This window comes from Streptomyces sp. NPDC028635 (genome assembly GCF_040637635.1).
Taxonomy (GTDB): Bacteria; Actinomycetota; Actinomycetes; order Streptomycetales; family Streptomycetaceae; genus Streptomyces.
The window spans coordinates 56,828-111,101 of record NZ_JBEZWX010000024.1; the positions used below are offsets into that span (position 1 = coordinate 56,828).

General features: G+C 71.9%; 49 protein-coding genes and 1 tRNA gene. 14 read left to right on the forward strand and 36 right to left on the reverse strand.

The window, feature by feature from the left end; genetic code table 11:
* The first annotated feature begins 25 nt into the window (after positions 1–25).
* From folP to AB0E88_RS23960, 5 genes are all read left to right on the forward strand, one after another.
* Positions 26–1,003: a dihydropteroate synthase gene (gene folP, locus AB0E88_RS23940; RefSeq protein ID WP_361633787.1), complete on the forward strand. Its 978-nt coding sequence runs from the start codon at positions 26–28 to the stop codon at positions 1,001–1,003.
* On the forward strand, positions 1,000–1,503 hold the full coding sequence (locus AB0E88_RS23945; RefSeq protein ID WP_361633790.1) for a nuclear transport factor 2 family protein: 504 nt from the start codon (positions 1,000–1,002) through the stop codon (positions 1,501–1,503). The genes folP and AB0E88_RS23945 overlap by 4 nt, the downstream gene beginning before the upstream one ends.
* Positions 1,504–1,761: 258 nt before the next feature.
* Positions 1,762–2,121, forward strand: a complete 360-nt coding sequence (gene folB / locus AB0E88_RS23950; RefSeq protein WP_361633792.1) for a dihydroneopterin aldolase — start codon at positions 1,762–1,764, stop codon at positions 2,119–2,121.
* Positions 2,118–2,729, forward strand: coding sequence for a 2-amino-4-hydroxy-6-hydroxymethyldihydropteridine diphosphokinase (gene folK / locus AB0E88_RS23955; protein WP_361633795.1), 612 nt, complete (start codon positions 2,118–2,120; stop codon positions 2,727–2,729). The genes folB and folK overlap by 4 nt, the downstream gene beginning before the upstream one ends.
* 87 nt (positions 2,730–2,816) lie before the next feature.
* The gene (locus AB0E88_RS23960; protein WP_361633798.1) at positions 2,817–3,305 is read left to right on the forward strand and encodes a DUF3180 domain-containing protein; all 489 of its coding nucleotides are present in this window, start codon (positions 2,817–2,819) and stop codon (positions 3,303–3,305) included.
* Positions 3,306–3,345: 40 nt separating this feature from the next.
* Here AB0E88_RS23960 and folE read toward each other — a convergent pair whose 3' ends face one another.
* From folE to dacB, 6 genes are all read right to left on the reverse strand, one after another.
* The gene (folE, locus tag AB0E88_RS23965; protein WP_361633801.1) at positions 3,346–3,951 is read right to left on the reverse strand and encodes a GTP cyclohydrolase I FolE; all 606 of its coding nucleotides are present in this window, start codon (positions 3,949–3,951) and stop codon (positions 3,346–3,348) included.
* Between the two features lie 133 nt (positions 3,952–4,084).
* Complete coding sequence (gene ftsH / locus AB0E88_RS23970) at positions 4,085–6,127, reverse strand: ATP-dependent zinc metalloprotease FtsH (RefSeq protein ID WP_361633804.1); 2,043 nt, start codon at positions 6,125–6,127, stop codon at positions 4,085–4,087.
* A gap of 183 nt (positions 6,128–6,310) precedes the next feature.
* A complete protein-coding gene (hpt, locus tag AB0E88_RS23975) occupies positions 6,311–6,871 on the reverse strand; it encodes a hypoxanthine phosphoribosyltransferase (protein WP_361633926.1) in 561 nt (186 codons plus the stop codon).
* Positions 6,872–6,936: 65 nt separating this feature from the next.
* Positions 6,937–7,977, reverse strand: a complete 1,041-nt coding sequence (gene tilS / locus AB0E88_RS23980; protein ID WP_361633807.1) for a tRNA lysidine(34) synthetase TilS — start codon at positions 7,975–7,977, stop codon at positions 6,937–6,939.
* A gap of 192 nt (positions 7,978–8,169) precedes the next feature.
* The gene (locus AB0E88_RS23985) at positions 8,170–9,303 is read right to left on the reverse strand and encodes a zinc-dependent metalloprotease (protein ID WP_361633810.1); all 1,134 of its coding nucleotides are present in this window, start codon (positions 9,301–9,303) and stop codon (positions 8,170–8,172) included.
* 66 nt (positions 9,304–9,369) lie between these two features.
* The gene (gene dacB, locus AB0E88_RS23990) at positions 9,370–10,893 is read right to left on the reverse strand and encodes a D-alanyl-D-alanine carboxypeptidase/D-alanyl-D-alanine-endopeptidase (protein WP_361633929.1); all 1,524 of its coding nucleotides are present in this window, start codon (positions 10,891–10,893) and stop codon (positions 9,370–9,372) included.
* A gap of 124 nt (positions 10,894–11,017) precedes the next feature.
* Here dacB and AB0E88_RS23995 point away from each other — a divergent pair, with 124 nt between their 5' ends.
* Positions 11,018–11,509: an inorganic diphosphatase gene (locus AB0E88_RS23995; RefSeq protein ID WP_361633932.1), complete on the forward strand. Its 492-nt coding sequence runs from the start codon at positions 11,018–11,020 to the stop codon at positions 11,507–11,509.
* 115 nt (positions 11,510–11,624) lie between these two features.
* Positions 11,625–13,286, forward strand: coding sequence for a threonine/serine exporter family protein (locus tag AB0E88_RS24000; protein WP_361633813.1), 1,662 nt, complete (start codon positions 11,625–11,627; stop codon positions 13,284–13,286).
* A gap of 6 nt (positions 13,287–13,292) precedes the next feature.
* On the opposite strand, the gene AB0E88_RS24005 is transcribed toward AB0E88_RS24000, so the two are convergent.
* Entirely contained in the window at positions 13,293–14,258 is a 966-nt protein-coding gene (locus tag AB0E88_RS24005; RefSeq protein ID WP_361633815.1) for a VTT domain-containing protein, read from the reverse strand.
* A gap of 140 nt (positions 14,259–14,398) precedes the next feature.
* Here AB0E88_RS24005 and AB0E88_RS24010 point away from each other — a divergent pair, with 140 nt between their 5' ends.
* The gene (locus AB0E88_RS24010) at positions 14,399–14,764 is read left to right on the forward strand and encodes a YbjQ family protein (RefSeq protein WP_361633818.1); all 366 of its coding nucleotides are present in this window, start codon (positions 14,399–14,401) and stop codon (positions 14,762–14,764) included.
* A 112-nt stretch (positions 14,765–14,876) separates the two neighbouring features.
* Here the strand turns inward: AB0E88_RS24010 and AB0E88_RS24015 are convergent, their stop codons facing one another.
* From AB0E88_RS24015 to AB0E88_RS24055, 9 genes are all read right to left on the reverse strand, one after another.
* Positions 14,877–15,737: a hypothetical protein gene (locus tag AB0E88_RS24015; protein ID WP_361633821.1), complete on the reverse strand. Its 861-nt coding sequence runs from the start codon at positions 15,735–15,737 to the stop codon at positions 14,877–14,879.
* Positions 15,738–15,879: 142 nt separating this feature from the next.
* Positions 15,880–16,053 (reverse strand): linaridin family RiPP, encoded by a 174-nt coding sequence (locus AB0E88_RS24020; protein ID WP_361633824.1) that lies wholly within the window; start codon positions 16,051–16,053, stop codon positions 15,880–15,882.
* 136 nt (positions 16,054–16,189) lie between these two features.
* Positions 16,190–16,777, reverse strand: a complete 588-nt coding sequence (locus AB0E88_RS24025) for a hypothetical protein (RefSeq protein WP_361633827.1) — start codon at positions 16,775–16,777, stop codon at positions 16,190–16,192.
* Positions 16,774–17,637, reverse strand: coding sequence for an alpha/beta fold hydrolase (locus AB0E88_RS24030; RefSeq protein ID WP_361633830.1), 864 nt, complete (start codon positions 17,635–17,637; stop codon positions 16,774–16,776). Before AB0E88_RS24030 ends, AB0E88_RS24025 begins: the two co-directional genes overlap by 4 nt.
* Before the next feature lie 229 nt (positions 17,638–17,866).
* Positions 17,867–18,229, reverse strand: coding sequence for a helix-turn-helix domain-containing protein (locus AB0E88_RS24035; protein ID WP_361633833.1), 363 nt, complete (start codon positions 18,227–18,229; stop codon positions 17,867–17,869).
* A gap of 28 nt (positions 18,230–18,257) precedes the next feature.
* Positions 18,258–19,016, reverse strand: coding sequence for a class I SAM-dependent methyltransferase (locus tag AB0E88_RS24040; protein ID WP_361633836.1), 759 nt, complete (start codon positions 19,014–19,016; stop codon positions 18,258–18,260).
* A 282-nt stretch (positions 19,017–19,298) separates the two neighbouring features.
* Positions 19,299–20,807, reverse strand: coding sequence for an NAD(P)/FAD-dependent oxidoreductase (locus tag AB0E88_RS24045; RefSeq protein WP_361633839.1), 1,509 nt, complete (start codon positions 20,805–20,807; stop codon positions 19,299–19,301).
* Positions 20,804–22,690 carry an ABC transporter ATP-binding protein gene (locus AB0E88_RS24050; protein ID WP_361633842.1) on the reverse strand — a complete coding sequence of 629 codons (1,887 nt, stop codon included), beginning with the start codon at positions 22,688–22,690 and terminating at the stop codon, positions 20,804–20,806. Before AB0E88_RS24050 ends, AB0E88_RS24045 begins: the two co-directional genes overlap by 4 nt.
* 399 nt (positions 22,691–23,089) lie before the next feature.
* On the reverse strand, positions 23,090–23,851 hold the full coding sequence (locus tag AB0E88_RS24055; protein WP_361633845.1) for a MerR family transcriptional regulator: 762 nt from the start codon (positions 23,849–23,851) through the stop codon (positions 23,090–23,092).
* 101 nt (positions 23,852–23,952) lie between these two features.
* On the opposite strand from AB0E88_RS24055, the gene AB0E88_RS24060 reads away from it, so the two are divergent.
* Entirely contained in the window at positions 23,953–25,359 is a 1,407-nt protein-coding gene (locus AB0E88_RS24060; RefSeq protein WP_361633848.1) for a glutamate decarboxylase, read from the forward strand.
* Between the two features lie 9 nt (positions 25,360–25,368).
* On the opposite strand, the gene AB0E88_RS24065 is transcribed toward AB0E88_RS24060, so the two are convergent.
* The 4 genes from AB0E88_RS24065 to AB0E88_RS24080 all read right to left on the reverse strand — a co-directional run bounded on the left by AB0E88_RS24065 (position 25,369) and on the right by AB0E88_RS24080 (position 29,191).
* A complete protein-coding gene (locus tag AB0E88_RS24065; RefSeq protein WP_361633851.1) occupies positions 25,369–26,007 on the reverse strand; it encodes a PadR family transcriptional regulator in 639 nt (212 codons plus the stop codon).
* A 64-nt stretch (positions 26,008–26,071) separates the two neighbouring features.
* Positions 26,072–26,629, reverse strand: a complete 558-nt coding sequence (locus AB0E88_RS24070; protein WP_361633854.1) for a DinB family protein — start codon at positions 26,627–26,629, stop codon at positions 26,072–26,074.
* Positions 26,630–26,818: 189 nt separating this feature from the next.
* Entirely contained in the window at positions 26,819–28,279 is a 1,461-nt protein-coding gene (locus tag AB0E88_RS24075; RefSeq protein ID WP_361633857.1) for an aldehyde dehydrogenase family protein, read from the reverse strand.
* 87 nt (positions 28,280–28,366) lie between these two features.
* Positions 28,367–29,191, reverse strand: coding sequence for a helix-turn-helix transcriptional regulator (locus tag AB0E88_RS24080; RefSeq protein WP_361633860.1), 825 nt, complete (start codon positions 29,189–29,191; stop codon positions 28,367–28,369).
* Between the two features lie 344 nt (positions 29,192–29,535).
* Here AB0E88_RS24080 and AB0E88_RS24085 point away from each other — a divergent pair, with 344 nt between their 5' ends.
* A complete protein-coding gene (locus AB0E88_RS24085; protein WP_361633863.1) occupies positions 29,536–30,027 on the forward strand; it encodes an ATP-binding protein in 492 nt (163 codons plus the stop codon).
* An 80-nt stretch (positions 30,028–30,107) separates the two neighbouring features.
* Here the strand turns inward: AB0E88_RS24085 and AB0E88_RS24090 are convergent, their stop codons facing one another.
* The 4 genes from AB0E88_RS24090 to AB0E88_RS24105 all read right to left on the reverse strand — a co-directional run bounded on the left by AB0E88_RS24090 (position 30,108) and on the right by AB0E88_RS24105 (position 31,715).
* On the reverse strand, positions 30,108–30,377 hold the full coding sequence (locus AB0E88_RS24090; protein WP_361633866.1) for a DUF397 domain-containing protein: 270 nt from the start codon (positions 30,375–30,377) through the stop codon (positions 30,108–30,110).
* Positions 30,378–30,524: 147 nt separating this feature from the next.
* Positions 30,525–30,983: an SRPBCC domain-containing protein gene (locus AB0E88_RS24095; RefSeq protein WP_361633869.1), complete on the reverse strand. Its 459-nt coding sequence runs from the start codon at positions 30,981–30,983 to the stop codon at positions 30,525–30,527.
* A complete protein-coding gene (locus AB0E88_RS24100) occupies positions 30,980–31,333 on the reverse strand; it encodes a metalloregulator ArsR/SmtB family transcription factor (RefSeq protein WP_361633935.1) in 354 nt (117 codons plus the stop codon). The genes AB0E88_RS24095 and AB0E88_RS24100 overlap by 4 nt, the downstream gene beginning before the upstream one ends.
* 7 nt (positions 31,334–31,340) lie before the next feature.
* Entirely contained in the window at positions 31,341–31,715 is a 375-nt protein-coding gene (locus tag AB0E88_RS24105) for a VOC family protein (RefSeq protein WP_361633872.1), read from the reverse strand.
* A 320-nt stretch (positions 31,716–32,035) separates the two neighbouring features.
* Here AB0E88_RS24105 and AB0E88_RS24110 point away from each other — a divergent pair, with 320 nt between their 5' ends.
* Positions 32,036–32,503: a hypothetical protein gene (locus AB0E88_RS24110; RefSeq protein ID WP_361633874.1), complete on the forward strand. Its 468-nt coding sequence runs from the start codon at positions 32,036–32,038 to the stop codon at positions 32,501–32,503.
* Between the two features lie 62 nt (positions 32,504–32,565).
* Entirely contained in the window at positions 32,566–33,102 is a 537-nt protein-coding gene (locus tag AB0E88_RS24115; RefSeq protein ID WP_361633876.1) for a DUF4232 domain-containing protein, read from the forward strand.
* 445 nt (positions 33,103–33,547) lie between these two features.
* Here AB0E88_RS24115 and AB0E88_RS24120 read toward each other — a convergent pair whose 3' ends face one another.
* Positions 33,548–34,639, reverse strand: coding sequence for a DUF2786 domain-containing protein (locus tag AB0E88_RS24120; protein WP_361633879.1), 1,092 nt, complete (start codon positions 34,637–34,639; stop codon positions 33,548–33,550).
* A 173-nt stretch (positions 34,640–34,812) separates the two neighbouring features.
* Here AB0E88_RS24120 and AB0E88_RS24125 point away from each other — a divergent pair, with 173 nt between their 5' ends.
* Together AB0E88_RS24125 and AB0E88_RS24130 are read left to right on the forward strand one after the other, a co-directional pair.
* Entirely contained in the window at positions 34,813–35,541 is a 729-nt protein-coding gene (locus AB0E88_RS24125) for a Clp protease N-terminal domain-containing protein (protein WP_361633882.1), read from the forward strand.
* 91 nt (positions 35,542–35,632) lie between these two features.
* Positions 35,633–37,312, forward strand: coding sequence for a bifunctional 3'-5' exonuclease/DNA polymerase (locus AB0E88_RS24130; RefSeq protein ID WP_361633885.1), 1,680 nt, complete (start codon positions 35,633–35,635; stop codon positions 37,310–37,312).
* 220 nt (positions 37,313–37,532) lie between these two features.
* On the opposite strand, the gene AB0E88_RS24135 is transcribed toward AB0E88_RS24130, so the two are convergent.
* From AB0E88_RS24135 to AB0E88_RS24185, 11 genes are all read right to left on the reverse strand, one after another.
* Positions 37,533–38,426: a glycosyltransferase gene (locus tag AB0E88_RS24135; RefSeq protein ID WP_361633888.1), complete on the reverse strand. Its 894-nt coding sequence runs from the start codon at positions 38,424–38,426 to the stop codon at positions 37,533–37,535.
* A 193-nt stretch (positions 38,427–38,619) separates the two neighbouring features.
* Positions 38,620–39,354 (reverse strand): hypothetical protein, encoded by a 735-nt coding sequence (locus AB0E88_RS24140; RefSeq protein ID WP_361633891.1) that lies wholly within the window; start codon positions 39,352–39,354, stop codon positions 38,620–38,622.
* Entirely contained in the window at positions 39,351–40,850 is a 1,500-nt protein-coding gene (locus AB0E88_RS24145) for a C2 family cysteine protease (RefSeq protein WP_361633894.1), read from the reverse strand. The genes AB0E88_RS24140 and AB0E88_RS24145 overlap by 4 nt, the downstream gene beginning before the upstream one ends.
* A gap of 4 nt (positions 40,851–40,854) precedes the next feature.
* On the reverse strand, positions 40,855–41,175 hold the full coding sequence (locus AB0E88_RS24150; RefSeq protein ID WP_361633897.1) for a hypothetical protein: 321 nt from the start codon (positions 41,173–41,175) through the stop codon (positions 40,855–40,857).
* 192 nt (positions 41,176–41,367) lie between these two features.
* Positions 41,368–41,444: transfer RNA gene (locus AB0E88_RS24155), tRNA-Thr, on the reverse strand.
* A gap of 107 nt (positions 41,445–41,551) precedes the next feature.
* Positions 41,552–43,141 (reverse strand): alpha/beta hydrolase, encoded by a 1,590-nt coding sequence (locus AB0E88_RS24160; protein WP_361633899.1) that lies wholly within the window; start codon positions 43,139–43,141, stop codon positions 41,552–41,554.
* 265 nt (positions 43,142–43,406) lie between these two features.
* Positions 43,407–44,612, reverse strand: a complete 1,206-nt coding sequence (locus AB0E88_RS24165) for a DNA polymerase III subunit delta' (RefSeq protein ID WP_361633902.1) — start codon at positions 44,610–44,612, stop codon at positions 43,407–43,409.
* Positions 44,613–44,829: 217 nt separating this feature from the next.
* Positions 44,830–48,048: a dTMP kinase gene (gene tmk, locus AB0E88_RS24170; RefSeq protein ID WP_361633905.1), complete on the reverse strand. Its 3,219-nt coding sequence runs from the start codon at positions 48,046–48,048 to the stop codon at positions 44,830–44,832.
* A gap of 157 nt (positions 48,049–48,205) precedes the next feature.
* Entirely contained in the window at positions 48,206–51,040 is a 2,835-nt protein-coding gene (topA, locus tag AB0E88_RS24175) for a type I DNA topoisomerase (RefSeq protein WP_361633908.1), read from the reverse strand.
* A 301-nt stretch (positions 51,041–51,341) separates the two neighbouring features.
* The gene (locus tag AB0E88_RS24180) at positions 51,342–51,539 is read right to left on the reverse strand and encodes a hypothetical protein (protein ID WP_361633911.1); all 198 of its coding nucleotides are present in this window, start codon (positions 51,537–51,539) and stop codon (positions 51,342–51,344) included.
* A gap of 1,054 nt (positions 51,540–52,593) precedes the next feature.
* A complete protein-coding gene (locus AB0E88_RS24185) occupies positions 52,594–54,114 on the reverse strand; it encodes a class I SAM-dependent methyltransferase (RefSeq protein WP_361633914.1) in 1,521 nt (506 codons plus the stop codon).
* Positions 54,115–54,274 lie beyond the last annotated feature (160 nt).

The window sequence follows — 54,274 nt, forward strand, 5'->3', positions numbered from 1 at the left end:
CCGGTGAGGGGCCTACGCTGAACATATGAGCAACCACAGCGGACGCCGACGCGCCGCGGGCCTTCCGGACTGGGACCGCTGCGCGGTCATGGGTGTCGTGAACGTCACCCCCGACTCCTTCTCCGACGGCGGCCGCTGGTTCGACACGACCGCCGCCGTCAAGCACGGCCTCGACCTCGTCGCCCAGGGCGCCGACCTGGTCGACGTCGGCGGCGAGTCGACCCGCCCCGGCGCCACCCGCGTCGACGAGGACGAGGAACTGCGCCGGGTCATCCCCGTCGTACGGGGCCTCGCCTCCGAGGGCGTCGTCGTCTCCGTGGACACCATGCGCGCCCGGGTCGCCGCCCAGTCCCTCGCGGCCGGCGCCGCCCTCGTCAACGACGTCAGCGGCGGCATGGCCGACCCCTCGATGATCCCCGCCGTCGCCGACGCCGGCGCCCCCTTCGTCGTCATGCACTGGCGCGGCTTCCTCCAGGGCGGCAACGTCCCGGGCCACTACGCCGACGTCGTCACCGAAGTCGTCGACGAGCTCCACGCACGCGTGCAGGCCGCCCTCGACGGCGGCATCACCCCCGACCGGATCATCGTCGACCCGGGCCTCGGCTTCTCCAAGGACGCCGAGCACGACCTCGCCCTCCTCGCCCACGCCCACCGGCTCCACGCGCTCGGCCATCCGCTGCTCATCGCCGCCTCCCGCAAGCGGTTCCTCGGCCGCATCCTGGCCGGTCCCGACGGCGCACCGCCGCCCGCCCGCGAACGCGACGCCGCCACGGCAGCCGTCTCCGCGCTCGCCGCACACGCCGGCGCCTGGGCGGTCCGCGTCCACGAGGTCCGCGCCACCGCGGACGCGGTACGGGTCGCCCGCGCCGTGGAAGGGGCGCGCACGGCGCCCGACGCGCACCCTGGCACCCCCGCGCACCCTGGCACCCCCGCGCGCCCTGAGCCCTCCGTGGACCCCGCCTCCCCCGAGCCCGGTACCCGCGGGCCCGAAGGAGCCCGGTGAGCGCCCCGCACACCGACGTCGAACAGGTCGAGGCCGCCAACACGGCCTTCTACGAGGCACTGGAGCGAGGGGACTTCGAGGAGGTCGCCTCGGCCTGGCTCACCCCGGCCGACCTGGGCGTCGACGAGACCTACCACGACCCGGCCGACGCCGGCGTGGTCTCCTGCGTACACCCCGGCTGGCCCGTGCTCACCGGCCGCGGCGAGGTCCTGCGCTCGTACGCGCTGATCATGGCCAACACCGACTACATCCAGTTCTTCCTCACCGACGTGCATGTCTCGGTCACCGGCGACACAGCCGTGGTCACCTGCACCGAGAACATCCTCAGCGGCGGCCCCGCCCCCACCGAAGGCGAGGAGCTGGGACCGCTCGTCGGCCAGCTCGTGGTCGCCACGAACGTGTTCCGGCGCACGCCGGAGGGGTGGAAGCTCTGGTCGCACCACGCCTCGCCCGTTCTGGCCGAAAACGACGAGGACGAGGACGAGGAGTCACCCTCCTGAGTGGGTAGGTGATCTACGGGACCACCCGCGAGGCCAGGAAGTGGCTGGAATCACGGGCGCCCGGGCCGAAGCGGCCACCAGCCCGTGAGCCAGCGGGTTTCCCAGGGGAAACACGCGGTGAACCCTGTCCGAACCGCGCCGGCCCGCCGACCCGTGGCCCGGCGCTGTCGGTGCCCGCAGGTAGATTCGACTGAGGCCGACGCACCGCCCGCACGCGGTACGGACCGGCCGCACCCGACGATTGCAGGAGTGATTCGCGTGGATCGTGTCGCGCTGCGCGGCCTGAAGGCCCGCGGGCACCACGGTGTGTTCCCCAAGGAACGCGAAGAGGGCCAGACCTTCATCGTGGACCTCGTGATCGGCCTGGACACCCGGCCGGCCGCGGCGGACGACGACCTGGCGAAGACCGTGCACTACGGCATCGTGGCCGAGGAGGTCGTGGCCGCCGTGGAGGGCGAGCCCGTGAACCTCATCGAGACCCTCGCCGAGCGCATCGCCCAGGTGTGTCTGAAGCACGAGGGGGTCAAGGAGGTCGAGGTGTGCGTCCACAAGCCGGACGCCCCGATCACCGTCCCCTTCGACGACGTGACCGTCACGATCACCCGGAGCCGAGTATGACTGCACCCTTCACCAAGGGTCACAGCGACCCGACCGTCCAGCCGGTACCCGCCTCCGTCGTCGAGCAGGTCGACGCCGCCGACACCACGCTGCAGAACCCGAAACGGGCCGTGATCGCCCTCGGCTCCAACCTCGGCAACCGGCTGGAGACCCTCCAGGGCGCCATCGACGCCCTGGAGGACACGCCGGGCGTGCGCGTCAAGGCCGTCTCCCCGGTCTACGAGACCGAGCCGTGGGGCGTGGACCCCGGCAGCCAGCCGTCGTACTTCAACGCCGTCGTGCTGGTGAAGACCACCCTGCCCCCGTCCTCCCTGCTGGAGCGGGCGCACGCGGTGGAGGAGGCCTTCCACCGGGTGCGCACCGAGCGCTGGGGCGCACGCACCCTCGACGTCGACATCGTCGCCTACGCCGGTGTCGTCTCCGAGGACCCGCACCTCACCCTCCCCCACCCGCGCGCCCACGAGCGCGCCTTCGTCCTCGCCCCCTGGTACGACGTCGAACCCGACGCCGAACTGCCCGGCCGAGGCATGATCGGGCAGCTCCTGGACACCGTCACCCGAGAGGGTGTCGCGCCCCGCAAGGACCTGGAACTCCACCTGCCCGAGTAGTCGTTAAGGTCGACGCGGGGCCGCGTGCGCGGCCGCACAGGACGGGAGCCGCCCGTCCACCCGGTCCGGGGGAGCTGAAGGGTCACCGTGAGAGAGCTGCGCATCAGGGCGCTGGTCGGTGTGTTCGTCGTCGCCGGGATCCTGTCCTGGGCCGGCGCCCGCCTGTGGAACTCGGTGGGGACGCTGCCCAGCGTCCCCCTGGCCGCCCCCATCGTCCTCGCGCTGATCGCGGTGGTCCTGCTGGCCACGGCGCTGTCGCTGCGGGCCCGCCTCAAGGCGCAGCGCGACCGCGTCCCCGACGCCAAGGGCGTGGACCCGCTGATGGCGGCCCGGGCGGTCGTCTTCGGCCAGGCCAGCGCGCTGGTCGCCGCCCTCGTCGCCGGCATGTACGGCGGCACGGGCGTCCTCCTGCTGGAACTCCTGGACATCCCGGCCCGCCGCGACCAGGCCATCTACGCCGGCTTGTCGGTCGTCGCAGGCATCGCCGTGATAGCGGCAGCGCTGTTCCTGGAGCGAGTCTGCAAGCTCCCCGAAGACGAAGACGAAAACAACAACGGGGCGGCCCACCCCGCGTGACACCGCCCCGTACGAGCTCGCGGGCTCGTGGTGACCGGCCTCAGTTGGCCATGATCAGGCTCATCGCCTCGTTGCGGGTCGCCGCGTCCCTCAGCTGACCGCGCACGGCGGAGGTGATGGTCTTCGCGCCGGGCTTGCGGATACCGCGCATCGACATGCACATGTGCTCGCACTCGATGACCACGATGACCCCGCGCGGCTCCAGGATCTCCATCAGGGCGTCCGCGACCTGCGTGGTGAGTCGTTCCTGCACCTGGGGGCGGCGGGCGTAGACGTCCACGAGCCGCGCCAGCTTGGACAGGCCGGTGATCTTCCCGCTGGTGGACGGGATGTAGCCGACGTGGGCCACGCCCCGGAACGGCACGAGATGGTGCTCACAGGTCGAGAACACTTCGATGTCCTTCACCAGCACCATCTCGTCGTGGCCGATGTCGAACGTCGTGGTCAGGACATCCTCGGGCTTCTGCCACAGGCCCGCGAATATCTCCTTGTACGCCCGGGCCACGCGCCCCGGCGTCTCCCTGAGGCCCTCGCGGTCCGGGTCCTCGCCGACCGCGATGAGGAGTTCGCGTACGGCGTTCTCGGCACGCTTCTCGTCGAACTCGCCGATGGTGCCTTCGCCGTCCAGCGTCACGGGGTCGGTCATCTGGTTCCTCGTTCCTGTACCTGTCACACGTGGGAGGCCACGCGCTGCAAAACCGCGGTATACGAAAAGCCGCGCCCCCCAGGCTAGAACCCGGGGGGCGCGGCATCCATTCCGGCCCGGTGGCCGGAACGGCTCAGCTCTCGGGGCGGTCCTCACGCGCCGGCTCGGTCGTGGGGGCGGGGTCCGCCGCCGTCGACTTCGCCGTGCTGATCGCGGCCGTCGCGCCGTTGGCGCCGTTCGTCAGGGCGAGCTCCTTCGGGGAGAGCACCGGCGGACGGGTGGACGGCGTGCGCCGGGAGGAACCCGTCCACGCGGGCCGCGGCGGGCGCTTGACGATGGGGGCGAAGATCTCGGCGATCTCCTCCTTGCCCAGCGTCTCCTTCTCCAGCAGCTGCAGGACGAGGTTGTCGAGCACGTCGCGGTTCTCGACCAGGATCTCCCAGGCCTCGTTGTGCGCGGTCTCGATGAGCTTCTTGACTTCCTCGTCCACCAGCGCGGCGACCTCCTCGGAGTAGTCGCGCTGGTGAGCCATCTCACGGCCCAGGAACGGCTCGCTGTTGTCGCCGCCGAACTTGATCGCGCCGAGACGCTCGGTCATGCCGTACTGGGTGACCATCGCGCGGGCCAGGTTGGTGGCCTTCTCGATGTCGTTCGCGGCGCCCGTGGTGGGGTCGTGGAAGACCAGTTCCTCGGCCGCGCGACCGCCCAGCATGTAGGCGAGCTGGTCGAGCATCTCGTTGCGGGTGGTGGAGTACCTGTCCTCGTCCGGCAGCACCATCGTGTAGCCCAGGGCGCGGCCGCGGGACAGGATGGTGATCTTGTGGACCGGGTCGGAGTTCGGTGAGGCCGCCGCGACCAGGGCGTGTCCGCCCTCGTGGTACGCGGTGATCTTCTTCTCCTTGTCCGACATGATGCGGGTCCGCTTCTGCGGGCCGGCGACGACGCGGTCGATCGCCTCGTCGAGCATCTTGTTGTCGACCAGCTTCTGGTTGGAGCGGGCCGTGAGCAGCGCCGCCTCGTTCAGCACGTTGGCCAGGTCGGCACCGGTCATGCCGGGGGTGCGCCGGGCGACGGCCGACAGGTCGACGTCCGGGGCGACCGGCTTGCCCTTCTGGTGGACCTTGAGGATCTCCAGACGGCCCTGCAGGTCCGGCGGGTCGACGGCGATCTGCCGGTCGAAGCGTCCGGGGCGCAGCAGCGCCGGGTCGAGGATGTCGGGCCGGTTGGTGGCGGCGATCAGGATGACGCCGCCCTTCACGTCGAAGCCGTCCATCTCGACGAGCAGCTGGTTCAGGGTCTGCTCGCGCTCGTCGTGGCCGCCGCCGAGGCCGGCGCCGCGGTGGCGGCCGACCGCGTCGATCTCGTCGACGAAGACGATCGCCGGGGCGTTCGCCTTGGCCTGCTCGAACAGGTCACGGACTCGGGAGGCACCGACACCGACGAACATCTCGACGAAGTCGGAACCGGAGATCGAGTAGAACGGGACGCCCGCCTCGCCGGCGACGGCGCGCGCGAGCAGGGTCTTGCCGGTGCCCGGGCGGCCGTAGAGCAGCACACCCTTGGGGATCTTGGCGCCGACGGCCTGGAACTTGGCCGGTTCCTGGAGGAACTCCTTGATCTCCTGGAGCTCCTCGACGGCCTCGTCGCAGCCGGCGACGTCGGTGAACGTCGTCTTGGGGGTGTCCTTGGTGATGAGCTTGGCCTTGGACTTGCCGAAGTTCATCACGCGGCTGCCGCCGCCCTGCATCTGATTCATCAGGAACAGGAAGACCACCACGATGAGGACCAGCGGCAGCCCCAGGGAGAGCAGGATCCCGAGGAACGGGTTCTGCTTCGAGGGCGAGACCGTGTAGCCCTTCGGGATCTGCTTGTCCTGGAACTTGGTCTGCAGCGTCCCGGCGATGGTCACCCCCTGGTCGCCGATGTAGCTGGCCTGGATCTTCGAGCTGCCGTCGACCTTGACGCCGTCCTTCAGCTCGACCTTGATGTTCTGCTCGTCGCCGGTGGTGAGCTTGGCCTGCTCGACCTTGTTGTCGTTGATGGCCTGGACGACCTGGGAGGTGTCCACCGTCTTGTAGCCGCCGGACGAGCCGACGACCTGCATCAACACGACCACGGCAAGGACGGCCAGCACGATCCACATGACCGGCCCACGGAAGTATCGCTTCACGTCCATCCACACGGAGCGGTGCCGCCCCGTCCCTCCTGCCATAGTGAGTTTGATAAGACAGTTCTTCTGACGGTACCCCAGCCTTGGCGTCCGAAGCCGCACGGGAGCGCTGGGGAACCCGTCTGCATGCTCCAACGGAGGGAGCCCCGCCGGGGTTCCCGATCGTCGCGGGAACCGTGCCCGGGTGGGCTAGCCGCCGTAGACGTGAGGCGCGAGCGTACCGACGAACGGCAGGTTGCGGTACTTCTCGGCGTAGTCGAGGCCGTAGCCGACGACGAACTCGTTGGGGATGTCGAAGCCGACCCACTCCACGTCGATGGCGACCTTCGCGGCGTCCGGCTTGCGCAGCAGCGTGCACACCTTCAGCGAGGCGGGCTCGCGCGAGCCGAGGTTGTTGATCAGCCAGGACAGGGTCAGGCCGGAGTCGATGATGTCCTCGACGATCAGGACGTGGCGGCCCTTGATGTCGGTGTCGAGGTCCTTGAGGATCCGCACGACACCGGAGGACTGGGTGCCCGCGCCGTAGGAGGAGACGGCCATCCAGTCCATGGTGACGGGGGTGGACAGCGCCCGGGCCAGGTCGGCCATGACCATCACGGCGCCCTTGAGCACACCGACGATCAGCAGGTCCTTGCCCGCGTACTCCGCGTCGATCTTCGCGGCCAGCTCGGCCAGCTTCGCGTCGATCTCTTCTTTGGTGATGAGCACCTGCTGAAGGTCGGCACCCATGTCGTTCGCGTCCACCCGCATCACTTTCGGTCGGTCGTCCCACCGGCCGGTCCGGCCCCTGCCGCAGGTGCGAAAGGGGTCGGGACTCAGCCTTGCCGAATCACCAGTCTGCCACCCTGGCGCTGGGCGACGACTTTGCCGGGCAGATTGATGGCTCCCTGACCGCGCCAGCCGGTGATCAGCCGGTCCATCTCCTCGATGTGCCGGGCGAAGAGGGAACCGGCCGGGGCACCGGCCTCGATGGCGGCGCGGCGCAGGATCCTGCGGCGTACGGCGGGCGGGAGGGCGTAGAGCTTGGCGCACTCCAGCCGGCCGGCCGCGTCGCGCACGCCGGCCTCGGCCTGGCTGGCCCAGGCGTCGAGGGCGTCGGCGTCGTCGCGGGAGAGCTGGGCCGTGCGGGCGAGGGCTTCCACGACGCCTTTGCCGAGGGCCTTCTCCAGGGCGGGCAGGCCCTCGTGGCGCAGCCGGGAGCGGGTGTAGGCGGGGTCGGTGTTGTGCGGGTCGTCCCAGACGGGCAGGGACTGGACCATGCAGGCCTTGCGGGCGGTCTGCCGGTCGAGTTGGAGGAAGGGGCGCCGGTAACGGCCGCCGGCCCCCGAGACCGCGGCCATGCCGGACAGGGAGCGGATGCCGGAGCCGCGGGCGAGGCCGAGCAGGACGGTCTCGGCCTGGTCGTCGCGGGTGTGGCCGAGCAGGATCGCGGCGGCGCCGTGGCGTTCGGCGGCGTCGTCGAGGGCGGCGTAGCGGGCGTCCCGGGCGGCGGCCTCGGGGCCTCCGTCGCGGCCGACGGTGACGGCGGTGGACTCCACGGGTGCGAGGCCGAGGTCGGTCAGGCGCAGGACGACTTCGGCGGCGCGCAGGTCGGAGCCGGGCTGCAGGCCGTGGTCGACGGTGATGCCGCCGGCGCGGATCCCGAGCCGGGGGGCCTCGAAGGCGAGGGCGGAGGCGAGCGCCATGGAGTCGGCGCCGCCGGAGCAGGCCACGAGCACGAGCGGCGCGGGCGGGCGCTCGAGGAGGGCGGTCCCGGCGGAGGCGGCAGCCGGGGAGGCGTGCTGTTCGGTGAGGATGTCGTGGAGGACGCGGCGGACCGCCAGGCGTATCGCCGCGACCGCAGGATGGGGACCCATGTCCGGTTCCCTTCAGGAAGCTCGTCGGGGGGTGAACCCGAGTCGGTCACTCAGAGTGTGTAGATGGTGACAGAAACGGGCGGTGACCCGAGCATTGCACGCCTGTCCACGGCTCACGGTCCCTCGGACGGGTGATTGCGGGGGCGTTCTCCTGCCGTCGGCCGGATCGTGTTCACCACGGTGGTCCGCCGTTCACGCCTCGGGCCTGCGGTGCACCCGCGCGACCCAGTCCGCCGGTTTGGAGATCTCCGCCTTGGTCGGGAGTGTGTTCGGGGAGGTCCACACGCGGTTGAAGCCGTCCATGCCGACCTCGTCGACGACGGCGCGTACGAAGCGCTCGCCGTCCCGGTACTGCCGCAGCTTGGCGTCCAGGCCGAGCAGTTTGCGCAGGGCGAGGTCCAGGCGGGAGGCGCCCTTGGCGCGGCGCTGCTGGAACTTCTCGCGGATCTCGGCGACGGAGGGCACGACGGACGGGCCGACGCCGTCCATCACGAAGTCGGCGTGGCCCTCCAGCAGGCTCATCACGGCGGTGAGGCGGCCGAGGATCTCCCGCTGGGCGGGGGTCTGGACGATCTCCACGAGGGAGCGGCCGCCGTCGTCCTCCTCGCCCTCGGGGCGGCCGCCGGCCAGCGACTGGGCGGCCTCGCGGATGCGCTCCAGGATGGTCATGGGGTCGACGTCGGTCTCGGCGAGGAACGACTGGATCTCGCCCTCCAGATGGTCGCGCAGCCACGGCACGGCGCTGAACTGCGTGCGGTGCGTCTCCTCGTGCAGGCAGACCCAGAGGCGGAAGTCGTGCGGCTGGACGTCGAGTTCGCGCTCGACGTGGACGATGTTGGGGGCGACGAGCAGCAGGCGGCCGCCGCCCTGCTCGCCGGCCGGGAGTTCGCGGGTGGAGGGGGCGAAGGTCTCGTACTGGCCGAGGACGCGGGAGGCGAGGAAGGACAGGAGCATGCCCAGTTCGACGCCGGTGACCTTGCCGCCGACGGCGCCGAGGACCTGTCCGCCGGGGGTGCTGCCGCGGCGCTCCTGCATCTTCTGCAGCAGCGGCTTGAGGATCTCGCGGAACCCGGCGACGTTCGCCTTCACCCAGCCCGGGCGGTCGACGACGAGGACCGGGGTGTCGTGGATCTCGCCGGTCCCCATACGAGTGAAGCCCCGGACGTGCTCCTCCGAGGCCTTGGCGTGCCGGCGCAGTTCCGTGACGACGTCACGGGCCTCCTCGCGGCTGACTTCGGGGCCCGGCCGTACGAGCCGGGTCGCGGTCGCGACCGCGAGATTCCAGTCGATCATCCCAGCAGATGCGGCACCACCGATGCTCGTCATGTGTCAACCGTACGTGAGCGTTCCCGCTGGGGGCAGGCCGTGGGACGGGCGTCGCGGCGGTCCGGTTCAGCCCGCCAGTGCGGTGGCGGCCCGGTCCAGGGCGCGCTGGGCCGCGTCGGCGTCGGTCGTTCCCGCGGCCAGGAAGGCGAAGGCCAGGACGTGGCCCTGGTGGTCGACGACGGTGCCGGCGAGGGTGTTGACGTGGGACAGGGTGCCGGTCTTGGCGCGGACGATGCCGGCGGCGCCGTCCGTGTAGCGGGTGGTCAGGGTGCCGGTGAAGCCGGCGACGGGCAGGCCGGTGAGGACGGGGCGCAGGTCGGGGCGGGCGGGGTCGGCGGCGGTGACCAGGAGGGCGGTCAGGAGGTGGGCCGTGAGGCGGTCGGTGCGGTCGAGGCCGCTGCCGTCGTGGAAGACGGCCCCCGCCAGGGGCAGGCCGAGCGCCGCGAGCCGGCGGTGGATCGCCTCACCGCCGCCGGTGAAGTCGGGGCGGACGCCGGTGGCGAGGGCGGTCTGGCGGGCCAGGTGCTCGGCGATGTCGTTGTCGCTGTTGGTGAGCATCCGCTCGACCAGGTCGGACAGCGGCGGGGACGTCACCGTGGCGAGCGTCTGCGCACGCGCGGTGGCCTTGGAGGGGCCGGGGGGCGTGGTGCGGATGCCCTGCGCGTGCAGGAGGTCGGCGAACCGGCGGGTGGCGTCCGCCGCGGGTTCGCGTGAGCGGTCCGCGGTGCCGGACGTCGAGTCGTTCAGGCGGCCTTCGTCCACCATGAGGGCGGTGACCGGGGCGAGGTTCTCGTTCTCCCCGATCGGGTGACGTTCGGGCCCGGCGTACAGGCTGGTGTCGTACGACAGCGTCACCTCGCTCACGCCGCGCTGCTTCAGGGCGGCGGCGGTGGACGCGGCCAGGGTGCGCAGGCTCGCCCAGCCGCCGGTGTCCGCGTGGGCGGTCAGGGTCGGGTCGCCGCCGCCGACCAGGATCAGCTCGCGGGTGTCCGGTTCCAGCACGGCGCGCGTGGTGAGGCGGTGGTCGCCGCCCATGGCCGAGAGCGCGGCGACCGCGGTGGCGATCTTCGTGGTGGAGGCGGGGGTGAGCGTTTCGTCGGCGCCGGTGGCGTACAGGCGCCCGCCGGTCGACAGGTCGACGACGGCGGCCGCGTGCCGGTCGCCGAGGGCGGGGTCCTTCAGCAGCGGGTCGAGGAGGGCGGCCAGGGCCGGTGCGCCGGGCGCGGACCGTGCCGAGGTCGCGGGGCCGCCGAGGCCGGTGAGGACGGCGGGCGCGCTGGGCGCGGGCCGGGGCACCCCGCCCGCCGCCCCGGAGGATCCGGACGAATCAGACGTACGGCCGTGATCTGCGCCACCCGGGCCTTCCTGGGCGGCGGCCCACTCCCGTTCGGCCGTACGCTGACCCGAGTCCCAGGGGCCGGCGGCGGTGACGACGCCGGCGGCCAGTGCGAGACCGACGGTGGCGGCACCCGCTGTGTACTGCCAGGTTCTGACGGGCCGCAGCCGGGTGGCGCGGGTGCGCAGCCGGGCGGCGGTGACGGTGGCGGCGCGCCGCAGTCGCGGCCGTACGGCGTTCGCGATCCGCGCCATGTGCGGTCTCGCGGCCCGCCAGGGCTTCAGTTCCGGCACGACCACCAGCCCCTTTCGCGATCACACACTGGCGTGAGGGACACTTAATCACCCGAAGTATGTGTTGATCATGGAGGAGCCACCGGTGGAGTTCGACGTCACGATCGAGATCCCGAAGGGTTCGCGGAACAAGTACGAAGTGGACCACGAGACGGGTCGGATCCGCCTGGACCGGCACCTCTTCACCTCGACGGTCTACCCGGCCGACTACGGCTACATCGAGGGCACCCTCGGCGAGGACGGCGACCCGCTGGACGCGCTGGTCATCCTGGACGAGCCCACCTTCCCCGGCGTGCTGGTGAAGTGCCGCGCCATCGGCATGTTCCGGATGCGCGACGAGGCCGGCGGCGACGACAAGGTGCTGTGCGTGCCCGCGTCCGACCCGCGGATGGAGCACCTGCGCGACATCCACCACGTCTCGGAGTTCGACCGCCTGGAGATCCAGCACTTCTTCGAGGTCTACAAGGACCTCGAGCCGGGCAAGAGCGTCGAAGGCGCCAACTGGGTCGGCCGCTCGGACGCCGAGGCCGAGATCGAGCGCTCGATCAAGCGCAACGAGGCGCACGGCGGCCACTGAGCCCCCGCACGCCCCAGCAGACCGCTGACGGGTCGCACGCGCACGCGTGCGGCCCGTCCGGCGTCTGTGCGCATACTGAGGCCTACGGAGTGTCGTACAGGGAGTGCTGCTGCAAGTGAGCGAGGCGGAGGACCGCAAACCGCAGTCGGACGAGGCGAGGAGCAGCTACGACTCCGAGGTCACGTCCGAGTTCGCGATTCCCGCGGGGCTCGCCGTGCCCAAGGTGGGCGGGGAGCCGGAGACGACGTCCGAGTTCGCGCTGCCGGACGGCCTGGAGGCGCCGCAGCCGGCCGGGGCCGAGCCGGAGGGCTCGGCGTTCAGCCCGCCGCGCACCTACAGCGCCAAGAGCGCCCCGCCGGCCTTCACGCCGCCCGGCGGGACACCCGCGGTCAGCCTCACCAAGGACGTGCCGTGGCAGGACCGGATGCGCACGATGCTGCGCATGCCGGTGGCCGAGCGGCCGGCGCCGGAGAAGGCGCACAAGCCCGAGGAGGGCGGCCCGGCCGTCCCGCGCGTGCTGGACCTGACGCTGCGTATCGGCGAGCTGCTGCTGGCCGGCGGCGAGGGCGCCGAGGACGTGGAGGCGGCGATGTTCGCGGTCTGCCGCTCCTACGGCCTGGACCGCTGCGAGCCGAACGTCACCTTCACCCTGCTGGCGATCTCCTACCAGCCCTCGCTGGTGGAGGACCCGGTCACCGCGTCCCGGACCGTGCGGCGCCGGGGCACCGACTACACACGGCTCGCGGCCGTGTTCCGGCTCGTGGACGACCTGAGCGACCCGGAGACCCACATCTCCCTGGAGGAGGCCTACCGGCGTCTGGCGGAGATCCGCCGCAACCGCCACCCGTTCCCCAGCTGGGTGCTGACGCTGGCCAGCGGGCTGCTCGCCGGTGCGGCCTCACTGCTGGTCGGCGGCGGCGTGCAGGTGTTCGCGGCGGCCATGGTGGGCGCGATGCTCGGCGACCGGCTGGCGTGGCTGTGCGCGGGGCGCGGACTGCCGGAGTTCTACCAGTTCACGGTGGCCGCGATGCCGCCGGCCGCGATCGGCATCGCGCTGACCCTGGCGCACGCGGACGTGAACGCGTCCGCCGTCATCACCGGTGGGCTCTTCGCCCTGCTGCCGGGGCGGGCTCTGGTCGCGGGCGTGCAGGACGGCCTGACCGGCTTCTACATCACCGCCTCGGCGCGGCTGCTGGAGGTGCTGTACTTCTTCGTCGGCATCGTCATCGGTGTCCTGGTGATGCTCTACGTCGGCGTGCAGCTCGGGGCCCATCTCAACCCCGACGCGGCGCTGCGGCTCCAGCACCGGCCGCTGGTGCAGATCGCCGCGTCCATGGTGCTGTCGGCGACCTTCGCGGTGCTGCTGCAGCAGGAGCGGTCCACGGTCCTCGCGGTGACCCTGAACGGGGGCGTGGCGTGGGTCGTGTACGGCGCGATGCACGACACCGGGGAATTCTCGCCGGTGGCGTCCACGGCCGTCGCGGCGGGGCTCGTCGGCCTGTTCGGGCAGTTGCTGTCGCGGTACCGGTTCGTCTCCGCGCTGCCGTACACGACGGCGGCGATCGGGCCGCTGCTGCCGGGTTCGGCGACGTACTTCGGGCTGCTGTCGATCGCGCAGAACGACGTCGACAAGGGGCTGGTGTCCCTGACGAAGGCGGCCGCGCTGGCGATGGCCATCGCCATCGGGGTGAACCTGGGGTCGGAGATCTCCCGGCTGTTCCTGCGGGTCGGCTCCGCCGACAAGCGCCGCGCGGCCAAGCGGACGAGGGGCTTCTGAGGCCGCTCAGCCCTGGTGGTACGGGGACTGGCCGTTGTACGGCTGCGGCCGGCCGTAGCCCTGCTGGTACGGCTCCTGGGGGTACGGCTGCTGCGGGTACCGCTGCTGCCCGTGGGGCTCCTGCGGGTACTGCCGGCCGTAGTGCTCGTCGCCGTTGCCGTAGTGCTCGTCGCCGTACTGATTGCCGTACTGGTTGCCGTACTGGTCGCCGTAGGGCTGCTGCCGGGGCTGGTGGTCCGGCGTCTGGTCGATGCGGCGCAGCTGGGTGGTCGCGTCGTCCATGGCCGGGGGCACCGGGGCCGGGGCGGGCTGCTGCTGCCGCTGCTGCTGCTGCTGCTGCTGCGGAGCGTTCTTGCTCTTCGCGCGGGCGCGCAGGAACTCGATGGCGATGGGGACCACCGAGACGAGGACGATCAGGATCAGGATCGCCTCGATGTTGTTCTTGACGAAGTCGATGTTGCCCAGCCACGAGCCCAGCAAGGTCACACCCGCGCCCCACAGGACGCCGCCGATGACGTTGAACAGCAGGAACGAGCGGTACCGCATGCCGCTGACGCCGGCGATGATCGGCGTGAACGTGCGCACGATGGGCACGAAGCGGGCCAGGACCAGGGACTTCGGGCCGTACTTCTCGAAGAACTCGTGCGCCTTGACGACGTTCTCCTGCTTGAACAGCCGCGAGTCGGGCCGGTTGAACAGCGACGGGCCGACCTTCTTGCCGAACATGTAACCGGCCTGGTCACCGAGGATCGCGGCGACGCAGATCAGGGCGATGGCCCCCCACAGGGGGAAGTTCAGCTGGTTGGACGTGATCAGCAGGCCGCAGGTGAACAGCAGCGAGTCACCCGGCAGGAAGAAGCCGATCAGCAGTCCCGACTCCGCGAAGACGATCAGGAGCAGGCCCCAGATGCCGAACGTGTCGAGGAGGTAGTTCGGATCGAGCCAGCTCGGGCCGAGGGCAAGCGTCGTCACGGTTCCGGGCTCCTGAGGGGGTGGGGAGACTACGGCGGCGGGTAGCGCGCGCCCAAAGCTATCAACGCCCGGTGAACGGTCCGGGTTCCCCGGGTTCCCTCAGGATGCACCCCGCGCCGCCCGGTACGAAGCTGTTGACCATGGGCATCGACGATTACGGCGGCGGCCAGACGCCCCAGGCGGATGTGCTGGTCGTCACCACGAACGACGTACCGGGTCACCGGGTGCAGCAGGTCATCGGCGAGGTGTTCGGCCTGACCGTGCGCTCCCGGCACATCGGCAGCCAGATCGGCGCCGGGCTGAAGTCGCTGGTCGGCGGCGAGCTGCGGGGGCTGACCAAGACCCTCGTGGAGACCCGCAACCAGGCGATGGAACGGCTGGTCGAGCAGGCACGCGCGCGTGGCGCCAACGCCGTCCTGGCGTTCCGCTTCGACGTGACGGAGGCGGCGGACGTGGGCACGGAGGTGTGCGCGTACGGCACGGCGGTGGTCGTGAGCCCCGAGTAGCCCGTGACCGGGCCGTTCCCGCGCGTGGCCGCCGGCGTCGGGAACCGCCGAGGTCCGCCCAGCCGCTCGCGCCTGCCCGTGTCACCCCCGTGCCGGGCGCCGCGTCCGCGCGTTACGCGGCGGACGCGGCCACAGGTCCGGCCGTGGCGGCCCGACCGGCGAGCGCCGCGCGCTTGTCGCTCTGGTCGAAGACGTACAGAAGAGCCGGGTGCGTGGCCCCGAAGGCCAGGACGAAGCGGTTGAGGCCCATGAACTGCCCGATCCCGAGGTGGAACAGCGTCATGGAACCGAGGAACGCCTTCGCCGCGGGCTTGGGCAGGACGAAGACCAGCGGGAAGGCGACCTCCGCGGCGATCGTTCCCCACGTCACGAGCTTCCCCGCCACTGGGTACTTGTGCACGAGCCGGTACACGCGCTGGTCCCCGTAGTTGTGGGTACGGATGACCCCGCTGAACGCCTCTCCACTGAGCCAGACCGGCGACACGAGCTTGACCACGCCGGAAGCGACGTAGGAGATGGTCGTCTCGAGCGCCAGCGCGCGCATGGCCACATCGCGGGCCTTGTCGCCGTCCTTGAACGTGCCGGTCGAGGCGAGGACGACGTTGATCACCTGCTGGAGCTGGTCGGCGCCGTCACCGCCGAAGGGGGAACGCAGCCGTCCGGCCGCGCCCGTCACCGCCAGGACGGCGCTGCCCGCCGTGCGTACTCCCCGCTTGTGGCCCCAGATCAGCGTGGCGGCGGAAGCACCCGCCTGCACCCCGTACAGGGCGACGGCCGCCTTCTTCGACTCGAGGGCGCGCGTCAGCCGGGGAAAGCGCTTGGCGAACCTGGGGCGCATGTTGGCCACCTGGCCGCTGAGCATCTCCCCGTCTTCGAACTTACGTGTCTGGCTCAGCATTTCCAGTGCGGAGACCAGCGTGCCCAGCGAAGCCACTCGGCGTGCCGTGACCTCGGGTGGAGCGCTGAGGAACATGGATGGGTGCTCCCGGTGATGTGATGCGAGTACGGTGGAATGGACAACGGCGGCACGGTATGCGTATCGGGCGTACCGTGCCGCCGTGTCCTTATCGGGCGGAGTCAGGGATGCCGGTCGGCATCGCCTGCCGGCCGGTCGGTCAGCGCTGGATGTCCTTGGTAACCTCGTGCAGCGCGTAGGCGGTGGCGGAGGTCACGGCGACGCCCTCGGGGGTGGCGAGGGTGGCCAGCGGGGTCAGCATGGTCGGGGTCGCGTCGTTGCCGATGCGGCCCGGACGCACGTCGGCCAGCTCCGTGTTGGCGAAATCAGCCACGATAGACATGGTGGTGTCCTCTTTCTCTCAGGGATGGAGCGGGTTCTCCAGCCGTTCGGCGGGAGGGCGCGGACTCACGCGGCACAGGGGTGCCGAGTGAGCTCGCGGCTTCCAGTCGAGAGGGCCGGTCGGCTCGCTACGCGGCTGCCGGCGACGGGGCGTCGGCAGGGGTGACGTCCCCCTCCAGCGGGAACTCCAGGGAGACGAAGACCGGTTCGATGTGCCGGTCCTCGGGGCTGGTGGGGTACGAGTGCAGCAGCATGAACTGGCTGTGCGTGGCGCCTTCGGCGTGGGGCAGGTGGAGCTGGATGTACCGGGCCAGCAGCCGGTACCCCGATGCCGTGGTCACCGGCAGGACGTGCGAGCCGAAGGCGACCGCTTGGGCGAGGGTGTGCTGGGTCGCGTCGAACAGGGCCTTCGGGCTGCGGTTGCGTGCGTTCCAGGCCAGTGCGTACCAGGGCCGGTCGTGGACGACCGGGACCTCCGTCCACTCGCCCGGTGTTCCGCCGATGATGTCCCGGTAGAGCAGGTGGTTGTCCTTCACTCCGGGATTGGGCCCGAAGAAGCGCCAGTTGGGAGTCGGTATGCGCAGCCGTCCGCGGTTGAGCAGCCCGTCGAACCGCTGCTCGGGGATCTGGGCCGCGGCGGTCGCGACCAGCCAGGCCGCGAGCGACGTGGTGACGGCGGCGACCTTCGCCCGTTCGGTGTTCACCTTGATGATCACGCCGGCTGCCTCTCCCGGTCCGGGGCGCTCTCGTCGGCCCGGCGTGCCGTGGTGGACGGCCGCCAGGAGGATCCGAGTGGCCCCGACGGCGGGTCGCCGGCGATCAGTTCCGCGACCTCCTCGGCGTGCCGGCGCACGGCCAGCAGCGATTCGTGGTCGGAGCCGTCGACGAAGTGGTGCCGGGCCTGCTCGGAGATGACGGCGAGCCTGGCCTGGATGCCGGCGTGCAGCGTGTTGTCGCCGATGTTGTTCTCCGCCGTGACGACCGTCAGGGGGCATTCCAGCGAGGTCAGTTCCGGGTAGGTCATCGCGTCCCGGTACTCCCGGTGGGCGGTGGCCCAGGTGCGGGGCGTCGCCAGGAAGGCCCGGTAGCTCCGGTTGATGTCCGGGCGGTACTGCTGGTTGACGTTCATCGCGGGGCGGAAGACGGAGAGCCCCGTGGCGGCGAAGAGCTGTTCCATCAGCATCCGCTGGTGGGACCAGCGGTCGACGTCGGTCCGGCGGGCGTGGCGCAGGCTGACGACCTCGGTGGCGTCGATCATGACCACCTGGGTCACGCCGTGGACCGCGTCCGGATGCAGCGACGCGTAGGCCGCGACGAGGTACCCGCCCAGGGAGTGACCCGCCAGCACGAGGGGAAGGCCGGCGAGGTAGGTGTCGCGCAGCTCCTGCAGCAGCTCGAAGTGGCCCTCGACGCCGTACTGGGTGTCCGGCGTGCTGAGCCCGTAACCGGGACGGTTGAAGCGCACGTACCCCATGTCCTCGGGAAGCGCGTCGCAGACCCAGTCCCAGTACTCCTGGGGCGCGCCCATGCCGTTGTCGAGCAGAACGGCGCGCTGTGCCCGCGGCGGGATGTGCACGCACACCTCGACCAGCTTGCCGTCGGGCCTTTCGTGCAGCAGGTAACGGCGCGCGCGCTCGTTCCTGCCCCTGTACCGCGTTATTGCTCCGGTCAGAAGGCTTGCACCGGCCAGTCCGGCAAGACCGACAGCGAACTGGCGCTCCAAAGACGCCACATTCCCTCCCCCGTGATGTGAAGTGACCGTCTGCCCGAAAAGCTAACACGCATGACCGGGCCAAAATTATGGGTTAATTGACCATCCGTCCCGGGCGGGTTCTCCCACGGGGCTGCGGCGGACGAACTCCCATGCTCCGCCCGTATTTCCGGAGTTCCATGTAGAGTTCGCCGATCGTTGCTTTCAGCATGGCGTTTTCTTTGGCGAGCTCGGCCATCCTGGACGCTTCTTCGGTGTCTTTGCCGCCTTCACCGGCCAGGCCGTTGCGGCCTCCCTCAAGAAACTGTCTGCGCCAGTTGGACACCGACTGTTCGGACACCCCTGCTTCCCGCGCGGCTTCCGCCGCTGTCAGTTCACCGCTCATCACTCTGACCACCAGGCCGAGTTTCTTGTCTACCGGAAGTGCTGGCGGACGCCCCACGGGCAACCCCCTCATGGCCTACCGCGTGCTGGGTGTGGTGTGCTCAGGGCTTGACGTAGCAGCACATGAACAGGGGCGCCGCGGCGCTGTACGGGGTGCCGTCCCACCGCGACATGCGGGACTCCGGCTCCAGCCCGGCCGCGCGTGCGTAGCCGTCGACGTCGTCGGGAGTGGTGAGCCGGGTGGTCTCGTTGCCCACCCTGGTGGTGCCGTCGGCCTGGTAGAGGATGTGCGAGCACTGCCACAGCCCGCCGTCGAGCAGGGTGGAATGGGTCTGCACCCCGGTCCCCGGCTCCGGGTAGGGGACGAAGTAGGTGGTGCGGGACCGGCCCTCGTGCAGGTCCACGATGGCCGGCTTGTTGTGCGTCTCGATCACCAGCCGGCCACCGGGCAGCAGCAGGTCCGCCGCACGCCGGACGGCGCGCTGCTGGTCCTCGGGAGTGAGCAGGCAGGACAGGGTCGCGCACACGCAGTACACCAGCCCGTAGCGGGAATCGGAGGTGTAGGTGCGGATGTCCCCGTGCACGGGTGTGACGTCGCCGCCGTCCGGGAGTTTGGCGCGCAGCGCGTCCAGCATCTCCACGGAGGAGTCGACGCCGGTGACGTGACCGACGCTCCGGGAGAGCGGGAGGGCGATCCGCCCGGTGCCGACGCCCAGTTCAAGGGTTCCCGCCTCGGGGGCGGGGTGGCGGGCGGCCAGTCCTCTCACGGCTTCGGCTGTGACCCTGTCGTCCGGGATCAGCCGGTCGTACCACCCTTTGAACTGCCTCCCGTAGCCTATGTCGTCGACTGCGGTTTCCACAGGTTTTCCCCCTAGCACTGACCCCACTGCATACCGATGGGAGCGTCACTAAGCCGAGGGGCCGGCGGCCGGGCACAAAGACAGATGCCGGCTACATCGGTCGCGGACAGATCCGCAACCGACCCGCGTGGTTGGTCAGACAGCAGCGCGGTAACGCCTCAACGGAGCCTGTGGGGTGACTTCGTTGTCTCCACCGTATCAAAGGCAATCCGGGCCGTCCCATGGATACCGGGCGCGGGCTGCGTCACACCGCCCGCCGGAATAAAGCCAATTGAGGATTCATCAGCCGGCCGCATCCCGTGTTTCGGGCGGCACCGGTGATGTCACGGCCGGCCCCCGGGCGGGCCCGAGGGCGGGAACGTCGCGTATCCCGAAACAATGGCGAAGTGCGGAGCGCGCGGCCAGATATCCCGACATTCCGTGCACACTCGGCCCCGGAGGCGTGGCCGCGGAACACAGGAAGACACCCGGCAGCGGCGTGCGGTAGGGGTCGAGACGGGGCACCGGTCGCGCGATGCTCTGGTAGAGCGTCATCGCGCCGGTGCCGATGTCACCACCGGTGTAGTTCGGGTTGTACTCCTCGTACGCGGCGGCGGCGACGGAGCGATGTGCGACGACGGTGTCCGTGAACCCGGGTGCGTACCGCTCGATCCGTTCCCGGACCAGGTCGTACGGGTCGGTGGGGTCCCCGTTGGGCACGTGCGCGTACGCCCACACGGGGCGCTTGCCCGGCAGTGCCCGGTCGGGATCGGCCACCGCCGGGTCCACCACGAGGACGAACGGCCTCGCGGTGCGCACCCCGCGGGCGTTCGCCGTCTCCTGCCGCACCATCTCGGCGTGCGTGCCTCCCAGATGCACGGTGCCGGCGCGGCCCACCGCCGGGTCGGCCCAGGGGATCGGCCCGGACACCAGGAAATCGACCTTGGCGGCGCCCGGACCCGGCCGGAACCGCTCGAGCCGGCGGGCGTAGGCACGGGGCAGCCGGCCGCCCGCGAGGGCCAGGAAACCCTTGGTGCCGGTGTCGAGCAACACGGCCCGGGCGCCGTGCAGTTCGGCGAGGTCCGTCACGTGGTGTCCGGTGTGGAAGACACCGCCGTGCGCGGTGATGTCGTCGGCCAGCGCCTGCGCGATCCGGCCGCTGCCGCCGCGGGGCAGCGGCCACCCCGACCCGTGCGCCAGGTGTCCCAGCAGCATGGCCACCGCCGCGGACGCCAGGCTCGGCAGCCTGCCGACCGCGTGCGCGGCGACCCCGGTGAGCAGCGCGGGTGCCTCCTCGCCCCGGAAACGGGCCGCGCCGAGTCCGCTGCCGTGCAGCGCCACCCGGCTCGCCAGCAGCAGGGCCGCCGCCGGGTCTTCCGGCAGCCGGCGCTGTCCGGACAGGACGAGGTCGACGACGGCCTCGCTGCGTTCCAGCAGGGGTTCCATCAGCCGCCTCCAGGCGGGACCGTCGACGCCCAGGTGCTCGCAGGTCTTCGCCAGGGAACGGTGGGCGAGAGCGGCCCGGCCCCCGTCCAGCGGATGCGCGTAGCTGATCTCGGGCTGCAGCAGCTCGACCCCGCGGGCCGCCAGGTCGAAGCCGCGGAAGAACGGGGAGGCGGCGGCCATGGGGTGGACGGCGGAGCACAGGTCGTGCACGACGCCGGAGTCGAAGAGCGAAGCCGTACGCAGCCCTCCCCCGATGGTCTCGGCCGCCTCGTGCAGCTCCACGCGCAGTCCGGCGCGGGCCATGACCACGCCCGCGGCCAGGCCGTTGGGCCCGGTGCCCACGATGGCGACGTCCGCAGTGCTCACCACTGCCTCCCCTTCCTAACGATGCGAAGCTGCAACGTCTGCTCGACCGGTCCGGCGTACGCCGGCGGGCCCGCTGTCACGGGGGACGTGGGCACCCGCGGTTGCCCGTGTCGTCCAGCGGTGGCGGCGCCGGGTTCGGCGCGCAGCTGCGACGCGGCCAGGCGCCGGTAGAGCGCGTCGCGCGCCATCAGGTCGTCGTGCACCCCGACGGCCCGGACCCGGCCTTTGTCCAGCACCACGATCCGGTCCGCGTCGATCACCGTGGAGATCCGGTGGGCGATCGCGATGACCGCGCAGCGCTCGGAGACCCGCCGCAGCACCTCGCGGAGGTCCCGCTCCGTCTCGGAGTCCAGGTGGGAGGTGGCTTCGTCCAGCAGCATGACCGCGGGCCGCTGCAACAGCGTGCGGGCGATGCACAGACGCTGCCGCTGGCCGCCGGACAGCCCGCTGCCCTGGTCGCCGAGTTCGGTGTCGAGGCCCTGCGGCAGACGTGCGATCACCGAGGTGAGTCCGGCCATCTCCACGGCTTCCCGGATGGCGTCCTCACCGGCCGTGGGATGGGCGTAGGTCAGGTTCTCCCGGATGGTGCCGCGCAGGGCCGCGCTGTCCTGCTGGACGTACCCCACCAGCCCGCGGACCGTGTCGAGGGGCAGCGCCTCGATGGTGCGCCCGCCGAGCCGCACGCGGCCCGCGTCGACCGGGTAGAAGCGTTCGATCAGCTGGAACAGGGTGGTCTTGCCCGCGCCCGACGGCCCGACCACCGCCGTCAGGCCACGCGCCGGCACGCTGAAGGAGACGCCGTCGAGCACCGGGGTCCGCTCCGCCCCCTTGCCCCGCCGGTAGGCGAAGCGCACGTCCTGGAACTCGACCGCCGGCTCGTGCGGGTCCAGCGCCGCGAGCGCGGCGGGGTCCGCTGCGGCGGCCGTCTCCTCGCCTTCCTGGGGCAGACGGGCCAGCTCGTCCACCCGCTGGACGGCGGCCCGGCCCTGGACGAACTGGCCCACCCCCAGGAAGAACATCACCAGCGGCGACACCAGCTGGAACAGATACATGATGAACGTGGTCAGACTGGCCATGTCCATCTCGTCGCGGGCCACCCAGGACATTCCGACCCCGACGACGACGGCCAGGGCGCCCTGCGTGCCGACGTTCATGGACGGCATCAGCAGCGCGTTGTACGCGTTGACCCGTATGCCCGAGCGCCGCACCCTCCCGGCCAGCTCGCCGACGCGGGCGGCCTCGCGCGTCTCGGCGCGGGACGCCTTCACCGTGGGCAGGGCGGCGAGCACGCGCTGGGTGCCGTCGGCGAACGCGCCGGTGTCGTCCCTGTTGCGCAGCGCCTCCTTGCGGAGCCTGCGGGCGAGCACGACGGAGATGAGGCTGGCGGCCGCCAGACAGCCCATGGTGATGAGCGTCAGAGGCAGATCGATGAGGAACATCAGCACGACGCCGCCGATGACCGTGGCGCCGCTGACGATCAGCTGGGCGAGGCTCTGCGAAAGGGCGATCCGCACCAGTGAGGTGTCCGTGACGGCGCGGGTGAGAATATCCCCCTGGGTCTGATGTCCGAACGCGGTGAGATCGACGCGCAGAATACGTTCCACGAGAATACGGCGGACGTCGAAGACGATGTTCTCCCCGGCCCGCCCGATGGCGTATGCCTGGAGGGAGGAGAAGAGGGCGCCGGCGCAGAAAAGGGCGACGAGCCGGGTGACGGGACCGGTCATCGAGGCGCCCGCGCCCGCCGCCTCGATGAGCTGCCCGATGGCCCAGGGCTGGGCGAGCGAGGCGCCCACTCCCAGCAGGCCGAGCAGTACCCCGGTGAGCAGCAGCCCCGTGTGCCGCCGTGCGACCCTCGCGACCGACCCGGCGTCCTTCGCCATCGGCCCCGCGCTCCTCACGGCCGGCCCGGCGTCGCCCGGTGCCGGCCCGGCGCCGTTCGCGGTTCTCCCGGCTCCCCGGCTCGCGTGTGCCCCGTGCATCGCCATGAGCGCTCCCCCCGCTTTGCCGACGGTCACGGCGAATACGCCCGGTCGGAATATGCGGGCCGCCGCCCATGCCGTCGTCAAGGCGCTCAAGCTAACACGCGATTCCGCCTAAAGTTACGCGTTGTTTGATTGGCGGACGACTCCCGGACTGGCCCCTTCCGCTGTTTTCCGAAGCCCTGGCTGAAAAGGCTCAAGTTAAGCGGCTTTTTTCGGCGGCGGTCTTCTCGGCACCCCTGTGCGCGCCTGCGGCGCGGCGGTGGCCGTGGCCCGGGAGCGGCACCCGGGCCACGGTCCTCAGGCGGCGTGCCGGGCCGCGTTCGCCTTGATGGCGTCTCGCATGTACACGGCGAGCCCGGTGTGGATGTTCTCGTACATCGCGGTGAAGCGCGGGTCGTCGACGTAGATCTGTCCCAGACACGCGTGCAGCTCGTGCGAGCAGTCGTAGTAGCTGGAACAGATGAAGCGGCGGTGCTCCTCGGCGACGTCCATCGCCGCCACGGAACCGGCCGGGACACCCTGGTCGAGCAGGTCGGCCATCCGGCCGTGGACGGCGTCCATCTCGCCGGTGATCCGCTTCCAGTCCTCCTTGGTGTAGGAGGCGGTCCGGCGCTGCGACTCCCGGTACTGCTCGGTGTCGCCCCAGCGCTGCTCGACCTCGTCGGCGTACTGGTCGGGGTCGTGGTCCCCGAACACCTCGAACTTCTCCTCCGGCGTGAGCTGGATTCCCATCGTGCGTGCCTCCATGGCGTGCTCCACGGCCTCGGCCATCTTCCGCAGCTTCTCGATCCGGGCGGTCAGCAGTTCGTGCTGGCGCCGCAGGTGCTCCCGCGGCTCCACGTCCGGGTCGTCGAGCAGGGCCGCGACCTCCTCGAGCGGGAAGCCGAGCTCCCGGTAGAACAGGATCTGCTGCAGCCGGTCGAGGTCGGCGTCGCTGTAGCGCCGGTGGCCCGCGTGGCTGCGCTCGCCGGGCACGAGCAGACCGATCTCGTCGTAGTGGTGCAGGGTGCGCACCGTGACCCCGGCGAAGCCGGCGACCTGTCCCACGGAATAGCTCACTTCCGCTCCCTTCTTGCTTGCACGGTCCACCCTGGCTCCTCACGCCGCGTGAGGTGCAAGCCCGCGTGCGGGTCCGGCGGAGCGGACTTAGCGTCGGATGCATGCCCCTGCACCAAGGCGCCGCGCAGCCCGCCGACCGTCCGCTGGCCGTCAACCCGTTCTACGGCGAGGCCAACCCGGCCGGCGGGATGACGCAGGCCCCGCCCACGCACCGCCTCCCCGACACCGCGATGGCGCCGACGACGGCGTACCAGCTGGTGCACGACGAGTTGATGCTGGACGGCAACTCCCGGCTGAACCTGGCCACCTTCGTCACCACCTGGATGGAGCCGCAGGCCGGGGTGCTGATGGCGGAGTGCCGGGACAAGAACATGATCGACAAGGACGAGTACCCGCGCACCGCCGAGCTGGAGCGGCGCTGCGTGGCGATGCTCGCCGACCTGTGGCACGCGCCGGACGCGTCGGCGGCCGTGGGCTGCTCCACGACCGGGTCCAGCGAGGCGTGCATGCTGGCCGGGATGGCGCTGAAACGGCGCTGGACGAAGCGCGCGGGCGACCGCTACCCCGGGGCCAGGCCGAATCTGGTGATGGGCGTCAACGTGCAGGTCTGCTGGGACAAGTTCTGCACCTTCTGGGAGGTGGAGCCCCGGCTGGTGCCCATGGAGGGCGAGCGCTTCCATCTCGATCCGCAGACCGCGGCCGAGCTGTGCGACGAGAACACGATCGGCGTGGTCGGTGTCCTCGGTTCCACCTTCGACGGCTCCTACGAGCCGATCGCCGACCTGTGCGCCGCCCTGGACGCCCTCCAGGAGCGCACCGGCCTGGACATCCCGGTCCACGTCGACGGGGCGTCCGGTGCGATGGTCGCGCCGTTCCTCGACCCGGACCTGGTGTGGGACTTCCGGCTGCCACGGGTGGCGTCGATCAACACCTCCGGGCACAAGTACGGGCTGGTCTACCCGGGGGTCGGCTGGGCGCTGTGGCGGGACGCGGCGGCGCTGCCGGAGGAGCTGGTGTTCCGGGTCAACTACCTGGGCGGCGACATGCCGACCTTCGCGCTGAACTTCTCCCGGCCCGGCGCGCAGGTCGTGGCGCAGTACTACACGTTCCTGCGGCTGGGCCGGGACGGCTACCGGGCGGTGCAGCAGGCCTCCCGGGACGTGGCGCGCACGCTCGCCGAACGCATGGAGGCGCTCGGCGACTTCCGGCTGCTGACGCGGGGCGACCAGCTGCCGGTGTTCGCGTGCACCACGGCCGAGGGTGTCACGGCGTACGACGTCTTCGACGTCTCCCGGCGGCTGCGCGAGCGGGGCTGGCTGGTGCCGGCGTACACCTTCCCGCCGAAGCGGGAGGACCTGTCGGTGCTGCGGGTGGTGTGCCGCAACGGCTTCTCCTCGGACCTCGCCGAGCTGTTCGTGGAGGACCTCACCCGCCTGCTGCCCGAACTGCGCCGGCAACCGCATCCGCAGACCCGGGACCGCGACGCGGCGACCGGCTTCCACCACTGAGCGCCCCTCCTACGCGCTCCCCGGCCCGCGTTCCCCCGTCGCGTACGGGTTCTCCTGGCCCTCGGCGAGGACGCCGACGAACGGTTCGCCCTCCCCGGCGAAGGTGTAGGCGCCGGCCTCGATGCGCTCGACGAGGCCCCGCGTCCAGGCGGCCTCACCGTCCGCCGTGTGCACCCACATGTTCATGATCTCGCCGATGTGGCCGAACTGCTGCGGCCCGTCCTCGGGGATGTAGTGCTCGGTGACGGTGTCCCGCCACGCCGCCAGCCGCCGGAGGCGTTCGCGCAGCAGCGCCACGACCTCCGCGCGCTCCAGATCGACCATGAAACCGATCGCCGCGGAGAGCAGGTCGACGCCGCGGTCCCGGGCGACGAGCGCCTCCCTCAGCAGCGTGAAGTACTCCTGCGTGCCGCGCTCGGTGATCTCGTACTCCGTGCGCGGCGGGCCGCCGGCCGTGGACGGCGCCGTCTCGTGCGCGTGCAGCAGTCCCTGTTTCGCCATCTGCTTCAGGGCGTGGTAGATCGACCCGGGCTTGGCGTGGGACCACTCGTGCGCGCCCCAGTACTCCAGGTCGCCGCGCACCTGGTACCCATGGGCCCGCCCGTGCTGCCGGACGGCCCCGAGCACGAGCAGCCGGATCGTTGACATGGGGTCCAGGTTATGGCCGTACCCCGTGCGGGCTGCGCCGGGCCCGCACGGCCAGGTGCTCTCCCTACCCGGCGTTCTCCCGGCCCGCCGTCTGCTCCAGGGCCACCAGCTCGAACGCGGTCCTGCCGTCCAGGGACTCGCGGATGATGTCCGCGTGGCCGGCGTGGCGGGCCGTCTCGCGGATCAGGTGCAGGGCCAGCCAGCGCAGCGACACCCGCTCGTCCGGCGGGAACCAGGGGTCGTTCGGCAGCGCGAAGGTGTCGTCCAGGCTGGGCACCGAGCGGAAGTAGGCCTCCGTCTCGGCGGCGACCTGCTCCCAGTACGCCAGCTGCTGAGCGAGCGTCTCGCCCTCGGTGAGCCGGAAGCACTCGTGCCAGTTCGACTCGTCCCGCTTGACCGCCGGCGGTTCGCCCTTGGCCCGGGCCACCCAGCTCTGCTCGACCTCGGCGACATGCTTGACCAGGCCGGACAGCGACAGCTCGCTCGCGCTCGGCCGGCTCGCGGCCTGCTCCTCGGTGAGGCCGAGCACGGCCCGGCGGATGCCGCCGCGCTGCTCCTCGAGGAAGGACAGCAGCGCCCCCCGCTCGTCGCCCTGGGCTTCGGCTCGCACGTGAGTGACCATGACCGGCCGCCTTTCGTCTCGTCGTCACCGGGCTTTCCCGCCCGACACAGACGACGTTACGGACCCTTGCGGTCAGCTGCTGTCCGCAAGTCGACGACGCGTCGAAGCTCCTGTCAGAAGTCGAGGCTCCCGTCCGAAGCCGAGGCTCCTGTCAGAAGTCGTGGATCCCGTCAGAAGTCGTGTAGCTGGTCAGAAGGGGAAGCGGCTGCGGCCGTGCTGCACCGAGATCCACTTCAGCGTCGTGAACGCCTCCAGCGTCGACTCGCCGTTCAGCCGGCCGGGTCCCGAGTGCTTCTCACCGCCGAAGGGAACGATCGGCTCGTCGTGCACCGTGCCGTCGTTCACATGGAACATCCCGGTGTCGATCTGCCGCGCGAACCGTACCCCCCGCTCGACGTCGGCGGTGAAGACCGCGCCGCTCAGCCCGTACGGGGTGTCGTTGACGAGCCGTACCGCCTCCTCCTCGCCGTCGAAGGGGACGACGAAGACGACCGGGCCGAAGACCTCCTGCCGCAGCAGCGGCGAGCCGGCCGGGACCCCGGTCAGCACGGCGGGCTCGACCAGCGTGTCCGTCGTGGTGCCGCGCACCAGCGCGGTGGCGCCCTCGGTGAGGGCCTGCTCGATCACCCCGGAGACGTCCTCCGCCTGCCGGGAGTCGATCAGCGGCCCGATGACGGTCGCCGGATCGCTCGGGTCACCGGCCTTGAGCCCTCTCACCCGCTCGGCGAACTTCGCGGAGAACTCCTCGGCCACGGACCGGTCGACCAGCACCCGGTTGGCGGCCATGCAGACCTGGCCCTGGTGCACGAAGCGGCTGAAGACGGCGGCGTCCACGGCGTAGTCGACATCGGCGTCGTCCAGGACCACCAGCGCGCTGTTGCCGCCCAGTTCGAGCACCGCACGCTTGAAGTGGGCGGCGCAGACGGTGGCCACGTGCCGGCCGACCTGGTCGGAGCCGGTGAAGGAGATGACCTTCGGCACCGGGTGCTCCAGGAAGGCGTCGCCGATCTCCGCTATGTCGGTGACGACGACGTTGAGCACCCCGGCGGGCAGCCCGGCGTCCTCGAACAGCTTGGCTATCAGAGTGCCGCCGAGGACCGGTGTGTTCTGGTGCGGCTTGAGCACGACGGCGTTGCCGAGCGCCAGCGCCGGGGCGACCGACTTCAGCGACAGCAGGAAGGGCACGTTGAAGGGGCTGATGACGCCGACCACCCCGACCGGCACCCGGTAGACACGGTTCTCCTTGCCGTCGATCGGCGAGGGAACGATCCGGCCCTCGTCGCTGAGCGCCACATGGGCCGCCTCGCGCAGGAACTCCTTGGCCAGGTGCAGCTCGAAGGCGGCCTTGCCCCGGGTGCTGCCCAGCTCGGCGATCATCGCCTCGGTGATCTCCGCCTCGCGCTCCTCGACGAGACGCAGCACCTTCTCGAGCACCGCCCGCCGGGCGAAGGGGTTGGTGGCCGCCCACTGCTTCTGGGCCCGTTCGGCGGCGCGGTAGGCGGCGTCGACCTCCCCGGCCGTGGCGATCGTGATCGAGGCCAGCTTGTCGCTGTCGTACGGGTTGCAGTCGATGATGTCCCAGGAGCCGGTGCCCGGGCGCCACTCACCGTCTATGTACTGCTGCGCCAGGTCGGAGAAGTACGGTGACATGCGATCCCCCTGAATCCCTGCCTGCCGGGGCAGGCGAGTCGGCCTCGCTCACCTCGCGGTCTGATCACACGTCATCGTACTTGTGCATCAGGAGAGTTGAAGGAGTCCACGCAAAAGATCGCGGGTCTCGGACGGCCCGGGGCTGTCCTGCTGCAACTCCTTCAGCGCCTGCTCGTACTGGGCGACGTCCTCCGGCTTGTCCAGGTACAGCGCGCTGGTGAGCTGTTCGGTGAAGACCACGTCCGACAGATCGGACTCGGGGAAGCTGAGGATGGTGAACGCGCCGGACTCGCCGGAGTGCCCGCCGAAGCTGAACGGCATGACCTGCAGCCGGACGTTGGGCCGCTCGGACATGTCGATCAGGTGCTGCAGCTGCTCGCGCATCACCGCGCGGTCGCCGTACGGCCGGCGCAGGGCGGCCTCGTCGAGGACGACGTGGAACTCGGGGGCGTTCTCGGCGACGAGGTACTTCTGCCGCTCCAGGCGCAGCTGCACCCGCTTGTCGACGTCGGCCTCGCTCGCGCCCTTCATCCCGCGCCGCACCACGGCACGCGCGTACGCCTCGGTCTGGAGCAGGCCGTGGACGAACTGCACCTCGTAGGCGCGGATCAGGGACGCGGCACCCTCGAGGCCGACGTAGGTGGGGAACCAGCTCGGCAGGACGTCGGAGTAACTGTGCCACCAGCCCGCGACGTTGGCCTCGCGGGCCAGGTTCACCAGGGCCGTGCGCTCCGCTTCGTCCGTGATGCCGTACAGCGTCAGCAAGTCCTCCACGTCCCTCGTCTTGAAACTCACCCGGCCCAGTTCCATCCGGCTGATCTTCGACTCGGAGGCACGGATCGAGTACCCCGCCTGCTCGCGCGTGATCCCGCGTGCCTCGCGCAGCCGCCTGAGTTGCGAGCCGAGCAGCATGCGCCGCACCACTGATCCTGGCTCTCCCGCACTCACGTCCGCTGCCTCCCTACCGACTCCAGGGCCCGCAGTCTGCCACTAAAACACTTCGAGCAGTACTCGTCCGATTACAGAGACGGAAAAGCTTCCTGTCACGCCGGTGCGACTTCTGGCCATCAAGGGGTAAAGAAGATGGGGGAGTTGAGGGGGAAGCGGGCAGAAAAAATGGCCAACAAGCGGCACGTGGGCATCCATTTCGGTCACGTGCACGTGCATCTGCCCTTGCATCTGGTCTGCGCATCCGAAACCATGGTCCCGCGCCACCGCTGCATCGCAACGACCGCGAACTCCCGGGAGTGCCTCGCATGGGGACGAATGGATCGACCATGCTCCAGCCGTTACGGCAGGGCCTTCCGCCGCTGGATCCCGCAGCCGTCTCCAACGCCGCCTCCTGTTCCCTGCCCGCCCGTTACGAAGCCGTGGGCGAGGCACGCCGGTTCACCCGCCGGACCCTGGACCAGTGGGGGCTGGGCGACCGCTTCGACGACGTGTGCCTCGTCGTCTCCGAACTCGTCACCAACGCGCTGCGGCACGCCACGCCGGCCGGGAGCGCGGCCGGTGATCCGCTGCCGCCCGTGCGGCTGCACCTGATGCGGTGGAGCGAGCGGCTGGTGTGCGCGGTGCGCGACACGAGCGAGGACGGCCCGGTGGCACGCGAGGCCGACGACTTCGCGGCGGAGTCCGGCCGCGGGCTGTTCCTCGTCGAGTCCTTCAGCGACAGCTGGGGCTGGCACCCGCTGACGGGCGGCCTCGGCGGCAAGGTGGTCTGGGCCCTGTTCCGGCTGCCCTCCGTGTAATCCCTCCCGGCGTCCTTCGACGCCGGGTTTCTACGCGCGTCAAAGCAAGCGCTCTCACACCGGGCACACGTGAGCCGTGATCATCCGCCGACGAGATGGTCGAACTCCCCGTCCTTGACGCCGAGCAGCATCGCCTCGATCTCCGCCCGCGTGTAGACGAGCGCGGGCCCGTCGGGGAACCGCGAGTTGCGCACGGCGACGTCCCCGCCCGGCAGGCGGGCGAACTCCACGCAGGAGCCCTGGGAGTTGCTGTGCCGGCTCTTCTGCCAGGAGACCCCGTGCAGGTGCGTGGCGGCGATGCCGTTGTACACGCCGGACGCGTTCTCAACGTCGTACACGTCGTGGTCCACAGGTCGCTCCCCGGTGGTGCACTGGCTGATGAGGCCATTGATGCATCGGTCAACTGATCGGGATCATAACCCCGTTCACGTGCAGATGCTTGAGCAAATGCACGTGCACGCCAGGTGTTCCCCCGGTTACAGCTTTTGACGAGCGCTTTACGGGAACCGTTCCAGCGCCTGCCCCAGAGCAGGAAGAACATGCGCGGCCCAGCCGCCGCCCATGATCCGCCGGGCCATCAGTTGCGCCGGGTCGTCCGGATCGAAGCCCTCGTGCACCAGGAACAGACGCGTTCCGCGCCCTTCCTGTTCCAGCCGCCAGGTGATCGTCCAGTCAGCCGGATGGGCGGGATCGGCGTCCCGCCACCGCACGGCCAGCATCCGCTCCACGTCGAACGCGAGAACCTCCACCTCTACGACCCCGGAGAAACCGGTGTTGGGCCGCGGCACGGACGTCATCCGGTACCGATGACCGACCGCCAGCCGGAACTCCCCGGCGCCGGGCATCTGCCACTGCGCGAGCAACTCCGGCTCGGTCAGCGCCCGCCACACCTTGGCGGGCGGATGCGGAAAGAACTGGTCGACACGGACAGTGGTGAGATCGTCGTCGCTGCTCATGACGGGTCATCGTCGGGCATCCGGTCGAGCAGATCCCCCAGCCCCTTCAGCTGATCGCGCCAGAACCGCTCGTACGGATGGAGCCACTCCTGCACCTCGGCGAGCGGCACCGCCCGCAACCGGTAGATACGCTGCCGCCCGGCCCGCTGCTCAGCGACGAGACCGGCGTCCCGGAGCACCTTCAGATGCTCCGACAGGCTGGGCCGGCGCATGGCGAAGTGATCGGCGATCGCCTGCACCGGCTGGGGCCCGCCCTCCCGCAGCAGCCGCAGCACCTCCCGGCGCGTGGCGTTGGCGAGCGCGGCGAAGACACGGTCCTCGGCGGCGACATCACGGGCCCCGGCACTCATCACGGCCTCAGAAGCCTTCCTTCTCCGTCAGCAGCATCAGACCGTTGCCGTCGGGATCGGCGAAGGAGGCCATACGGCCCCACGGCTGCTCCTCCGGCCCCCGCACCACGGCACCCGCCTCGGCGAGCCGGGCGCAGTCGGCGTCGACATCGGTCGTGACCAACATGATCCCCCGCGCCGACCCGGTCTCGAAATCGCCCATCCCCGGCCCCGACAGCGTGAACACGGTCTGCGCCCCCGCCGGCGCGACCTGCAGCCAACGCCCCGCGGGCATCTCCAGATCGGCGACGACCTCGAACCCGAGTACGTCGCGGTAGAAGCGCAGGGCCCGATCCTGATCGGAGACGGGGAGGGTGACGAAAGAGGCGTGACGGATGCTCATGCCCGACAAGTTACGTAGGAAATTGCCTACGCGTCAACCGTAGGGTTCTTCCTACGCATGCGGGCGGTGCGGCGGCGTACACGGGGGGGGCGGCGCCGTACACGGGGGGGTGCGGCGTCTTACACGGGGGGGTGCGGGGCCGTACACAGATCGGCGGCGCGGCGGCACGTCGGGGGAGAGTGCGACGCTCCGCCGCAGGGGCCGAGAGCACCCCCGCCCGTCCGCGGACGAACGGCGGCTCCAGGGTCTGGCCCCCCTTCCGTACCCGTTGGTAGCGTGCCCCGGTGACTTCCCCGACCCCCACACGCCGCCGAAGCCTCATGACCGCGGCCGCAGCCCTCACCGCCGCCCTGACCCTGGCCGCGTGCAGCGGCGGTGGCGGTGACAGCGGGAGCGGCGGGAGCGGGAGCGGCGACGGGAAGACCACCGCCCCGGCAACGACCCAGTCCCCTTCGACCGGCGCCACCACCCCCCAGCCCGCCGCCGGCGCCTTGCAGGGCAACTGGCTCACCACCACCAACGGCAAGGCCGTCGTCCTGGTCCTCACCGGAACGCAGGCCGCCCTCTTCACCACCGGCGGCAGCGTGTGCAGCGGCCCGATCAAGGACCGCACGATCCAGCTCAAGTGCAAGGGCACGGCGGCCGGCCACACCAACGGCCACATCGACTCCGTGGACAAGACGACGCTGAAGGTCACCTGGGTGGGTGACGTCGGCACGGAGACGTACACCCGCTCCGAGAACGGCGGAATGCCCTCCCGCTTCCCCACGGCGGGCCTCGGCTCGTAGGACCTGGCCCGCGCATGCGCGATGATCCTGGGGCACCGTCTCGATCTCAGGGGATTCCACACATGCGCGCCATGCCGATCACCGTCGCCGCCCTCGCGGCGGCGCTCCTCCTCACCGCCTGCGACAGCGGCACCGACAGCAACGACAAGGCGGCCGGCGGCGACGCCAAGGCGGCCAAGAGCACCGCCTGCCGCCTCGACGGCGTGGGCGCCGAGGTCGGCCCGGTCAGCGCCGCGCCCGCCGCCGGCGACACCGGCACCGTCACCGTCACGCTCACCAACACGGGTTCCGACTGCACCCTGGAGGGCTTCCCGAAGGTCGTCCTGCAGGCCGGGGACACCAAGGCGGTCGTCCCCGCCGACCAGGCGGCGCAGAGCCAGAAGCTGTCGCTGGCCAAGGACGCGACGACGTCCTTCACGATCACCTACACGCGGGCGGCGGCATCGGCCGGCCCGCAGAGCCTGGCCGTGAAGACGGCGACGTTCGCCCTGCCCGGCGCGGAGGACACGCACGAGTTCCCGTGGTCGTACGGCGAGGTCGCGCTCAAGGGCAGCACCCCGGACGCCACGGTGGGCGGCTTCGAACGGGCCGGGGACTGACGACACGCCTCGACGTCACGGCGTCGGCACCCCCCACCGGCACGGCCACACCCCCACTGGCACGGCCATCCCACACGACGCCGTGACTCGACCCCGACCCACCCCGCGAGACCGCCACCGCCGAGGAGCGCACGCACCGGCAGAGCGCCGGCGCATGCCGGAAAGCCGCAGCACCGCCGAGCACGACGCCTCGCTCGGTGCGACGCACCACCGGGCGCGACAGATGCGGTGCGCGGTTGCACCGCCGGGCGCGACAGACTCTCGCGGTGCGCGACCGCATCGCCGGACGCGACAGACGCCGTGCGCGACCGCATCGCCAGACGCGACAGACGCCGTGCGCGACCGCACCGCCGGACACCACAGACGCCGTGCACAATCGCGCCGCCACAGAGCGCCCACCCCGGAGAGCGAGCCGCCTCCGCAGAGCGAACCGCCGCGCAGAGCCTCACGGCAGTCGCGGCCGGTCCCCCATTCGCGCCCGGTCCGCCGCGCGGGAGCCCTCGGTCCACCCCGCCTCGTCGCTCACCCCGCGCAGCCGGGTGGACACCGTCTCGGGGAACATCCGGTCGGCCGCGGCGCCGACCGCGACCTCGCGGGAGGCGAGCACCGGCAGCAGGTCGTCGCTCACCTGCGTCTCCGCGGCAACCGCGAGCCGCCCGCCTATCCGGTGCGCGTACGCGGCGAGGAACGACTGTCTGAAGGTCTTCGTCCGCTTACGGCCGCCCTTGCGCTGCGCGGCCTCCGCCGTGGCGAGTGCCGACTGGGCCTGCACCAGCAGCGAGGTGAAGAGCAGCTCGACGGCCTCCAGGTCGGCCTCGAAACCGACGACCGTGGAGAAGCACAGCGCCTCGTTCCACACCGCGCGGCAATGGTTGGCGGTGGCGACCGCGTCGAGCAGGACCGCCTTGGCCTGCTCGTACGGCGGCTCGACACCGATCCGGCAGGCACCGGGCGCGTCAGGGGCGGGCGCCTGCGCGTCGAGCAGCGCCTCGTCGACGCTGTGCCGGGCCATCAGCTCCTGCGCCTTGGCGGTGAGCGCCTCGGCCTCCTCCGGGTAGCCGGTCGCCTCCGCCTTGGCGAGCAGGGCGCGGATCCGGCCCAGCATCCGGGAATCGGAGCTGCGCGGCCTGCGCGGTTCCTCCAGGGGCTCCAGCGCGGGCAGGCGTACCAGCAGCCGGTACAGCTCGAGGACGGCGGTGGCGTGGGTGAAGCGGTCGGCCCGGACCGGCGCGGAAGGGGGCAGCTCCTCGATCTGCGCCCGCCAGCGCGCACCGCGGGCCCGGTCGTCGGGGGCCTGCGCCCGCACCAGATCGGCGGCCAGCCGTACGTGGACGTCGTCCAGTTCGCGCCGCACGATCCGTACGAGGTCGGCGGGCTGCCAGCCACGCCGCCAGAGCACCGCGACGAACTCCCGCCCACGCCGCTCCACGTCGGCGTCGGCCGCCGGGTCGGCGGCCAGCAGGGAGGCACCGGTGTCCAGGGTGGTCACACCGGTGTCGTACAGGGCGGCCTCGAAGGCCCGGTCGACAGCGCTCACCCAACGATCGTGACACGGGGCACTGACAACCCGGGGACCGCCTTCGCCCCGCCCGGCGATCCGAACCGGGCCGCCGCGCGCTGAAGCCGGGCCACCGCGCCAAGCCGAGCCGAGCCACCACACCCTGTCAACCGACGGTTGACACCTACCGCCTGTCAACCTAAGGTTGACACATGGCGAAGAATCCCGCTGTCACGACATCCGTCCGCCTCGACGACCTCATCGCGGCCATCAAGAAGGTTCACGAAGAACCCCTCGAACAGCTCGAGGACGCGGTGATCGCCGCGGAGCACCTCGACGAGGTGGCCGACCACCTGATCGGCCACTTCGTCGACCAGGCCCGCCGCTCCGGAGCGTCCTGGACCGACATCGGCAAGAGCATGGGCGTCACCCGGCAGGCGGCGCAGAAGCGGTTCGTGCCCAAGGAGTCGGCCGACCTCGACCCCGGCCAGGGCTTCAACCGCTTCACCCCGCGCGCCCGCAACGTCGTCGTGGCCTCCCACAACGAGGCCAAGGCGGCGCACAGCGCCGAGAGCGTCCCCGAGCACCTGGTCCTCGGTCTGCTCGCCGAGCCGAAGGGGCTGGCCGCCATGGCGATCACGGCGCAGGGCGTCACGCTCGACGCGGTCCGCGAGGCCGCGCGGGCGGCGCTCCCGCCGGCCGTGGAGGACGCCCCCGACCTGGTGCCGTACAGCTCCTCGGCGAAGAAGGTCCTGGAGCTGACGTTCCGCGAGGCACTGCGCCTCGGCCACAACTACGTCGGCACCGAGCACATCCTGCTGGCCCTGCTGGAGCACGAGAACGGCGAGGGCGTCCTCAGCGGACTGGGCCTCGGCAAGCCGGCCACCGAACAGCACATCGCCGAGGTCCTCGCGTCCGTCCAGGGGGACGGGAAGGACTGACCCCCGCCGGAGGGCGACCGCAAGAACACCGCGACGGCGGCCGTCCGGCTGGCTCAGCACCTTTGTCAGACCCCTCTGCCACACTCGCGACATGGCCGACCGTTGGGCACTCGCTCCGGCCGAGGACGGTGGCGTGGACGTCGCCCCCCTCGGCCCGGACGGGCTGCCCTCCGGCCCCGTCCAGCGGGAGGAGGACCCGGCGCGAGCCGTGCGCGGCAGGCCGCACGTCACACGCTGGGTGTGGCGGTCCACCGCCGAGGTCTATCCGCGTCTGCTCGCCGCGGGGCTGCGAGTCGAGCGGTGCTACGACGTCGAGGACGCCGAGACCCTGCTGCTGGGCCACGAGGGACGCTCCGGCGAACCCCGTTCGGCGGCCGCCGCGCTGGCCCGGCTGCGCGGCGGCCCCGTACCCCCGGATCCGCCCCTGCGGTCCGCGGAGCCGGGCGCCCAGTCCCCGCTCTTCGAACCGCAGGGCATCCGCCTGCCGCTGACCGACCTCCTCGAGGTCTACGCCGAGCAGCAGCGGCGCCACGCGCGCGCCGAACACCCCGACCGGATGCGGCTGCTGACGGCCGCCGAGTCGGCGGGGATGCTGGTGGCCGCCGAGATGAACCACGCGGGGCTGCCCTGGCGCGCGGACGTCCACCGCGCTCTGCTGCACGACCTGCTCGGCGAGCGGTATGCGGGCGGGGGCGAGCCGCGCCGCCTGGCCGAACTCGCGGACGAGGTCTCCGCGGCCTTCGGGCGCCGGGTCCGGCCCGACCTGCCCGCCGACGTGGTGAAGGCGTTCACACAGGCCGGCATCAAGGTCAGGTCGACCCGCCGCTGGGAGATCGAGTCCGTCGACCACCCGGCGGTGAAGCCCCTGCTGGAGTACAAGAAGCTGTACCGCATCTGGGTCGCCCACGGCTGGTCCTGGCTGCAGGACTGGGTGCGCGAGGGCCGGTTCCGCCCGGAGTTCCTCGCGGGCGGCACGGTCACCGGGCGCTGGGTCACCAACGGCGGGGGCGCGCTGCAGATCCCCCGCGTGATCCGCCGGGCGGTGGTCGCCGACCCGGGCTGGCGGCTCGTCGTCGCGGACGCCGACCAGATGGAGCCGCGGGTGCTGGCGGCGATCTCCCGCGACCCGGGACTGATGGAGGTGGCCGGCCGCGAGAGCGACCTGTACCAGGAGGTGTCCGACCGTGCCTTCGCGGGTGACCGCGACCAGGCGAAGATCGCCGTGCTCGGCGCGGTGTACGGCCAGACCTCGGGCGACGGCCTGAAGAACCTGGCCGCCCTGCGCCGCCGCTTCCCGAAGGCGGTGGCGTACGTCGACGACGCCGCTCGGGCCGGCGAGGAGGGCCGTCTGGTGCGCACCTGGCTGGGCCGGACCTGCCCGCCGGTGGCGGGCGCGGCCGACGACGCGGGCGAGGGCATCCCGGTCGCGGAGGACGACTCCGGCGAGCGGGCCTGGGTGCCGGGCTACGCCTCGACCGACGCGCGTGCCCGGGGCCGCTTCGCGCGCAACTTCGTCGTCCAGGGCAGTGCCGCCGACTGGGCCCTGTTGCTGCTCGCCGGGCTGCGGCAGCGATGCGCGGACATGGCGGCCGAGCTGGTGTTCTTCCAGCACGACGAGGTGATCGTGCACTGTCCCGAGCAGGAGGCCGCGGCGGTCGTCACGGCGATCCGGGAGGCGGCCGGACTGGCGGGCAGGCTGACGTTCGGCGAGACGCCGGTGCGGTTCCCGTTCACGACGGCGGTGGTCGAGTGCTACGCCGACGCGAAGTGACCGCCTGCGTGCCCGGTGCTCGCCAGGCCGAAAACAACCGGCTGTCGATCGGCTGATTTTTATGTGATCATGACATCCGATCCCGGCCCGACGGTGCGCGCGGTGCACATCGTGCACGCGCTGCTCGGGGGAGTGTCGCCGCCGTGGCCGGATCCGGGGACACACGAGGACCCTGGCCGTCAGAGGTGAACGACCGGGGTCCTCGTCCCCACTCTCCGGGTCAGATCACCGGGGGCCGTCCCAGCCGGGTCAGCCGCCACACCGTGCGCCACCGCATCGGGCGTCGCTCACCGGCCGGTTCCCGCAGACCCTCGGCGAACCCCCCGAACCAGGCCCGCAGCCCGGCCGCCGACCGGGTGCGCAGCAGGGTGACGGCGATCCACACACCGAGGTGGACGGGGATGAGCGGCAGCGGCAGCCGGCGCCGTACGAGCCAGACGCGGTTGCGGGCGGTGACGCGGTGGTAGATGGCGTGCCGGGCCGGCGAGGTCTTCGGGTGCCGGAGCAGCAGTTCGGGAGCGTAGAGGATCTTCCAGCCCGCGTCGGCGGCCCGCCAGGCCAGGTCGGTCTCCTCGTGCGCGAAGAAGAACTCCGCGGGCCAGTCGCCGATCTGCGCCAGCATCGCCGTCCGGAAGGCGTGTCCGCCTCCCAGGAACCCGGTGACGTACCCGCCCCTCAGCGGGTCCGCGTTGCCGGCCCGCGGCACGTGCCGGCGCTGGGTCTCCCCGTTCTCGTCGGCGATGCGGAACCCGACGATGCCGAGCCGCGCGTCCTCGGCGAACAGTTCCGCCACGCGACGCAGCACGTCCGCGTCGACGAGCAGTCCGTCGTCGTCGAGTTCCACCACGACATCGACGTCACCGAACTCGCGCAGCCGGGCGAGGGCGACGTTGCGTCCGCCGGGGCAGCCGAGGTTCTCGTCCGTCTCGATGACGGTGACCTCGCCGGGCAGCGACAGCCGCCGGCCGAACTCCGGCAGCCGGCAGCCGTTGCCGACGATCACGACGCGGGCGGGCGCGAGATCCTGCTTGGCCACGGACTCCAGCAGGGCGTCGACCTCGGCGGGCCGGTTCCCCATGGTCACCACGGAGACCGCGATCCTCGGCTCCACCAACGCCCTTCACCCCATCCGGCCGTCGACCGCGCCCCCGTCCTCGCCGCGCGGGCCGTCGTTCACCAAGATGTTGCCTCAGGGCCGGGGGTTGTCCGGGAACCGAGGCGCTTTGCGCCCTCTTTACGCCGTTTTCCTCACAGCGGCGGAACGCGTGCGCCGGTCGCACCACCCGGCCGCCGGCCGCGGCGCGCGATCAGGCGGCCCCGAGGTCCCGCAGATCCACGTATCCCGCCCGGAAGTCCGGCGAGTTCATCTCGACGTCCATGCGGCCGGCGTCGATGGTCTCCACCTTCCAGAGCCTGCCCGCGATCTCGACGGTGCCGCCCTCGCGCACATCGTCGTAGAAGGCGAGCTGTCCCTTGCCGACCGCGGTCACGCTGATCGCCGCGCGGGCCGGCGGGGCTTCGATGTCGGTGACCACGGCACCGGTGCCCGGCCCGTTGTCGGGCACGTGCCAGCGCAGCCGCCAGTGCCCGTCGTGCGTCGTCGGCCACTTGGCCATGGATGCCCCCTGGTTCGCGCCCTGGTGGTCCGCCGTGGTGAGGACCACGCGGTAGGTACAGATCTGGGCGACCGTGAAGGTCCGCCCCTTCAAGGTGACCTTCTGCCCCACGGCCACGGTCTGCTCGTGCCCGGCGACGCTCAGGCCGGCACTGCGCCGCGTGCCGTCGGCGCCGGCCCGGGCGTAGGTCACGGCGCCGGCCCCGGGCACCACGGTCACCCCGCCCCGCAGCAGATGCAGCCCCTCGGCGTCCTTCGCGCCCTCGCACTCCGGGCCCTTGTCCGCGGCCGGCACGGCCACGGGCGACGGGGACGCCGAAGCGGAAGGCTCCGTGGTGTCGGATCCCTTCGCCCCGCCGGCCGCACCACCGCACCCGGTCAGCAGCAGGGCGAGGCACACGCCTCCGCCGAGTTTGGCCATCCTCATCGTGACACCTGCAGTTCCTGTGGGCTGTTGAAGTACTTCTCGTACTGTTCGGGCGTCGCCTCGACGTCCGGAGCGCCGCCGCCCCACGGGTTGCCGAGGATGACCTTCCCGTCCCGGGTGAAGCCCTTGACGTAGAAGACGTGCCGGCTGACGAAGCTGCTCTTCCACTCGGCGGGTACGTCCTTCGGGTCGACGGACCCGGTCGCCACGATCACCGGGTGGTGCGAGCTGAAGGACTTCTTGATCGAGTCGAGGTTGTTGTCGATCGACTTGGAGTCGTGGCCGGTCACATACGGCGGGGCCTTGTCGGTGTTGTCCCACTCTGTCGCACCGTAGTCGCCCTTCTCGGCGCGGTCGTAGCGCTTGTCGCCCTCGTGGTTGTCCGGGGTCCCGCCCTCGTCGCCGCCGTACATCAGGGCGAACGCCTTCTCGTAGTACGCCGGCCAGGTCTCCCCCGCCCCGTGGGCCGAGATCACGTTGCCGTTCTCGTCCATCGGCAGATCGGGTGTGACGGTGACCCAGTGCTGGTTGCCGTCCTTGTCCCAGATCCGCACGTCCACCGTGCCGTTGTCGTTCTGCTTGATCCCCTCGGCGATGAACTTCGGGTCGGCCTGGGCGGTCGCGGTGAGGGACGCGATGTACCAGCAGTCCGCGAACTGGCCCTGGGAGATGCTCGACGCGTCGACCTTGCCCGGGCTCGCGAACAACGGGTCACCGGGCGTGCCGTAGTGCATGCCCTTCACCCCTTGGCCGAGCTGCGAGTTGTACCCCTGGAGCCAGGCGTCCGTCGTGTCGAATCCGGGCTGGACACCCGGGAACGCGGCCTGCAGTGTCGCCCAGTGCGACGGCCCGGCCTCCTTCAGCAGGTGGCTGAGGTGGTCGCGGAACTGGCCCTCCGGGATGCCGTCGTGGGACTCCCACCACCACATGCCGCTGTCGTCGGTCTTTCCCGCGAGGTCGCCGTAGCGGCGCAGGTCCTCGGCGGGGACCTTGGCGAGGAACGCGTCGAGTTCCGCCGCGGTCAGTCCGTCGAGCTTGTCCTTGACCTCGTCCAGGTCGTCGCGGTTGCCGTTGTCCCCGAAGCCCTTGCCGTCCAGCGCCGCGATCGCGGACAGCGCATCGACGATCTTCTTCTCGTCGGGTGCCTTCTCGTCGGCGAACACCACCGCCGGGTCGATCGCGTAGCCCTTGTCGACCAGCTCGTTGCACCTGTCCAGCTGGTCGCAGCGGCGGGTGATCGAGTCGGACAGGTCGCTCAGCTCGCCGGCCAGCGAGCCCGGCAGCGTGCCACCGCCGAACGGCCAGAAGGTGAACGGGTTGCCGACCAGCGGTTCCAGGGCCGGACTCGTGGTGGCGGGCTTGCCGCCGAGCAGGCCCTGGGCCTGGGTCAGCACCCCCGACAGGTCGCTGTGCAGCTTGCCCGCGCTGTCGCCGAGCGTCTTCAGGTCCCGGCCGAGGCTGCGGACCTTGGCGCTGTCGAACCCCCTGAAACCCATCAGCTCACCCGCCCGGCTTGTCGCTGTGGGCCTTGGCGGCCTGGTCGTCGAGGTCACGCGCCTCGGTCTCCCAGCGCGCGGCGTCGGCCATGAGATCGCTCGCCATCGAGTGCAGCGAGCCCTTGCGGGCACCGAGCGTGGCGGTCGAACGCTCGGCGAACGGCCCCTTCCAGATGGCGGGCGTCGCCTGCTTCACCGCATTGTCGAGATACGGCCCGAGCGTCCCGGCGATCCTCCGCGCCCGCCGTGCGCACTCCCGCAGATCATCCGCACGTTTCTTCAACTGAGCGGGCGTCTCGCCCTGCTCGTCCCCCGGCCTGCCCATGCCATCCCCCGTCCCCCGTCGACCGCACAGCCTGAAGTGTCCACGCTAACAACGCCCCACGAGCCCCCACGCCCGGCACGCGGCACGCTCACCGCACTCTCACCAACCCCCACGATCACTCCCGCCCCCGCGGAAAGACCGCCCGGAAACGACGAAACCCCAGGTCGGCAGATGCCTGACCTGGGGTCCCAGTGGAGCCGCTTTCGGGATTCGAACCCGAGACCTACGCATTACGAGTGCGTTGCTCTGGCCATCTGAGCTAAAGCGGCGCGCTGCCCGCACCATGGTGCGATCGGCAACGACGGTAAGTCTACACAGTTTCCAGGGGTGCTTCGCACCAGCCCCGGAGCGCGGGCTCCGGGGCCGGTGACGCGGGCTACGAGCAGCGCTTCCCGCTGGTCGGCGCGGTGCCGCGCAGCAGGTAGGCGTCGATCGCGGAGTCGATGCAGGAGCTGCCGCGGCCGTAGGCGGTGTGGCCGTCGCCGACGTAGGTGAGCAGGCGCGCCGAGGACAGCTGGCCGGCCAGGGACTGGGCCCAGCGGTAGGGGGTCGCCGGGTCGCGGGTGGTGCCGACGACCACGATCGGGGCCGCGCCCCCCGCCTCGATGCGCTGCGGTTCGCCGGTCGCCTTCACGGGCCAGTACGCGCAGTTCAGGGAGGACCAGGCGAGACCGGCGCCGAAGACCGGGGACGCCTTCTCGAAGGCGGGCAGGGCCTTCTCCACCTCCTGCGGGCTGTCGAACGCAGGCGGCAGGTCCAGGCAGTTCACGGCGGCGTTGGCGAACATCAGGTTGGCGTAGCGGCCGCCGGCGTCCCGCTCGTAGTAGCTGTCGGCGAGGGACAGCAGTCCGGCGCCGTCGTTCTGCTTCATCGCCGAGGTGAGGGCCTCGCGCAGTTGCTCCCAGGCCGCCTCGTCGTACATCGCCGCGATCACGCCGGTCGTGGCGAGCGCCTCGCCGAGTGTGCGGCCGTCGGCGTCACCGGCCGGGATGGGATGCGCGTCCAGCTTCCGGAAGAACGCCTTCAGGTTGTCGCCGACCCGCTGCGGCGAGGTGCGCGGGCCGCCTAGCGGGCAGTCGGCATGCTTCACGCAGTCCTTCGCGAAGGACTGGAACGCCGTCTCGAAGCCGGCCGTTTGGTCCAGGTTCATCCGGCGCGCCGACAGGGACGGGTCCATCGCGCCGTCCAGCACCAGCCGCCCCACCCGGTCGGGGAACAGCCCGGCGTACGTCGCCCCCAGGAACGTCCCGTACGACGCTCCCACGTAGTTCAGCTTCCGGTCCCCCAGCGCCGCCCGCACGATGTCCATGTCCCGCGCCGCCTCCACCGTGGAGACGTGCCGCAGCAGCTTCGCCGAGTGCGCACCGCAGCCCTCCGCGAACTTCTTGTACGCCTGGACCAGCTCGTCGGTCTCCTCCTGGTCGTCGGGCGTGACGTCGGTCTGCGTGTACGCGTCCATCTGGCGCCCGTCGAGGCACGTCACGGGCTCGCTGCGGGCCACGCCCCGCGGGTCGACGGCGACCATGTCGTATCGGGCACGCACCTCGGCCGGGTAGCCGACGCCGGCGTACTCCTGGAGGTAGCCGACCGCCGAGCCGCCGGGGCCGCCGGGGTTGACCAGCAGCGACCCGAGCGGCTTGCCCGGCCCGGTGGCCTTCTTGCGGGCCACCGCGAGCCGCACGTCCCCGGCGCCGGGCCGGGTGTAGTCGAGCGGGGCCTTCAGCGTGGCGCACTGGAAGCCGGGGACACCACAGGCGCGCCAGCTGGGTTTCTGGCCGTAGTACGACGCCAGCGCGGACGGCGTGGCCTGCGGCAGCGGGGCGAGTGCCACCTGGGCCGCCTGGGCCGCAGTGGAACTGCGAGTGGCCGTGGAACCGCCGTCGGAGCAGCCGGAGACGAGCACCGCCGCGGCGGCCAGAAGGCCGGCGGCGGCGCGGTACCTGCGGAGAGCGCGCCTTGTGTGCATTCGGCGAGCGTAACGCTGCGCGACCGGTCCAGCGCGCTGCGTGCTCCACGTGACCCGTAAGAGTTACGGCGGCGCCGGGGCGGGGGCGCGGGGGGCGTCGCCGATGCCGGGCACGTGGCGGGCCTCGCCGGTGCCGAGCGCGTGGCGGCGCCGTCGGTGCCGGGCACGTGGTGGCCTCGCCGGTGCCGAGCGCGTGGCGGCCCCGTCGGTGCCGGGGACGTGGCGGTCCCGCCGAACCCCCGGCACAAGCAGGCGCGCCGGCGGCTCAGCCCGCTCTGAGGGCCATCGTCATCGCCTCCACCGCCAGCAGCGGCGCCACATTGCGGTCGAGGGCCTCGCGGCACGCGGCGATGGCCTCGATGCGGCGCAGGGTGGACTCCGGCGTACCGGCGCGGGCGAGGCGCTCCAGCGCGTCCTCCGCGTCCGCGTTGGCGATGGCCACGCGGGAGCCGAGCTGGAGGGCGAGGACGTCACGGTAGAAGCCGGTGAGATCGGTCAGCGCGAGGTCCAGGCTGTCGCGCTGCGTGCGGGTGCGGCGCCGTTTCTGCTTGTCCTCGAGGTCCTTCATCACGCCCGCCGTACCGCGCGGCAGCCGACCGCCCTGCGCCGCGCCGAGCGCCGCCTTCAGCTCCTCGGTCTCCTTGGCGTCCAGCTCCTCCGCGAGCGCCTTGGCGTCCTCGGCGGCGGCGTCGACGAGCTCCTGCGCGGCCCGGAGGGCACCACCGACGTCCTCGACGCGCAGCGGAAGCTTCAGCACGGCGGCGCGGCGCTCCCGCGCGGCCGGATCGGTGGCCAGCCGGCGAGCCCGGTCGACGTGCCCCTGCGTGGCACGGGCGGCGGCCGCCGCCACGTCCGGCTCGACGCCCTCCCGCCGGACCAGCATGTCGGCGACGGCGGCGACCGACGGCGTGCTCAGGTTCAGGTGGCGGCAACGCGAGCGGATCGTCGGCAGGACGTCCTCGATCGACGGGGCGCACAGCAGCCACACCGTGCGCGGGGCGGGCTCCTCCACGGCCTTGAGGACGGCGTTGGCCGACTTCTCGTTCAGCCGCTCGGCGTCCTCGACGAGGATGACCTGCCAGCGGCCGTTCGCCGGTGAGGTGAACGACTTGCGGACCGTGTCCCGCATGTCCTCGGCGAGGATCTGGGTGCCGACGGCGGCGACGGTCGTGACGTCCGCGTGCGTGCCGATGAGCGCGGTGTGGCAGCCGTCGCAGAAGCCGCAGCCGGGAACGCCGCCCAGCGCGCGGTCGGGGCTCACGCACTGCAGCGCGGCCGCGAAGGACCGCGCCGCCTGGACGTGACCGGCGCCGGGCGGTCCCGTGAACAGCCAGGCGTGGGTCATCTTCGACGCCTGGGGCGCCGGCCCGCCGGTCTCGATCGCGCTCACCAGGGCATCGGCGTCCCGGGCGGCGGCGGCGAGCTGCTCGCTCACCCGCTCCTGCCCGACCAGGTCGTCCCACACCGTCATGGGTCACCCCGCCCTTTCGTCCTGCGTCACGTGCGGGATCCATTGTGCGGGGGACCACTGACAACCGACGCCGCGACCGGCTTCCCGCCGGGCGGCGAGGCCCACGGCCCGGCCGACGCGGGCCCCCGGCGCCGGTTCACCGACACCGCCGGGGCCCACGCCGGACACGACCGGACTCACCGGCACCGTGGAGAACCGGCGCCGCGCCGGCCGGGGTTCAGCGACCCCGGCCCCGTCCGCGACCGCGGCGGTCCTCGTCGTGATCGTCCTCGTCGTCGTAGCGCGGGCCCAGCAGTTCGTCGGCCAGGGTCGGCAGGTCGTCCAGCGGGGTCTCCTCGGCCCAGTCGGAGCGGGGCCGGCGCGTGGGCGTACCGTCCGCGTCGAGCTGCGGAAGCTCACGCGTGCGGTCGTCCGAACCGTCCGGTCGCGGGCCCGCCGGCTCGTCGCGGAAGTATCCCGGTGGCACCCGGTCCGCGGCACTCTCCTCGCGCACGGGCGGCAGTACGGCCGTCTCGTCGGCCGCACCCGGCGGGACCTGCGGCAGCACCGCGGTTTCGTCCGCGGCGCCCGTCGGCACCGGCGGCTGCGGCAGTTCCGCCGTCACTTCGGCCTGCGGCAGTTCCGTGGTCACCTCGGCGTCGGAGGTCTCGGCGCGGTCGCCACCGGATCCCCGGGCCGCCGAGTCCTCGGGCCGCTCCTCGCGCACCGGGCGCAGGACCGCCGTCTCCTCCAGCGGCCCGCCCGTCGCGTTGGTCGGTGTGACCACCGGCGTCGGCACGGTCGCCGCGTCGGGCGTCACCGCCGGCGGGGCCGGCCTGGGGCCGGCCTGAGCGGTCGCCGCGGCCTGTTCCGCCGCCCGGCGGGCCTCCTCGGCGCGCAGCAGGGCCTCCTCGGCCTTGCGCTGCTTCTCCAGGCGCTGCCGTTCGGCCTCGGCGCGCAGCCGCGCCTCCTCCTCGGCCTGCTTGCGCCGCTGCTCCTCCTCCGCCTTGCGGCGGGCCTCCTCCTCGGCGCGGGCCTTCTCCTCGGCGAGCAGCCGGGCCCGCTCCTCCTCGGCACGGCGGCGTGCTTCCTCGGCCCGCTGCCGGGCCTCCTCGGCCTGCCGTTCGGCCTCGCGGCGCTGGGCCTCCTCCAGCTCGCGCCGCTTGCGCTCCTCCTCCTCGGCACGCAGCCGGGCGAGCTCCTCCTGGCGCTCGCGCTCCAGGCGTTCCTCCTCGGCCTTGCGGGCGGCTTCCTCCTCGGCCTTGCGGCGCGCCTCTTCCTCGGCCTTGCGCCGGGCCTCCTCCTGGGCCTTGATCTCGGCCTCGGACAGCGGCAGCACCTGGTCCAGCCGGTGCCGGATGACGGTCGTGACCGCCTCGGGCTCCTGACCGGCGTCGACCACCAGGTAGCGCCCGGGGTCGGCGGCGGCCAGCGTCAGGAAGCCGGAACGCACGCGCGCGTGGAACTCCGCCGGCTCCGACTCCAGCCGGTCCGGTGCCTCCGTGAACCGCTCACGCGCGGTCTCGGGCGCGACGTCCAGCAGGACGGTCAGATGCGGGACGAGGCCGTTGGTCGCCCAGCGGTTGATCCGGGCGATCTCCGTCGGGGAAAGGTCACGGCCCGCGCCCTGGTAGGCCACGGAGGAGTCGATGTACCGGTCGGAGATGACGACCGCGCCCCGCTCCAGGGCGGGCCGCACCACCGTGTCGACGTGCTCGGCGCGGTCGGCGGCGTACAGCAGCGCCTCCGCGCGGTGGGACAGCCCGGCCGACGACACGTCCAGCAGGATCGAGCGCAGCCGCTTGCCGACCGGGGTGGCGCCCGGCTCGCGCGTGACGACAACCTCGTGGCCCTTGCCGCGGATCCACTCGGCGAGCGCCTCGGCCTGCGTGGACTTGCCGGCGCCGTCGCCGCCCTCCAGGGCGATGAAGAAGCCGCCGGCGGCGGGCGCCTGGACCGGGTCGTCACCGAGCAGCGCGTCCCGCAGGTCGTGCCGCAGGGGCACGCCCGCACGGTCGTCGACCTTGGCGAGCACCAGCACGGCCACCGGCAGCAGCAGCGCGCCGACGAGCATCAGCGTGAACGCGGCGCCGCCGTGCGCGAAGACGAACTTGCCGTTCTCCAGGCGGTGCGGCCCGATACCGGCGGCGATCAGCGGCGCGACCACGGCGGCGAGGGCGACGAGGACCCGGACGACGGCGTGCAGGTGCTCGGTGGTGCGGGCCCGGCGGTGATCCTCGGTCTCCTGGTCGAGCAGGGTGTGCCCGGTGTTGGCGGCCACGCCCGCGCCGACACCGGCCAGGGCGACGATCAGCAGGACGCTGGTGACGTCCGGGACGAGTCCCGCGGCCAGCAGGGCGACGCCGGTGAAGGCGATCGACAGGGACAGCAGCCGGCGCCGCGACAGCGACACCAGGACCTTCGGGGCCGTACGGATGCCGACCACGACACCGCCGGTCAGCGCGGTGACGAGCAGGCCGTACAGCACGGGGCCGCCGCCCAGGTCCTTGGCGTGCAGCACGCAGACGGCGACGGCCGCGGAGATCGCCGCGGCGACCGCGGCGCACGCGAACACCAGCAGCGGGATCGCGCCGGTGCGGCCCTTGTCGGCGCCGGTGCCGGTCTTCGGGCGGCGCAGGCCCTCCAGCGGCGAGCGGGCGCGCGGGGTGCGCGTGGCGGGCAGCTCGAGGAAGGTCAGCACCGACAGGGAGGCCGCGAACAGCCCCGCCGCCAGGTACGAGGCGAGGGCCGCCGTGTGCTGGTCGAACCAGTCGAGGCCGGTGCCCAGCAGGTTGTTCAGCAGCGAGGCGAGGACCAGGGCGGCCGCGCCGAGCGGGACCGAGGCGAAACCGGTCCGCAGGGACAGACGGCGCAGGGCGTCCAGGTGGTCCGGCAGCGGCCGTACGGTGGCGCCCTCGGGTGGCGGCGCGGGCAGCAGCGCGGGAGCCGCGCTCTCCCGGCACACCGCCCACAGGCGCTCGGCGACCGAGGTGAGGAAGGCGGTGACCAGCAGGGCGGCGAGGGCGTTGCGCGGCGTCCAGTCGATCCACAGGGGCGCCACGATGAGCAGCGCCGCCCGCACGCCGTCCGCGCCGACCATGGTCCAGCGGCGGTCGAGCGGGCCGTCCGGCGAGGTCAGGCTGGTCAGCGGGCCGAGGAGGATCGCGCCGCAGAGCAGGGTGGCCAGTATGCGCACCCCGAAGACGGTCGCCACTGCGAACGCCACGCCCCGGTAGCCGCCGCCGAAGGAGCCCTGGCCGATCGCCGCCTGCAGGGCGAGGAGGACCAGGACCAGCAGGGCGAGGACGTCTCCGACGCCACCCACCAACTGCGCGCTCCACAACCGCCTGAGCTGCGGATGGCGCAGCAGCGCCCGGACGGCGCGCTCGCGGGAGTCCGCTACCAGGGCGTCGTCCGGGACCGGGTGGGGGGCCGTTGGCTGGTCGGCTCGCGTCATGCATTCAGACTATCGGGCGCCACCGTCAGTCACCGGCGACCGTCCGAACAGACGCGCGCCCCGACACCGATGTGGGTGCCGGGGGCGTGCCTGTTCGCGAACGCCGGGCGTGCCGTGTGTCCGGCGGAGGCCGGAGCGCACGTCTGCCGACGGACGGTCAGTCCTCGGCCGCCGCCTTGGACGCCGCGGTCTTCTTCGCGGTCGTCTTCTTGGCCGCGGTCTTCGCCGTGGTCGTCTTCTTCGCGGCGGTCTTCTTGGCGGTGGTGGTCTTCTTCGCCGTGGTCGCCTTCTTCGCCGCCGTCTTCTTGGCGGGCGCCTTCTTGGCCGTCTTCTTGGCCGGGCCCTTCGCGCGCTTCTCGGCGAGCAGCTCGAAGCCGCGCTCCGGGGTGATCGTCTCGACGCTGTCGCCGGAGCGCAGGGTCGCGTTGGTCTCCCCGTCCGTGACGTACGGACCGAAGCGGCCGTCCTTGACCACGACCGGCTTGCCGCTGACCGGGTCCTCGCCCAGCTCCTTCAGCGGAGGCTTGGCCGCCGCCCGACCGCGCTGCTTGGGCTGCGCGTAGATCTCCAGCGCCTCTTCCAGCGTGATCGTGAAGAGCTGCTCCTCGGACTGCAGCGACCGCGAGTCCGTGCCCTTCTTCAGGTACGGGCCGTAGCGGCCGTTCTGCGCGGTGATCTCCTGGCCCTCGGCGTCGGTGCCGACCACGCGCGGCAGCGACATCAGCCGCAGCGCGTCCTCGAGGGTCACCGTGTCCAGGGACATCGACTTGAACAGCGACGCGGTGCGCGGCTTGACCGCGTTCTTGCCGGTCTTCGGGGTGCCCTCGGGGAGGATCTCCGTGACGTACGGACCGTAGCGGCCGTCCTTGGCGACGATGGTGTGACCGGTCGCCGGGTCGGTGCCCAGCTCGTAGTCGCCGCTCGGCTTGGCGAGCAGTTCCTCGGCGAGCTCGACGCTCAGCTCGTCCGGCGCCAGGTCCTCGGGGATGTCGGCCCGCTGGTGCTGCTCGGTGTCCTTCTCGCCGCGCTCGATGTACGGCCCGTAGCGGCCGACGCGGAGCACGATGTCGTTGCCCACCGGGAACGAGGAGACCTCACGGGCGTCGATCGCACCCAGGTCGGTCACCAGTTCCTTGAGGCCGCCGAGGTGGTCGCCGTCGCCGTTGCCGGCGTCGGCCGCGGCGCCCTTGGCATTGCCCTCGCCGAAGTAGAAGCGCTTCAGCCACGGCACGGCCTGCGCCTCACCGCGGGCGATGCGGTCGAGGTCGTCCTCCATCTTGGCGGTGAAGTCGTAGTCGACGAGCCGGCCGAAGTGCTTCTCCAGCAGGTTGACCACGGCGAAGGAGAGGAAGGACGGCACGAGAGCCGTGCCCTTCTTGAACACATAGCCGCGGTCGAGGATGGTGCCGATGATCGACGCGTACGTCGACGGACGGCCGATCTCGCGCTCTTCCAGCTCCTTGACCAGCGAGGCCTCGGTGTAGCGGGCCGGGGGCTTGGTGGCGTGCCCGTCGACCGTGATCTCCTCGGCGGACAGCGCGTCGCCCTCGGCGACCTGCGGCAGCCGGCGCTCGCGGTCGTCCAGCTCGGCGTTCGGGTCGTCTGCGCCCTCGACGTAGGCCTTCAGGAAGCCGTGGAAGGTGATCGTCTTGCCGGACGCGCTGAACTCGACGTCCCGCCCGTCGGCGGCCGCACCGGCGATCTTCACGGTGACGGAGTTGCCCGTCGCGTCCTTCATCTGGGAGGCGACGGTCCGCTTCCAGATCAGCTCGTACAGCTTGAACTGGTCGCCGGTCAGTCCGGTCTCCGCGGGCGTGCGGAAGCGGTCACCCGAGGGACGGATCGCCTCGTGCGCCTCCTGAGCGTTCTTCACCTTGGCGGCGTAGGTACGCGGCTGGGGCGGCAGGTAGTCGGCGCCGTACAGCTGCGTGACCTGGGCGCGGGCGGCGGAGATCGCCGTGTCGCTCAGCGTCGTGGAGTCCGTACGCATGTAGGTGATGTAGCCGTTCTCGTACAGCTTCTGCGCGATCTGCATCGTCGCCTTCGCGCCGAAGCCGAGCTTGCGGCTGGCCTCCTGCTGCAGCGTCGTCGTGCGGAACGGGGCGTACGGCGAGCGGCGGTACGGCTTGGACTCGACGGACCGCACGGAGAAGCGCGTGTTCTCCAGGGCGGCGGCCAGGGCGCGGGCGTTCGCCTCGTCGAGGTGGAGGGTGTTCGCGCTCTTGAGCTGTCCGAGGGAGTCGAAGTCGCGGCCCTGCGCGACCCGCCGGCCGTCGACGGTCTGCAGGCGGGCGACCAGCGACGACGGGTCGGACGAGTCCCCCGCGCGGCCGGTCGCGAAGGTGCCCGTCAGGTCCCAGTACTCAGCGGAACGAAACGCGATGCGCTCGCGTTCCCGCTCGACGACGAGACGCGTCGCGACGGACTGGACACGCCCGGCGGACAGCCGCGGCATGACTTTCTTCCACAGCACCGGCGAGACCTCGTAGCCGTAGAGGCGGTCGAGGATGCGGCGGGTCTCCTGGGCGTCGACCAGCTTCTGGTTCAGCTCGCGCGGGTTGGCCACGGCGGCCTGGATCGCAGACTTGGTGATCTCGTGGAAGACCATCCGCTTGACCGGGACCTTGGGCTTGAGCACCTCCTGGAGGTGCCAGGCGATCGCCTCGCCCTCCCGGTCCTCATCGGTGGCGAGGTAGAGCTCGTCGGAGTCCTTCAGCAGGTCCTTGAGCTTCTTGACCTGGGCCTTCTTGTCGGCGTTGACGACATAGATCGGCGCGAAGTCGTGCTCGACGTCCACGCCGAGGCGGCGGACCTCACCGGTGTACTTCTCGGGCACCTCCGCGGCGCCGTTGGGAAGGTCGCGGATGTGCCCGACGCTCGCTTCGACGACGTAGCCGGGGCCGAGGTAGCCCTTGATCGTCTTCGCCTTGGCAGGCGACTCGACGATGACGAGTCGGCGGCCGCCCTGTGCGGTCTCGCTGGTCGGGGACAACTTCGCTCTTCTCTCCGGTCGAGGCTGGGCCTCCCCAGGCCTTGTTTCCCGGGGTCGGGTCTTCACTTCGTGGCGCGCTCGCCGTGGGCTCTACCGCCGGTCCCGTCGGCGCGCTTGCTGGTGACGCTGCGGAGTGTGACGGTACATCCCGCCCCCGTGTCAAACGGGAAAAGCCCGCAACGGCCACTCGAACGGTAACCCGAGAAACGCCGATCCTGCCGCCCGGAGTGCCCACCCGTCGTTTCGGCCCTGTCCGGAGCGTGACGTTCCCATTACCCGTGGTCGGGTCCGCAGTGGGGCCTCAGACCTGGGTGAAGCACCACAGTCCGGCACCCAATGCGGCCATCGCCGCGAGCGCCGCGAGGGCCGCCGATGCGACCGGCCTCACACCGTGGACGACCGGCTCCCCGTGTCGGGCCCGAACGGCGGTCCACACCATCAGTGCGCCTCCGAACAGGGCGAAGACCGCTCCTGCGAAGATCGCCGGTCCGCTCTCCATGGCTGGCGTGCCCCTGTTCTCCCGTCCGCGAGTGCCCGGTGCCGGGAGAGTGACACGCACGGGCAGCGGCCAGGCGAACCCCGGGTGAACGACACACCGCCGATCACCCCCGTGCAGCCGCAGCAGAGCCACCGGGACAATTTTTCCGCCGATTTTTCAGGCACCGAGATTTTCCGGACGGGGGGCGGGGGTGGGGGCAGTGGGGCGGGGCCGGGGGGCAGCGGCTGCGCAGGGCGGCGGGGGCGGGCAGCCAGGCGGGGCAGCGGCAGAGCCGGACGGCGAGGGCAGGCAGCCGGGCGGGGCGGGGGCTGCGCCGGACGGCGGGGACGGGCAGCCGGGCGGGGCAGCCACAGCGCCGCACGGCCGGGGCGGACAGCCGGGCGGGGGCAGCCGCAGCGCCGGACGGCCGATGGCGGGTCACGGGGAGTGCGCGTCAGCGGACAGCCGGGCGGGGCAGCCGCAGCGCCAGCCCGCCAGGGCGGCCAGCCGGGCGGGGGCAGCCGCAGCGCCGGACGGCCGATGGCGGGTCACGGGGAGTGCGCGTCAGCGAGCAGCCGGGGGGCGGCGAGGGCGTCGGCCAGCCGGGGCGCGTGGCCGGGAGTGCGCGTCGGCGGGCAGCCGAGCGCGTCGGCCGAGACGCCCGGCGGGCGTGCCCAGGCGGGGAGCGCCCCTCATACGCTGGCACCACACCCGGCGGACAGACCACCCGGCGGGACCCGTCCAGGCGGCAGGCACCCCTCACACGGCGCGGTGCCCAAGCGGCAAGCACCCTCACACAGCCGGCACCGCCCCGGCGGGACCCGGCAAGCGGCAGGCACCCTCACACCACCGGCACCACACCCGACGTACGGCCTCACCTCCCGGGCTGCCAGGACGTCAGGCGGCCGCCCCCGGCGGACGGCGCACCCGTCGCCCGGCCAGGACGTCAGGCGGTAGCCCCCGGCGGACGGCACACCCGCCGCCCAGCCAGGAGGTCGGGCGCCCGGCGGAAGGCGGCCCCGCCGCGCGGCCGGGACGTCGGCGGCCGCGACCGGCGAGCCGGCGAGCGAGCCCCCTATTCGGCGGGCTCGAGGAATCCCTGTTCCACCAGTAGCCGGATCTGCGCGGGCGTGCGGTCGCGCAGCAGTACCGGGTCCTCGCCCATCAGCTGGGCGATCGCGTCCAGGATGCGGCCCGCGCTCAGCGTGCCGTCGCAGACGCCGGCGAACCCCGCGCCGACCGTGTCGACCTTGGTGGCGCGGCGCATGCCGCGGTTCTGCCGCAGCACGACGTGTTCCGGGTCCTCCGCTCCGGGCAGCCCGACCTGCTCCTGGACCACCTCGGCGACGAGCCGGTAGCTCGCCGCGAGCAGCGCCGCGTCGTCGTGCTCCCGCAGATGATCGAGCCGCCTGAAGTGCGCCCGGATGGTGTCGCCGAGCGGCTGCTCGACCGGGTGCGGCCACTCCTCGACGGTGATCGACGGCTCGTCGGAGTCGGTACGGCGCAGGGTGATCCAGCCGAACCCCACGGCCTTCACCTTGCGCGCCTCGAACTCCTCCAGCCAGGCGTCGTACCGCGCCTGGTACTCGGCCGGGTCCGCACGGTGATCCCCGGCGTCCCGCAGCCACAGCTCGGCGTACTGCGTGACGTCCTGCGCCTCGCGCTGCACGATCCACGCGTCGCAACCGCGGGGCACCCATGACCTGAGTCTGTCCTGCCAGTCCTCCCCCTCGACGTGCTGCCAGTTGGCGAGGAACTGCGCGAACCCGCCCACGTTCAGCCGTTCCCCTGCCCCCTGAACGAGCGAGCGGCACAGATCGTCCCCGCCCATCCCTCCGTCCCGGTAGGTCAGCCGGGCACCGGGCGAGATCACGAACGGCGGATTGGACACGATCAGATCGAAGGTCTCGTCGTCCCGCAGCGGCTCGAACAGCGACCCCTGCCGCAGATCCGCCTCGGGCGCCCCCGACAGCGCCAGCGTGAGCGCGGCGATGTGCAGCGCCCGCGGATTGAGGTCGGTCGCGGTCACCCGCGTCGCGTGCTGCGCTGCGTGCAACGCCTGGATGCCCGACCCGGTACCGAGGTCCAGCGCGGAGCCGACCGGCGTACGCACGGTGATCCCGGCCAGGGTGGTGGAGGCCCCGCCGACCCCCAGCACGACCTCTTCGTTGCGGCTCCCGATGCCGCCGGCGCCGCCGACCGCGCACCCCAGGTCGGAGACGATGAACCAGTCCTCGCCATCGGCCCCGCCGTACGGCCGCACATCCACCGCGGCGGCGACCTCGTCGCCGTCACCGACCGGGACGAGCCACCCGCTCTCCAGGCATGGCTCCACCGGGAGCACATCGGCGACGCGCGCGAGCGGCACCGGCTGCTGCAGCAGGAACAGCCTTACGAGCGTCTCCAGCGGCGTGTCACCTCGGGTCGCCCGCAGCGCGGGCACGGTCTCGCTGCGGGCCAGCGCCGCGTAGGCGGGCGCCCCGAGCAGATCGAGCAGTCCGTCGGCAGTGAACGAAGCCCCGAGCAGCGCGTCGCGCAACCGCCCGGCGACATCGCGATCGACGGAGGGCAAGGGGAAGAGGGTGGCATTACTCACGCCCCCATTGTGTCCCGCGTCCCGGGCCCGCGCGCCGGGAGCAGGCGACCGCCGACGGACCGTCGTGGCGGCATCACCGGGAGGGTGATGCCGGGCGTCGAGGAGCCGTACCTCGCCGCCGTCGACGGGCCCCGCCCACAACTGCGGCACTCCTCCCCGG

Coding starts and splice junctions, on each gene's coding strand:
- AB0E88_RS24115 (WP_361633876.1), top strand. CDS start 32,566: ATGCGCGCCATGCCGATCACCGTCGCCGCCCTCGCGGCGGCGCTCCTC.
- AB0E88_RS24105 (WP_361633872.1), bottom strand. CDS start 31,715: ATGAGCATCCGTCACGCCTCTTTCGTCACCCTCCCCGTCTCCGATCAG.
- AB0E88_RS24010 (WP_361633818.1), top strand. CDS start 14,399: ATGGGCATCGACGATTACGGCGGCGGCCAGACGCCCCAGGCGGATGTG.
- AB0E88_RS24060 (WP_361633848.1), top strand. CDS start 23,953: ATGCCCCTGCACCAAGGCGCCGCGCAGCCCGCCGACCGTCCGCTGGCC.
- AB0E88_RS24075 (WP_361633857.1), bottom strand. CDS start 28,279: ATGTCACCGTACTTCTCCGACCTGGCGCAGCAGTACATAGACGGTGAG.
- AB0E88_RS24130 (WP_361633885.1), top strand. CDS start 35,633: ATGGCCGACCGTTGGGCACTCGCTCCGGCCGAGGACGGTGGCGTGGAC.
- AB0E88_RS24050 (WP_361633842.1), bottom strand. CDS start 22,690: ATGGCGAAGGACGCCGGGTCGGTCGCGAGGGTCGCACGGCGGCACACG.
- AB0E88_RS24080 (WP_361633860.1), bottom strand. CDS start 29,191: ATGCTGCTCGGCTCGCAACTCAGGCGGCTGCGCGAGGCACGCGGGATC.
- AB0E88_RS24125 (WP_361633882.1), top strand. CDS start 34,813: ATGGCGAAGAATCCCGCTGTCACGACATCCGTCCGCCTCGACGACCTC.
- AB0E88_RS24015 (WP_361633821.1), bottom strand. CDS start 15,737: ATGTTCCTCAGCGCTCCACCCGAGGTCACGGCACGCCGAGTGGCTTCG.
- dacB (WP_361633929.1), bottom strand. CDS start 10,893: ATGGCGCGGATCGCGAACGCCGTACGGCCGCGACTGCGGCGCGCCGCC.
- AB0E88_RS23985 (WP_361633810.1), bottom strand. CDS start 9,303: ATGACGAGCATCGGTGGTGCCGCATCTGCTGGGATGATCGACTGGAAT.
- tmk (WP_361633905.1), bottom strand. CDS start 48,048: ATGACGCGAGCCGACCAGCCAACGGCCCCCCACCCGGTCCCGGACGAC.
- hpt (WP_361633926.1), bottom strand. CDS start 6,871: ATGCGGGTGGACGCGAACGACATGGGTGCCGACCTTCAGCAGGTGCTC.
- AB0E88_RS24140 (WP_361633891.1), bottom strand. CDS start 39,354: ATGAGGATGGCCAAACTCGGCGGAGGCGTGTGCCTCGCCCTGCTGCTG.
- AB0E88_RS24035 (WP_361633833.1), bottom strand. CDS start 18,229: ATGAGGGGGTTGCCCGTGGGGCGTCCGCCAGCACTTCCGGTAGACAAG.
- AB0E88_RS24065 (WP_361633851.1), bottom strand. CDS start 26,007: ATGTCAACGATCCGGCTGCTCGTGCTCGGGGCCGTCCGGCAGCACGGG.
- AB0E88_RS24110 (WP_361633874.1), top strand. CDS start 32,036: ATGACCGCGGCCGCAGCCCTCACCGCCGCCCTGACCCTGGCCGCGTGC.
- AB0E88_RS24085 (WP_361633863.1), top strand. CDS start 29,536: ATGGGGACGAATGGATCGACCATGCTCCAGCCGTTACGGCAGGGCCTT.
- folE (WP_361633801.1), bottom strand. CDS start 3,951: ATGACCGACCCCGTGACGCTGGACGGCGAAGGCACCATCGGCGAGTTC.
- AB0E88_RS24100 (WP_361633935.1), bottom strand. CDS start 31,333: ATGAGTGCCGGGGCCCGTGATGTCGCCGCCGAGGACCGTGTCTTCGCC.
- AB0E88_RS24145 (WP_361633894.1), bottom strand. CDS start 40,850: ATGGGTTTCAGGGGGTTCGACAGCGCCAAGGTCCGCAGCCTCGGCCGG.
- folK (WP_361633795.1), top strand. CDS start 2,118: ATGACTGCACCCTTCACCAAGGGTCACAGCGACCCGACCGTCCAGCCG.
- tilS (WP_361633807.1), bottom strand. CDS start 7,977: ATGGGTCCCCATCCTGCGGTCGCGGCGATACGCCTGGCGGTCCGCCGC.
- AB0E88_RS24150 (WP_361633897.1), bottom strand. CDS start 41,175: ATGGGCAGGCCGGGGGACGAGCAGGGCGAGACGCCCGCTCAGTTGAAG.
- AB0E88_RS24180 (WP_361633911.1), bottom strand. CDS start 51,539: ATGGAGAGCGGACCGGCGATCTTCGCAGGAGCGGTCTTCGCCCTGTTC.
- AB0E88_RS24165 (WP_361633902.1), bottom strand. CDS start 44,612: ATGACGGTGTGGGACGACCTGGTCGGGCAGGAGCGGGTGAGCGAGCAG.
- AB0E88_RS24160 (WP_361633899.1), bottom strand. CDS start 43,141: ATGCACACAAGGCGCGCTCTCCGCAGGTACCGCGCCGCCGCCGGCCTT.
- ftsH (WP_361633804.1), bottom strand. CDS start 6,127: ATGGACGTGAAGCGATACTTCCGTGGGCCGGTCATGTGGATCGTGCTG.
- folP (WP_361633787.1), top strand. CDS start 26: ATGAGCAACCACAGCGGACGCCGACGCGCCGCGGGCCTTCCGGACTGG.
- AB0E88_RS24095 (WP_361633869.1), bottom strand. CDS start 30,983: ATGAGCAGCGACGACGATCTCACCACTGTCCGTGTCGACCAGTTCTTT.
- AB0E88_RS24070 (WP_361633854.1), bottom strand. CDS start 26,629: ATGGTCACTCACGTGCGAGCCGAAGCCCAGGGCGACGAGCGGGGGGCG.